The organism is Paenibacillus terricola, assembly GCF_014779765.1.
Lineage (GTDB): Bacteria > Bacillota > Bacilli > Paenibacillales > Paenibacillaceae > Paenibacillus_T > Paenibacillus_T terricola.
This window is the reverse complement of the sequence record NZ_JACXZA010000001.1, coordinates 1,038,086-1,095,756: the sequence shown is the minus strand read 5'-3', so window position 1 is coordinate 1,095,756 and position 57,671 is coordinate 1,038,086. Positions and strand designations below refer to the sequence as shown.

General features: G+C 51.6%; 49 protein-coding genes and 1 other annotated feature (2 of these 50 running past the window's edge). Of the genes, 1 reads left to right on the top strand and 48 read right to left on the bottom strand.

Translation table 11 applies throughout. The features are described from left to right. From H8B09_RS04745 to lspA, 15 genes are all read right to left on the bottom strand, one after another. Window positions 1-168 carry the start of an ATP-binding cassette domain-containing protein gene (locus H8B09_RS04745; protein ID WP_191202286.1) on the bottom strand. Its footprint begins 708 nt before the window's first position, so the window shows 168 of its 876 coding nt (coding positions 1-168); its start codon is at window positions 166-168; its stop codon lies beyond the left edge, outside the window. Window positions 169-171: 3 nt separating this feature from the next. Next, window positions 172-3,087, bottom strand: coding sequence for an ABC transporter permease (locus H8B09_RS04740; protein ID WP_191202285.1), 2,916 nt, complete (start codon window positions 3,085-3,087; stop codon window positions 172-174). A gap of 3 nt (window positions 3,088-3,090) precedes the next feature. Then, the gene (locus H8B09_RS04735) at window positions 3,091-4,161 is read right to left on the bottom strand and encodes an efflux RND transporter periplasmic adaptor subunit (protein WP_191202284.1); all 1,071 of its coding nucleotides are present in this window, start codon (window positions 4,159-4,161) and stop codon (window positions 3,091-3,093) included. Then, window positions 4,127-4,984 carry an ABC transporter ATP-binding protein gene (locus H8B09_RS04730; protein WP_191202283.1) on the bottom strand — a complete coding sequence of 286 codons (858 nt, stop codon included), beginning with the start codon at window positions 4,982-4,984 and terminating at the stop codon, window positions 4,127-4,129. Before H8B09_RS04730 ends, H8B09_RS04735 begins: the two co-directional genes overlap by 35 nt. 217 nt (window positions 4,985-5,201) lie before the next feature. Beyond that, complete coding sequence (locus H8B09_RS04725; protein WP_191202282.1) at window positions 5,202-6,923, bottom strand: methyl-accepting chemotaxis protein; 1,722 nt, start codon at window positions 6,921-6,923, stop codon at window positions 5,202-5,204. A 229-nt stretch (window positions 6,924-7,152) separates the two neighbouring features. Next, window positions 7,153-7,800 carry an orotate phosphoribosyltransferase gene (gene pyrE / locus H8B09_RS04720; RefSeq protein WP_191202281.1) on the bottom strand — a complete coding sequence of 216 codons (648 nt, stop codon included), beginning with the start codon at window positions 7,798-7,800 and terminating at the stop codon, window positions 7,153-7,155. After that, window positions 7,797-8,528, bottom strand: a complete 732-nt coding sequence (pyrF, locus tag H8B09_RS04715) for an orotidine-5'-phosphate decarboxylase (protein WP_191202280.1) — start codon at window positions 8,526-8,528, stop codon at window positions 7,797-7,799. Before pyrF ends, pyrE begins: the two co-directional genes overlap by 4 nt. A gap of 132 nt (window positions 8,529-8,660) precedes the next feature. Then, window positions 8,661-11,873, bottom strand: a complete 3,213-nt coding sequence (carB, locus tag H8B09_RS04710; RefSeq protein ID WP_191202279.1) for a carbamoyl-phosphate synthase large subunit — start codon at window positions 11,871-11,873, stop codon at window positions 8,661-8,663. Further along, window positions 11,860-13,005, bottom strand: coding sequence for a carbamoyl phosphate synthase small subunit (locus tag H8B09_RS04705; protein ID WP_191202278.1), 1,146 nt, complete (start codon window positions 13,003-13,005; stop codon window positions 11,860-11,862). The genes carB and H8B09_RS04705 overlap by 14 nt, the downstream gene beginning before the upstream one ends. A gap of 41 nt (window positions 13,006-13,046) precedes the next feature. Next, on the bottom strand, window positions 13,047-14,336 hold the full coding sequence (gene pyrC, locus H8B09_RS04700; RefSeq protein WP_191202277.1) for a dihydroorotase: 1,290 nt from the start codon (window positions 14,334-14,336) through the stop codon (window positions 13,047-13,049). 50 nt (window positions 14,337-14,386) lie between these two features. Then, window positions 14,387-15,286, bottom strand: coding sequence for an aspartate carbamoyltransferase catalytic subunit (locus tag H8B09_RS04695; protein ID WP_191202276.1), 900 nt, complete (start codon window positions 15,284-15,286; stop codon window positions 14,387-14,389). A gap of 65 nt (window positions 15,287-15,351) precedes the next feature. Next, complete coding sequence (gene pyrR / locus H8B09_RS04690) at window positions 15,352-15,909, bottom strand: bifunctional pyr operon transcriptional regulator/uracil phosphoribosyltransferase PyrR (RefSeq protein ID WP_191202275.1); 558 nt, start codon at window positions 15,907-15,909, stop codon at window positions 15,352-15,354. Window positions 15,910-16,368: 459 nt separating this feature from the next. Further along, a complete protein-coding gene (locus H8B09_RS04685; RefSeq protein ID WP_191202274.1) occupies window positions 16,369-17,604 on the bottom strand; it encodes an LL-diaminopimelate aminotransferase in 1,236 nt (411 codons plus the stop codon). Window positions 17,605-17,738: 134 nt separating this feature from the next. After that, a complete protein-coding gene (locus H8B09_RS04680) occupies window positions 17,739-18,746 on the bottom strand; it encodes an RluA family pseudouridine synthase (RefSeq protein ID WP_191202273.1) in 1,008 nt (335 codons plus the stop codon). Between the two features lie 24 nt (window positions 18,747-18,770). Next, complete coding sequence (gene lspA / locus H8B09_RS04675) at window positions 18,771-19,304, bottom strand: signal peptidase II (RefSeq protein ID WP_224753254.1); 534 nt, start codon at window positions 19,302-19,304, stop codon at window positions 18,771-18,773. 328 nt (window positions 19,305-19,632) lie between these two features. Between lspA and H8B09_RS04670 the strand changes: the two genes are divergently transcribed. Beyond that, window positions 19,633-20,394, top strand: a complete 762-nt coding sequence (locus H8B09_RS04670) for a TraR/DksA C4-type zinc finger protein (protein ID WP_318152534.1) — start codon at window positions 19,633-19,635, stop codon at window positions 20,392-20,394. Here H8B09_RS04670 and H8B09_RS04665 read toward each other — a convergent pair. The 33 genes from H8B09_RS04665 to H8B09_RS04505 form a co-directional block, all read right to left on the bottom strand. Further along, window positions 20,391-20,732, bottom strand: a complete 342-nt coding sequence (locus H8B09_RS04665; protein ID WP_191202271.1) for a DUF5665 domain-containing protein — start codon at window positions 20,730-20,732, stop codon at window positions 20,391-20,393. The two genes, H8B09_RS04670 and H8B09_RS04665, sit on opposite strands and share 4 nt — an antisense overlap. A gap of 570 nt (window positions 20,733-21,302) precedes the next feature. Beyond that, entirely contained in the window at window positions 21,303-24,398 is a 3,096-nt protein-coding gene (ileS, locus tag H8B09_RS04660) for an isoleucine--tRNA ligase (protein WP_191202270.1), read from the bottom strand. Between the two features lie 151 nt (window positions 24,399-24,549). Continuing rightward, window positions 24,550-24,895, bottom strand: a binding site (T-box leader). A gap of 91 nt (window positions 24,896-24,986) precedes the next feature. Then, the gene (locus H8B09_RS04655; protein WP_191202269.1) at window positions 24,987-25,475 is read right to left on the bottom strand and encodes a DivIVA domain-containing protein; all 489 of its coding nucleotides are present in this window, start codon (window positions 25,473-25,475) and stop codon (window positions 24,987-24,989) included. A gap of 86 nt (window positions 25,476-25,561) precedes the next feature. Then, on the bottom strand, window positions 25,562-26,347 hold the full coding sequence (locus H8B09_RS04650; protein WP_191202268.1) for a YlmH family RNA-binding protein: 786 nt from the start codon (window positions 26,345-26,347) through the stop codon (window positions 25,562-25,564). A gap of 18 nt (window positions 26,348-26,365) precedes the next feature. After that, a complete protein-coding gene (locus H8B09_RS04645) occupies window positions 26,366-26,635 on the bottom strand; it encodes a YggT family protein (RefSeq protein WP_191202267.1) in 270 nt (89 codons plus the stop codon). Window positions 26,636-26,642: 7 nt separating this feature from the next. Further along, window positions 26,643-27,113, bottom strand: coding sequence for a cell division protein SepF (locus H8B09_RS04640; protein WP_191202266.1), 471 nt, complete (start codon window positions 27,111-27,113; stop codon window positions 26,643-26,645). A gap of 3 nt (window positions 27,114-27,116) precedes the next feature. Continuing rightward, window positions 27,117-27,833 carry a YggS family pyridoxal phosphate-dependent enzyme gene (locus H8B09_RS04635; RefSeq protein ID WP_318152532.1) on the bottom strand — a complete coding sequence of 239 codons (717 nt, stop codon included), beginning with the start codon at window positions 27,831-27,833 and terminating at the stop codon, window positions 27,117-27,119. Beyond that, a complete protein-coding gene (gene pgeF, locus H8B09_RS04630; protein ID WP_191202264.1) occupies window positions 27,830-28,681 on the bottom strand; it encodes a peptidoglycan editing factor PgeF in 852 nt (283 codons plus the stop codon). Before pgeF ends, H8B09_RS04635 begins: the two co-directional genes overlap by 4 nt. A 101-nt stretch (window positions 28,682-28,782) precedes the next feature. Further along, a complete protein-coding gene (locus tag H8B09_RS04625) occupies window positions 28,783-29,064 on the bottom strand; it encodes a YlmC/YmxH family sporulation protein (RefSeq protein ID WP_191202807.1) in 282 nt (93 codons plus the stop codon). A gap of 157 nt (window positions 29,065-29,221) precedes the next feature. Then, the gene (sigG, locus tag H8B09_RS04620) at window positions 29,222-30,004 is read right to left on the bottom strand and encodes an RNA polymerase sporulation sigma factor SigG (RefSeq protein ID WP_191202263.1); all 783 of its coding nucleotides are present in this window, start codon (window positions 30,002-30,004) and stop codon (window positions 29,222-29,224) included. Between the two features lie 198 nt (window positions 30,005-30,202). Continuing rightward, complete coding sequence (locus tag H8B09_RS04615; RefSeq protein ID WP_191202262.1) at window positions 30,203-31,402, bottom strand: hypothetical protein; 1,200 nt, start codon at window positions 31,400-31,402, stop codon at window positions 30,203-30,205. Between the two features lie 40 nt (window positions 31,403-31,442). Further along, a complete protein-coding gene (locus tag H8B09_RS04610) occupies window positions 31,443-32,279 on the bottom strand; it encodes a hypothetical protein (RefSeq protein WP_191202261.1) in 837 nt (278 codons plus the stop codon). Further along, window positions 32,276-32,965: an ABC transporter ATP-binding protein gene (locus H8B09_RS04605; RefSeq protein ID WP_191202260.1), complete on the bottom strand. Its 690-nt coding sequence runs from the start codon at window positions 32,963-32,965 to the stop codon at window positions 32,276-32,278. Before H8B09_RS04605 ends, H8B09_RS04610 begins: the two co-directional genes overlap by 4 nt. Beyond that, complete coding sequence (locus H8B09_RS04600; protein WP_191202259.1) at window positions 32,966-33,376, bottom strand: GntR family transcriptional regulator; 411 nt, start codon at window positions 33,374-33,376, stop codon at window positions 32,966-32,968. 697 nt (window positions 33,377-34,073) lie between these two features. Further along, window positions 34,074-34,796 (bottom strand): RNA polymerase sporulation sigma factor SigE, encoded by a 723-nt coding sequence (gene sigE / locus H8B09_RS04595; protein ID WP_110046498.1) that lies wholly within the window; start codon window positions 34,794-34,796, stop codon window positions 34,074-34,076. A gap of 39 nt (window positions 34,797-34,835) precedes the next feature. Further along, complete coding sequence (gene spoIIGA, locus H8B09_RS04590) at window positions 34,836-35,768, bottom strand: sigma-E processing peptidase SpoIIGA (protein ID WP_191202806.1); 933 nt, start codon at window positions 35,766-35,768, stop codon at window positions 34,836-34,838. 626 nt (window positions 35,769-36,394) lie between these two features. Further along, window positions 36,395-37,525 (bottom strand): cell division protein FtsZ, encoded by a 1,131-nt coding sequence (gene ftsZ, locus H8B09_RS04585; RefSeq protein WP_191202258.1) that lies wholly within the window; start codon window positions 37,523-37,525, stop codon window positions 36,395-36,397. 16 nt (window positions 37,526-37,541) lie between these two features. After that, window positions 37,542-38,795 (bottom strand): cell division protein FtsA, encoded by a 1,254-nt coding sequence (gene ftsA, locus H8B09_RS04580; RefSeq protein ID WP_191202805.1) that lies wholly within the window; start codon window positions 38,793-38,795, stop codon window positions 37,542-37,544. A 212-nt stretch (window positions 38,796-39,007) separates the two neighbouring features. Beyond that, window positions 39,008-39,775 carry a cell division protein FtsQ/DivIB gene (locus tag H8B09_RS04575; protein WP_191202257.1) on the bottom strand — a complete coding sequence of 256 codons (768 nt, stop codon included), beginning with the start codon at window positions 39,773-39,775 and terminating at the stop codon, window positions 39,008-39,010. 173 nt (window positions 39,776-39,948) lie between these two features. After that, window positions 39,949-41,235, bottom strand: a complete 1,287-nt coding sequence (gene murA / locus H8B09_RS04570; RefSeq protein WP_191202256.1) for a UDP-N-acetylglucosamine 1-carboxyvinyltransferase — start codon at window positions 41,233-41,235, stop codon at window positions 39,949-39,951. A 15-nt stretch (window positions 41,236-41,250) separates the two neighbouring features. After that, window positions 41,251-42,156 (bottom strand): UDP-N-acetylmuramate dehydrogenase, encoded by a 906-nt coding sequence (gene murB, locus H8B09_RS04565; protein WP_191202255.1) that lies wholly within the window; start codon window positions 42,154-42,156, stop codon window positions 41,251-41,253. A 339-nt stretch (window positions 42,157-42,495) separates the two neighbouring features. Then, entirely contained in the window at window positions 42,496-43,614 is a 1,119-nt protein-coding gene (gene murG / locus H8B09_RS04560; protein ID WP_191202254.1) for an undecaprenyldiphospho-muramoylpentapeptide beta-N-acetylglucosaminyltransferase, read from the bottom strand. Between the two features lie 7 nt (window positions 43,615-43,621). Continuing rightward, window positions 43,622-44,719 carry a stage V sporulation protein E gene (spoVE, locus tag H8B09_RS04555; RefSeq protein ID WP_191202253.1) on the bottom strand — a complete coding sequence of 366 codons (1,098 nt, stop codon included), beginning with the start codon at window positions 44,717-44,719 and terminating at the stop codon, window positions 43,622-43,624. Window positions 44,720-44,764: 45 nt separating this feature from the next. After that, on the bottom strand, window positions 44,765-46,219 hold the full coding sequence (gene murD, locus H8B09_RS04550) for a UDP-N-acetylmuramoyl-L-alanine--D-glutamate ligase (RefSeq protein WP_191202252.1): 1,455 nt from the start codon (window positions 46,217-46,219) through the stop codon (window positions 44,765-44,767). A gap of 228 nt (window positions 46,220-46,447) precedes the next feature. Then, window positions 46,448-47,410, bottom strand: a complete 963-nt coding sequence (mraY, locus tag H8B09_RS04545) for a phospho-N-acetylmuramoyl-pentapeptide-transferase (protein WP_191202251.1) — start codon at window positions 47,408-47,410, stop codon at window positions 46,448-46,450. 14 nt (window positions 47,411-47,424) lie between these two features. Further along, window positions 47,425-48,855 carry a UDP-N-acetylmuramoyl-tripeptide--D-alanyl-D-alanine ligase gene (locus H8B09_RS04540; RefSeq protein ID WP_191202250.1) on the bottom strand — a complete coding sequence of 477 codons (1,431 nt, stop codon included), beginning with the start codon at window positions 48,853-48,855 and terminating at the stop codon, window positions 47,425-47,427. Next, the gene (locus H8B09_RS04535) at window positions 48,852-50,339 is read right to left on the bottom strand and encodes a UDP-N-acetylmuramoyl-L-alanyl-D-glutamate--2,6-diaminopimelate ligase (protein ID WP_191202249.1); all 1,488 of its coding nucleotides are present in this window, start codon (window positions 50,337-50,339) and stop codon (window positions 48,852-48,854) included. The genes H8B09_RS04540 and H8B09_RS04535 overlap by 4 nt, the downstream gene beginning before the upstream one ends. 106 nt (window positions 50,340-50,445) lie before the next feature. Next, window positions 50,446-52,407 (bottom strand): stage V sporulation protein D, encoded by a 1,962-nt coding sequence (locus tag H8B09_RS04530; protein WP_191202248.1) that lies wholly within the window; start codon window positions 52,405-52,407, stop codon window positions 50,446-50,448. A 185-nt stretch (window positions 52,408-52,592) separates the two neighbouring features. Beyond that, the gene (locus tag H8B09_RS04525) at window positions 52,593-54,827 is read right to left on the bottom strand and encodes a PASTA domain-containing penicillin-binding protein (RefSeq protein ID WP_224753252.1); all 2,235 of its coding nucleotides are present in this window, start codon (window positions 54,825-54,827) and stop codon (window positions 52,593-52,595) included. Window positions 54,828-54,855: 28 nt separating this feature from the next. Beyond that, window positions 54,856-55,278, bottom strand: a complete 423-nt coding sequence (gene ftsL / locus H8B09_RS04520) for a cell division protein FtsL (RefSeq protein WP_191202246.1) — start codon at window positions 55,276-55,278, stop codon at window positions 54,856-54,858. Window positions 55,279-55,386: 108 nt separating this feature from the next. Next, window positions 55,387-56,337, bottom strand: a complete 951-nt coding sequence (rsmH, locus tag H8B09_RS04515) for a 16S rRNA (cytosine(1402)-N(4))-methyltransferase RsmH (protein ID WP_191202245.1) — start codon at window positions 56,335-56,337, stop codon at window positions 55,387-55,389. A 47-nt stretch (window positions 56,338-56,384) separates the two neighbouring features. After that, window positions 56,385-56,822, bottom strand: coding sequence for a division/cell wall cluster transcriptional repressor MraZ (gene mraZ / locus H8B09_RS04510; protein WP_191202244.1), 438 nt, complete (start codon window positions 56,820-56,822; stop codon window positions 56,385-56,387). A 468-nt stretch (window positions 56,823-57,290) separates the two neighbouring features. Next, window positions 57,291-57,671 carry the 3' end of an adenosylhomocysteinase gene (locus tag H8B09_RS04505; protein ID WP_191202243.1) on the bottom strand. The gene runs 891 nt beyond the window's last position, so 381 of the gene's 1,272 nt are visible here — the last part of the coding sequence; the start codon falls outside the window, past its right edge — the gene reads right to left on this strand; its stop codon occupies window positions 57,291-57,293.

Below are 57,671 nucleotides of genomic sequence, written 5' to 3'. Positions count from 1 at the left end.
CCGGTCCAGTCCGCCGAGAATGTTCAGAAGCGTTGACTTACCGCTGCCGCTGTTGCCGATGATGGCCATCATCTCGCCATCTTCAACCCGCAGGTTCAAACCTTGGAGGGCGACAACCTCGAGATCATCTGTTTTGTAAATTTTGACTAAACCTTCGCAATCTATCATCGTCTACCGCTCCTCTCCCATCTTGACTGCCTGATGAACGCGCAGCCTGCGGATATGAAGCAGCAGCAGCATAGCGCCAAGCACCATCATGACTGAAACAACCAAGTACAGCTGGTTCGTATCCTGCGAATCGAATACAACGCGGAACGGCGGAACCGAATTCTCGACGTTGTCCGTCGTCTGCAGGAATGGCAGGAACAGCAAGCTCGCAATTTTGCCAATTAAGATACCGAGCCCTATCGATAAGCCTGCCGTGAACAACTGCTCCAGCAGCAGCATACCGGTCAGCTGTCTTCTCGACAGCCCCATAGCTCGAAGCACGCCGAACTGAACGACGCGACCAGACAAGTTGAAGAACCAATACAATACGTAGCCCGTCAACGACACGATAATCGATACGAGGAAACCAAGGCTCAGAATACCGAATACGCCGCCGCGCGTCGGATGCTTCGATTGCGTCAGCAGCTCCGTTCTCGCATCGGTTACTGATGCAAGCTCTACGCCCTGCTTCTGCAGCTCTGTCATGACCGGACCAACCAGAGCGCCCGGCTTCATCTTCAGCCATACATCATAAGGAATAATCGGCACTTGATCGTAGATGTAATCCAGGTTTGCAATAATGAAAGGCGACTTATCTGGATACTGCGTCGGCCAATAAGGCACGATACCTGCGACCGCAAACTCGATGACGCCGTCCGTTAAACCAACGGAAATCGTATCGCCAAGCTTAAGCTGATATTTGTCAGCAACCGACGATGGTATAATTGCCGCTTGCTCGAACAAACCTAGATTCCTCAAATAATAGTACGGATGGACCGGGAATAGATCATTGCCAAACCATGCGACTTTCGAGAAATCGACGTTATCGATACCCATCAGCGTTCCTTGACCTATCGAACGGTCAGCAACCCTTACGCTGCCTTTGGTCTGCAGAACACGCGCTGCGGCTTCAACGCCATCCATCTCCTTGAATAGCTGGAATGGCGGTTCAGAGTAGTTGATCCGTGTCGGTGCGTTGCCTCCGCCCGATTGGCCTCCGCCACCTTGACCACCGCCACCACCGTTACCGCCGCCGCCCGAACCTTCACCTTGGCCGCCACCTTGACCGCCGCCGCCGTTATTGCTATTGTCCGAAATGCTGACTTCAGCCGTGCCTTCCCAAACCGTCTGCATAATAACGTCCGTACCGTATTTGTACTGCGTCCGTTCTGTCGAGTTCAGGTCAATGGTACGCGCTGCAGATGCGTTGTACACGCCAAGACCAAGCGTCAGAATGAGCAAAGTCATTAACGGATAATAGCCTTTCGACGAACGTGACAGCTGAACCAATGTCAGATAAAGCGGCACCGGAAGCAGCTTGCGTCCCAGCCAGTTGAATAGCTTCAGCAACCATGGGAATATGCGCAGGAAGAATAGTCCCAATGCGAATATTGCAATGGCAGGCACGAAGAACAGGAATGGCTGTACGTTCAACTGGTCCGTTGTCATGCCGGTCTTGAATGAAATCATTTGCCGCTCATTGAACAAATACCATCCGTATCCGGCAACGCCAAGCAGCGCAACATCCAAGAACCAGCGCTGCCATACCGGCCTGCGATCGGAACGCGCCATCTGCTGCTTGTAGACGACGATCGACATGCGCGCATAGCTGATAGCTGGAATGACAGTCGCAAGAATGGCTAGCACAACTGCCGCAACTCCAGCGATAATCGCATCCATCGTGAAACCGACCGGAATCGATTTGCGATCGACGAATGTAAGGAAGCCGTTCGCGGATCCGATACTCTTCGCCATGAACCAGCCTAGAAGCGGTCCAATTGCAAGAGCCAAGACACCTAGCAGCAAACCTTCTATCAGGTAGATCAGAATGATTTGCTTCGTCCGTGCACCGCGGCTTCGCAATACAGCGATATCGGAGCGCTGCTTGTCGAGCGATTGCCGCGCATTCATCGCGATGAAGAAGAACACCATCGCAATCATTGGCGCCGCCAGCGTGAACAGCAGCGTCTGCAGCTGGATGCTCTGCTTACGGAATTCCGAGAGCGTCGACGCGAATGAAATCTCGACTTTCGTATCTTTCATATGCTGATACAAGTCGATATTCATGCGCTCCAGCGTCCGGCTAAGCGGTGACAGCTGGCTCGTTGTAATCTCTCTTAAATCAAAAGCATAATACCAGTTCGCCGTATGCATCGGGATATGCTGCTGACCCATCAGACCATCTACCATCGTTTTGTCGCCAATAAGCAGACCGCCCATCAGTCCTTCGATGCCTTGATACCAATAGGGATCGGTATCCAACTTCGGCTTGAACGCGCCAACGATCTTTACTTTCAGCGTCAGATCAAGTCCGCCATATACGGGATATTCGAATTCATCATCGATATGAATATCGTTGCGGAACATCGCCTCTTCCAGCATGACTGCCTCGATAACGCCGTCACCGCTGCTGCTTGCTGAATCAACGAACCAACGGCCTTGCGACAGATCGACCTTATCTTCCAGACCAGACATCGTCATGAGCGACATCTGGCGCACACGGCTAGGATCCACCTTCGTAATATCAACCGGTACAATCTCAGAACTACGAATGGAATAAGTGCGTACATCTGTTGATATCGGGAAACCGACTTGCTTCGGTACATCCGTGTGTATATATTGGTCTACGTCCTTAAGCGCTGTAAGATCAGTCTGCGACCCGGCTGCCGCCTGATTACGAATGAGCAATGAGCCTGCTGGCAGACCAGCGCTTTTCTCCTGCAGCGACTGCGCGACAACGCGCTTCAGCGCTCCATCGGCGTACATCGGAATACTAGTCGTGAACGCAACTGCAAGTACCAGCCCGGCGAACGTGCTGAACGTCAGCCAGCGGGTGTTCCACATTTTGCGATACAGAAATCGAAACAACGGGATCCCCATAGCTTATCGACCTACGACTTTCTGTCCCGGTGTCAATCCTTTCAGGATTTCCGCTTCGGTAGAAGTTTGTTGGCCGACCTCGACGTCAACCTCGCGTTTCGTACCATCCGCCTCGATAACCTGCACATATTGGCGGGCGCCAACGCTGCGCAATGCGGACAGCGGTATAACAACCGCATTCTCCTTGCGATTCACGATAATGTTGAGCGAGAGCGGCGTTCCCCTTAGAAGCCCTTCTGGCATCTTCGAGAGCTTAACGAGCAAATAGTCCTCCGGACGCTCCGGCTTCTGCTGACCGCCGCCGTTCTGACCGTTGTTATTATCCGTCGACGTCGGGAGCGGAAGCTGCTTAACGACGCCTTTCACTTGACCGATGCCGTTAATGTCGGCAACGACCTCCATACCCAGCGACACTTTCGCCAGCTGATCCTTCGTCAGCTTCGCTGCAGCTGTCAATTGGGACGTATCCGCAACGATACAGATCGGCTGATAGGTTTTGATCTCGTCGCCCTTCTGCACGTTAAGCGCAACGATCGTGCCCGAGAAAGGAGATGTCAACACCGACTTATCAATCTCTTCTTGCAGATCGGTCAGCTCCTGACGGCTTTCCTCGAAATCGATAACTGCACTCTCGAAATCAACAGGATCCATTTCGTCCTTCTTCTTCAACGTTTCCTTCATACTTGTTTCTTTACGACGGAAATCAAGATTTTTCGTTCGCAGCTGTTTGCGCAAATCGTCCACGTCCAGCTCGCCGATCGGATCGCCGGCCTTTACATCCTGACCGTTCTTAACATAGAGCTCTTTCAGCCGTTTGCCATCGAGCGTGAAGAACAACGTCTCCTCCTGCATCGAAATAACCTTGCCAACGGACGATACCTTCGTCTCGAGCGTAGCTGTCGTCACATCGTATTCCGGCTTCTTCGATATCGTAGGAGGCGCAATCTCGGGAAGCTTCTCCTCCTCCTGCTCCTTCGGCAGCAAGCCGCAGCCTCCGGCCGTTAATAATGATAAGCTGAGCACCACAGCTGCACTCCGCTTAAATAAACTTCCCATCCACCATCTCGTAAACATGGTCGGCAACCTCCAAAATTGTAGGATCATGCGTTGTCATGCATATAGTCACTTGTTCTGTTGCGATAATTGTTTGGAAAACTGCCATGATTTGCGCAGCCATCTGCGAATCCAGCTCGGCTGTCGGTTCATCCGCCAGCAGCAGCTTGGGACGATGCGCAATCGCCTTCGCGATCGCTACCCTCTGTTGTTCGCCGCCAGATAGCTCGAACGGACGGTGATGCATCCGCTTCTCCAAGCCTACAAGCCGCAGGCAATGGGCTACGCGTTCCTTCCACTCTCTCTTCGGCACACCAGCCATACGAAGCGACAGTTCTACGTTCTCCCAAGCAGACAGAAGCGGCATCAGCGCATAGGCTTGGAAAATAAAACCGATTTCCATCCGTCTGACCTTCGTCCTGTCATTGTCGCCAAGCTTATGGAACGGCTTGCCATCAAACCAGATCTCGCCTTTGCTCGGCTGGTCTAATCCCCCCAGCATATTCAGCAGCGTTGTTTTGCCAGAGCCAGAGCGGCCTCTAAGCATCACAAGCTGACTAGGAAGCACCTGCATCGTAATGCCCTTCAGGACATGGAGCGGCTGACCGCCTACGCTGAACGTACGTTCAACGCCGCTGACGGTCATGACTGGTTCACTCGACACGATTCGGTTGTTCTTCGGAATGGCGGCGAGTTCGCTTGCTGCATCCTGCTTCACAAGGCTGTCAGCGGAAACGGCGATTTCATGCTGCGCAAAATCGCCATCGGATGCCCCGGATGAAGTAGAGTTACGCTGAGCTTTTTTGGTTTTCGATTTTGTTTTCCATGTGGTCAATAAACCCATAGAGGGGTTGTCACCTCCGCCTATCCTTTTCATTTTTCTCATTTATCCTATAGACGGAAGCATTGGAAGAAAAGTTACGCCCAATTACGATAATTTTCCTAAAACAATTAAAAATCGCTCATATTTTCGAAAATCAAAAAAATCCCGGGCCAAAACAACCCCTCAAAGAGTGTTTCGGTGCCCGGGATGGCTTATTGTGCATACGTTCTCTTCGTGTTTATCGAACTTTAAAGTGCGAGACGGCGTTAGACAAATCGCTCACGATTTCTTTGAGCTGCGCCGCCGATTCCGACATGCTGCCCATAAGCGCCAACTGTTCTTCGGTTGCCGCTGCAACCGATTGGATTTTGCCCAAATTATCAGCCGCTGCCTGCGAGGACATCTCCATCGATGCGCTCACCTGTTCCGCGCTAGCCGACATTTGCTCCGAAATCGCCGAGTTCTCCTGCAGTTGATCGGACATCCGCTGAATCGCATCCGCGATCCGCATGAATTGATCATCGAGCGCCTCGATCGTGCTGCTGCTCTTATCTACCTCAACGAGTGTCTGGTTCATGGAGCTGGATGCACTCGATATATCCGTCATCGTAGCCGTTACAAGATCCCGGATGCTGTCCGCGGATTGGAATGACTGCTCCGCCAATTTCCGAATTTCGCCGGCAACAACCGCAAAGCCTTTGCCATGCTCCCCTGCACGTGCAGCTTCGATCGAAGCGTTCAGCGACAAAATGTTCGTCTGTGAAGCAAACGCCGTAATTTCATCCGCAATCTTACCGATCGTGCCCGAGTGATTCTCCAACGTCTGAATCGAACTCGCTAGACTTGTCATAATCGCTTTCATCTCATTCATCTGCCCGATCATATGATCAAGAGACTCCCGTCCCTCTGCAGCATGTGACGAAGTGTCGGTCGACTGCGATGCCATCTCCGAAGTATTATCAGCGATGCGGGCAATCCCGATTGCCATCTCTTCAATGGCACGGGCTGTTTCTTCGGCACCTCTAGCTTGCACTTCCGTGCCGCTCGTTACTTCCTGGATATGTTCCGCGATATGATTAGCAGAAGCTGCCGTCTCACGAGATGCGGTATGTAGGGATACAGAGGATTCCGCTACCTTGTTAGCGTTGTCGATAATGCCGCCGATCATCGATTTCAGGTTGCCAATCATCGCATCCGTACTCTTCAAGATCGTACCCAACTCGTCCGAGCTGTAACGAGCTTCTGATTCAACCGTCAAGTCGCCCTGCATAATACGGGACGTCTTGGAGGCTGCACTGCGCACGGATCTGCTAAGCAGACGCATGACGAAGTACATGAGCAGTACGATGACAATGACTATGATTGCTGCTGCAATAATCGCTGATTTCTGCGAAGCCTTATTATCGTTATCAATCTTCTCAAGCGCTTCAAGCGCATATTGATCCAGAATGTCACCCAGCGCATCGATGCCGCTTCTGCCTGTTTGGAATAATGCATACAGCTCAGCATCGCCATGCTTGCCGCTCTCGAGCGTTTGAATAACCGCCGATGCCCAAGCGTTAAATCCGGAATCAAAATCTTTGAACAATGCCGATACAGGTCGATCCTGACCTTGTGCTGTAATGTTCATAAGGCCTGCTTTCTCCATCAACTGGCGGGCAGAAGCCATACGATCATTGGCCTGTTGAATATTCTCTTTGACATCCTTCATCGCATTGTCGCGTTCTGGTCCTTTCGGATTGCCAAGATCGATAAATGTAAAAGCGGATAACGCTTGATAGACATCGCGGTCGGCGTTCATGATTTGGTTATTGGCTGAGTAAGACGTGATGTAGAGCTGCTGTTTCAACTTATCTACCGTTGAATTGACGTATAACGGGTAGTAAATGGACGTCCCGATATACAGTAAGAATGGAATCGAAATTAAACCAATAACTTTCGTTCGAAAACCTAATTTCATAACACATCTTCCCCTCTTCTTAACCCATCTTCTAGTTGTCAGAGCACGTATTCACATGGCTGCTATTGATCATATCGGAGAAACAATTTCGGATAATTAGAAGAAAAAGCATAAATGCCGAAAATGAGCAAAAATGCTTAGAAAATTATAAAAGCCACTAAACTAATTGCGCATAAAGCGCGTAGTTTAGCGGCTTTTTGTTTATACCATTAATGATCTTCCAACTCAATTATTGTCCAAAAGCTTGAGGGTTCTCTCGCCACGATTTGAGCGTTTCGATATCCGACGACTGCACTTTGCCGATCTCGGCAGCCACTTCGATGAGCGCCGAGTAGTTCGACAACGTCTCAAGCGGAATGCCTGCATTCGCGAACGCATCCGATGCCGCTGCGAACTGATAGGAGAAAATCGCCAGCACTGCGTTTACGTTTGCACCAGCCTCTTGGACAGCGATTGCCGCTTTGAGCGAGCTGCCGCCTGTCGAGATCAGGTCCTCGATGACGACAACATTTTGTCCAGCTTCGATGCGGCCTTCGATTTGGTTCTGTTTGCCGTGGCCTTTCGCTTTATCGCGAATGTAAGCCATTGGCAGACCAAGCTTCTGTGCAACCCATGCAGCGTGCGGAATACCGGCTGTTGCTGTTCCTGCGATAACTTCAGCATTCGGGTAGCGCTCACGGATAACAGCTGCAAACCCTTCAGCAATAAGATCGCGAATCGCAGGATAAGTCATCGTCAGACGGTTGTCGCAGTAGATCGGGGATTTCAAACCGGATGTCCATGTGAATGGCTCGTTCGGACGAAGTGCCACCGCTTCAATCTCAAGCAGACTCTTCGCAATTTCACGCGGAAGTTGTTCTACAGATACAGTTGTCATACTTCCATCAGCTCCTTAATAATCGATTCAAGCGCTTCGCGAGGGCTAGGCGCTGCTGTAATTGGACGGCCAATCACCATATAATCCGTGCCTGCTGCAATAGCTTGCGCCGGCGTCATGATGCGCGATTGATCACCGATGTCCGCACCGGCTGGACGGATACCTGGCGTAATCGTCTGGAACGCGCTGCCGCAAGCTGCTTTGATCGCAACAACCTCTTGCGGAGAAGCAACCACACCGTTCAAACCAGCTTCAAGCGCAAGGCGCGCATAGCGAAGTACGGCTTTATCGACAGGACCTGCAATGCCGATCTCGTCGTTCAATACCGCTTGGCTGGTACTCGTCAGCTGCGTAACTGCAATTACAGAAGGACGCTTCGCTCCCGCTGTCAGTGCAGCGTCGACACCTTCGAGCGCAGCCTCCATCATCGCACGGCCGCCAGCTGCATGCACGTTGAACACATCCACGCCAAGCTTCGTAATGCTGTTAGCGCCGCCCTTAACCGTATTCGGAATATCATGCATCTTCAGGTCAAGGAATACGCTGTAGCCACGCTCTTTAAGCGCTGTAACGAACGCCGGACCAGCCGAATAATAGAGCTGCATGCCAACCTTCATATAGCAAGGAACGCCTTCCAATTCGCGGAGCAGCTTCTCTGCTCCCGCCGCTTCCGGATAATCAAGCGCAACCATAATGCGTCCTGCCGCTTGCTCATACGTCAAACCCATCGCGATATCCCCTTTCGGTCTTTACCGTATTGATTTTGTTAAGCCAGACATGGAAGGCGGCCACCCGCCGCCGTCCTGAAGCTCCTGTTCGGATCATCAAGGACAGCAGTCGTTGGCCGCTTACCGTCTGTCTTATTTGAATACTGGCATCGAACGGGACGAGAAGTTAAGCGTCTCGAGCATGCGGAGCAATGCGCGAACCGTATCGAGCGACGTCAAGCAGACAGCGCCGTTCTCTACCGCTTCACGGCGGATGCGGAATCCGTCACGCTCAGGCGTTTTGCCCTTCGTCAGCGTGTTGACGACGAAGTTCGCTTGACCCGTACGGATCAGGTCGAGGATGTTCGGCGTGCCTTCGGAGAGTTTGTTCACACGCGTTACGCGCAGACCTGCATCTTCGAGTGCCGTAGCCGTACCGCCTGTTGCGATCAGCTTGTAGCCGAGCGCTGCGAAACCTTCCATCAGCTCAACTGCGTCTTGTTTATCTTTATCTGCAACCGTTACGACGATTGCGCCCGTCGTAGGGATTTTCATGCCTGCACCGATCAGACCTTTGTACAGTGCTTTCTCGTACTGTACGTCGCGGCCCATAACTTCGCCTGTCGATTTCATCTCTGGCGTCAGCGTAGGGTCGACCCGGCGGAGCTTCGCGAACGAGAACACCGGTACTTTGACCGATACATACTCGTCTTCTGGCCACAGGCCGTCCGTGTAACCGAACGAGCTCAGCTTCGTGCCGAGAATCGCTTGCGTTGCCAGGTTTGCCATCGGCAGATTCGTTACTTTGGAGAGGAATGGAACCGTACGGGACGAACGAGGGTTAACCTCGATGACGTACACTTTCTCTTCATGGATAACGAACTGGATGTTAACCAGACCGATTACTTGCAGTTCCTTCGCAATCTTAATCGTAATGTCGATGATCGATTGCTTGATCTCATCGGACAGCGATTGCGGCGGATACACGGCAATCGAGTCACCGGAGTGAACGCCTGCGCGCTCGACATGCTCCATGATACCCGGGATAAGAACTGTCTCGCCGTCGCAGATAGCGTCGACTTCGGCTTCTTTACCCAGCATGTAACGGTCGATAAGGACCGGATGCTCTGGGTTGATCTTCACTGCTTCTTTCATGTATACGAGCAGCTCCGAATCGGAGTATACGATTTCCATTGCGCGGCCGCCGAGCACGTACGATGGACGTACGAGCACCGGATAACCGAGGCTTTGTGCGACAGCGACTGCTTCGTCAACATTCGTTACCGTGCTGCCCTTCGGCTGCGCGATGTCGAGCTTGTTAAGCATAGCTTCGAACTTCTTGCGGTCTTCTGCTGCATCGATGCTCTCGAGGCTCGAACCGAGAATGCGTACGCCGGCTTTGGCAAGTGGAGCTGCCAGGTTGATTGCCGTCTGGCCGCCGAACTGTACGATTACGCCGATTGGCTTCTCTTGTTCGATAACGTTCATTACGTCTTCGAAGAAGAGTGGCTCGAAGTACAGGCGATCCGATGTCGAGAAGTCCGTCGATACGGTCTCTGGATTGTTGTTGATGATAACCGCTTCGTAGCCCGCTTTCTGGATTGCCCATACAGCGTGTACCGTCGAGTAGTCGAACTCGATACCTTGACCGATACGGATCGGTCCGGAACCAAGTACGAGTACCTTCTGTTTGCTCGATTCCGTTACTTCGTTCTCTACTTCATATGTCGAGTAGTAGTACGGCGTCGTTGCTTCGAACTCAGCTGCGCACGTATCTACCATTTTGTATACAGGTTTCAGTCCTTGCTCCATACGAAGTGCGCGGATCTCGTCTTCGTGCGTATGCGACTTCGCAGCGCCTTCGCGGCGGAGCTCAGCGATCGAACGGTCGGAGAAGCCTTTGCGCTTCGCTTCATACAGCGTTTCACGCGTCAGCGTTGCTTCCTTGCGAATGCGGTCTTCGAATGCGATGATGCTCTCGATTTTGTCAAGGAACCACCAGTCAACCTTCGTCAGATCTTGAATGTCGAGCAGTGCCCAGCCGCGGCGGAATGCTTCCGCGATCAGGAACATGCGCTCGTCGTCTGGCTTGACCAAGCGAGCTGTGAGCGTCTCGTCGTCAAGCGACGAAGCTTCTTTCAGGTTCAGACGGTGTACGCCGATCTCGAGCGAGCGAACCGCTTTGTGAATCGACTCTTCGAACGTACGGCCGATTGCCATGACTTCGCCAGTCGCTTTCATTTGCGTGCCGAGTTTGCGGTTAGCCGACGTGAACTTGTCGAACGGCCAGCGTGGGATCTTCGATACGATGTAGTCGAGCGTAGGCTCGAAGCATGCATATGTTTGTCCCGTAACTGGGTTCACGATTTCGTCCAGTGTGTAGCCGATTGCAATCTTAGCCGCCATCTTAGCGATCGGGTAGCCCGTTGCTTTGGAAGCAAGCGCCGACGAGCGGCTAACGCGCGGGTTAACTTCGATGACATAGTATTGGTAGCTGTGCGGGTCGAGCGCGAACTGTACGTTACAGCCGCCTTCGATGTTCAGCGCACGGATGATCTTCAGCGATGCCGAACGTAGCATTTGATACTCGCGGTCGGACAACGTCTGGCTTGGCGCTACGACGATCGAGTCGCCCGTGTGAACGCCTACTGGGTCGAAGTTTTCCATGTTGCAGACAACGATACAGTTATCGTTCGCATCACGCATAACCTCATATTCAACTTCCTTCATGCCTGCGATCGATTTCTCGATCAAGCACTGGCCGATCGGGCTGTAACGGATACCCGATGCAACCGTCTCAAGCAGTTCTTCTTCATTGGCGCAAATACCGCCGCCCGTACCACCCAGCGTATATGCTGGACGAACGATGATCGGATAGCCGATTTCGTTAGCGAAGTCGACTGCTTCTTGTACCGTCGTTACGATAACGGATTCTGGAACTGGCTGCTCCAGTTCGCGCATCAGTTCGCGGAACAAGTCGCGGTCTTCGGCTTTCTCGATTGCCGTCAGCTGCGTACCGAGCAGCTTCACGTTCTCGCGTTCCAGCACGCCTGCGCGCGCCAGTTCGACCGCCATGTTGAGACCCGTCTGGCCGCCCAGCGTTGGGAGCAGACCGTCCGGCTTCTCTTTGCGAATGATTTGGGATACGAAGTCGAGCGTAATTGGCTCGATGTAAACTTTGGAAGCCATGTTCGTGTCGGTCATGATCGTGGCTGGGTTGCTGTTAATCAGAACAACCTCGTAGCCTTCTTCCATCAATGCTTGGCAAGCTTGCGTGCCGGCGTAGTCGAACTCAGCCGCTTGTCCGATGACGATTGGGCCGGAGCCGATGACGAGAATTTTTTTGAGTTCATTATTTTTGGGCATACTGCAGTTCTCCCTTCAGCGTCTCCTGCAGCCGTGTTTGAAGCGGCTTAGCTGGATTGTTTTTCTTATGATCACGAATCATGTCAAGGAATTGATCGAACAGGTAGCTCGAGTCATGCGGGCCAGGCGCCGCTTCCGGGTGATATTGAACCGTGAACACAGGGTGCTTCTTATGTTTCAAACCTTCAATCGATTTGTCGTTGTTGTTGATATGCGTTACTTCCAGATCCGTACCAGCAATCGTATCTTCCATTACCGTGTACCCGTGGTTCTGCGAAGTGATGAAGCAGCGGTTCGTTGCGAGTTCTTTAACCGGGTGGTTACCGCCGCGGTGGCCGAACTTCAGGCGCGTCGTATCTGCGCCGCAAGCGAGTGCGAACAGTTGGTGTCCAAGGCAGATACCGAAGATCGGGAATTCGCCGATCAGCTGCTTGATCGTCTCAACTGCGTAAGGAACGTCTTTCGGATCCCCAGGGCCGTTGGACAATTGAATGCCATCCGGATTCAGGCGGCGGATTTCATCTGCCGTCGTGTTATGTGGTACGACGATAACGTCGCAACCGCGTTGGGACAATTCTTTCACGATACCGCTCTTCGCTCCGAAGTCGATGAGAACGATGCGCTCTTTGTTGCCTGGTGCCGAGAACAGCTGTTTCGTCGACGTGCGCGCTACTTGATCGCGGAGCAATTGAGCTACGCCCAGACGCTCTTGCAGTTCTTCGATGCGCTCGTTGCCAGTCGTCAGAAGACCTTTCATCGTACCGAAGTTACGCAGTTTGCGAGTAAGCATACGCGTATCGATGTCGCTGATACCCGTGATGCCGTATTCCTTCAGCAGGCGATCCAGCGAATACTCACCGCGCCAGTTGGATGGCACTGGCTCGTGGCGGCGTACGACGAAGCCATGGATGTAAGGGCGAACCGACTCGAAGTCGTCGCGTGTAATGCCGTAGTTACCGATGAGCGGGTACGTCATCGTTACGATCTGACCGCAGTAGGATGGGTCGGACAGCACCTCTTGGTAACCTGTAATGCCCGTATTGAATACGACTTCGCCTGCCGATTGACCCTCAGCGCCAAACGCGAGGCCCGTGAACAGCGTTCCGTCTTCCAACAAAAGTCTTGCTTGCATCCGAATTCACTCCTCAGAAGTTATATATTGTAGTGCCGTAATTACGCTTTGTTGTATACGACTTGACCGTTGTAGATCGTCGTCGTTGGCCAGCCGTACAGCTTCCAGCCGCCGAATGGCGTATTGTTGCTCTTCGACGAGAACGTCTCAGGGCGAACTTCGCGCTCGTTCTCGAGGTCAACGATCGTCAGGTCAGCTGGTGCGCCAGCTTCCAGACGGCCTGTTGGCAGTCTGAATACGCGTGCTGGATCCGACGTCATACGCTGGAGCAGGAAGCCAAGCGTCCATTTGCCCGTACGTACGAACTTCGTGTAGAGCAGCGGGAATGCTGTCTCGAAGCCTACGATGCCGAATGGCGCAAGCAGTGGTCCGCGTGCTTTCTCTTCTGCGCTGTGCGGCGCATGGTCGGTTACGAGGATGTCGATCGTCCCGTCTTCGAGACCTTCGATAACTGCTTGCACGTCGCGCGGCGTGCGGAGCGGCGGGTTCATTTTCCAATTCGCGTCATCTACGCCTGGAATGTCCTCGTCCGACAGCACGAGGTGATGCGGGCATACCTCTGCAGTGATATTCACGCCAATCGACTTCGCAAGACGGATCAGACGGACCGACTGCTCTGTGCTGACGTGGCAGACGTGGTAGTGAACGCCTGTTGCTTCGGACAGCAGTGCGTCGCGTCCAACATGGATGGCTTCCGATTCATTCGGAATGCCCTTGAGGCCATGCTTCTTCGCGAAGTTACCTTCCGACGCCCAAGCGCCTTCGACGAGCGAGTCGTCTTCGCAGTGTGCGATAACCGGCATGTCGAGCGACTTCGCGAGCGTCATTGCGTTCTTCATCATTTGCGCGTTCTGTACGCCTACGCCGTCATCCGTGAAGCCGATTGCGCCAGCCTCTTTCAATGCAGCGAAGTCCGTCAGTTCGCGTCCGAGCTCGTTCTTCGTGATTGCTGCGTAAGGCAGGACGCGTACTACGCCTTCCTTAGCTGCTTTATCAAGAATGTATTTCACGGTTTCAGCCGTGTCCGTTACCGGCCGCGTGTTCGGCATGCAAGCGATCGTTGTGAATCCGCCTGCAGCAGCCGAGCGCGTCCCTGTTGCTATGTCTTCTTTGTACTCGAAGCCTGGATCGCGAAGATGCACGTGCATATCGATGAAACCTGCGCTGATCAGCTTGCCTGCGGCGTCAATTACTTCTGCGCCAGTCGTATCCGGCGTCGCTGCGCCGTCCACGATTTCTGCAATTGCATTGCCCTCTACTCGAACGTGCTTGCTCTCTACAGTGCCTGCTGCTTCATTCCAAATCAGTCCGTTTAGTACCCAAAGTGTCATTCTTCGCTAACTCCCTTCATCGTTGCCGTTCATCTATGTTCACACTAGCTTTAGCTCAGTGCCCGCTCCATAACCGCCATTCGGATTGGTACGCCATTGGACATTTGCGGGAAAATGCGGGATTGCGGATGTTCGACTAACTCGCTGTCGATCTCGACGTCGCGATTCACTGGCGCCGGATGCATGATGATCGCATGCGATGCCAGTTGCTTCGCGCGTTCAATTGTTAATCCGTAGCCTTCGCGGTATGCCTCTGCCGAATTCATTACGCTGCCTGCATGACGTTCCAGTTGTACGCGAAGCATCATGACGACGTCTGCGCGGATTGCTTCGTCCATCGAGATATACGATGCGTCAAGGTCCGAAGCGCGCATGCTGTCCGGTGCGCAGAAGTTTACGTTCGCCCCGAACTTGCGGAGTGCCCACAGATTCGAACGAGCGACTCGGCTGTGCTGAATGTCACCGATAATCGAGACGTTCAAGCCTTTCAAGCTGCCGAACTGCTTGCGCATCGTGTACAGGTCGAGAAGTGCTTGTGTTGGATGCTCGTTATTGCCATCGCCCGCATTGATGAGCGGCACTTTGACATTCTCAGCGATCTCAGCCAGCATACCGATCGGCTTCAATCGGATGACTCCGGCGTCAATGCCCATCGATTCGAGTGTCTTGACCGTATCGTAGATCGATTCGCCTTTCTCAACGCTTGATGCTGCTGCTGCGAAGTTCATCACTTCTGCGCCGAGCCGCTTCTGCGCCATTTCGAAGGAGAAGCGCGTCCGTGTACTGTTCTCGAAGAACATGTTCGCCACGAATTTGCCTTGCAGTACCGGATTCAACTTAACCGCTTGCTGCTCCCAGTAGGCTGCTCGATCGAGTATCGACTCGATCTCTGCTGCATCCAGATCTTTCAGTCCAAGTAAGCTGCGTTGTTTCATTGCCGTTGTCGTCATTTGGGCGAAGCCTCCCTAGTCCATTTGTTAGCCGCATACGACCCGTGACCCTTGGTGCTTGTTCGTCAGCTTAAGTTGATGCTAATCGTTACTTTGTCATCTCCATCAACCTCAGCCAGCGACACTTCAATCTCTTCCTGCTTCGAGGTAGGAACGTTCTTACCGACAAAATCCGGTCGAATCGGAAGCTCTCGATGACCGCGGTCCACCAGCACTGCCAGCTGAATGACCTCCGGTCTTCCGCAATCCATGACGGCATCCATCGCAGCGCGAATTGTCCGTCCGGTATACAGCACATCGTCGAGCAGTAGAATGCGTCGTCCTTCAACGTTCAGTCCGCAGCCCTTCTCTCCATTACCCGCTGTACTGCGATCTCTAGCTGCTGATCTGCGGTCATCGCGGTATGCGGTAATGTCGAGGTCGATCACTTCAACCGGCTTGCCCTCGATTTCCTCGATCAGCATGGCCAGCCGCTCGGCGAGGTAGATACCTCTTGTCCGAATGCCTACCAACAGAACATTGTCTATGCCTTTGTTTCTCTCGACAATTTCATGCGCGATTCGAGTCAATGCGCGTCGGATCGCTGTCTCGTCCATTAGTATCCGGTGCTGTTCTACCGTCATGGAAGCCGCTTCCTCCTTCATCCTCATCAGGCGAGCGTGCACAAAAAAACTCCTTGCCCTACAGGCAAGGAGTCAGCTTGATAACTCGGTGCACTCACAGTGCAAACCGACGGCACCGGATTTAGGCCGCAGAGAAGACGCGCCCATAGAATCAGTGCTCGGTTCTGCCGTCTGTGGGCCGACCGAGAAATATGTTATCACGCTACCTTGCCAGCCTCTCTGGGCTGATTTAAAGGTACTGCTTTATCGAAAGAAATTATCCCACATTCGACACCAACTGTCAAGGCTCTCAGTAGCTTTTCCGCCCTTTTGTTATCAGGTTTGTTGTCATTATTATGGGTGCTGCAAACAGGTATTACTCAGACTGCCCCGAGATGGTTATTGGAGTTGCTGGCTGATTATGTTGTGAGCCATCAAAAAACGCCACCATCCCAAGGAATGGTGGCGTTCCGCTAACAATTACAGTTTCAACTTCTGGATGCGCTCTACAGCGCGCTCCGTATTCTCGCGGCTGCCGAACGCCGTGAGGCGCAGGTAACCTTGACCGCTTTGGCCGAAGCCTACGCCCGGCGTGCCCACAATGTTCGCTTCGGACAACAAGCGATCGAAGAACGACCACGAGTCAACGCCGTTCGGCGTCTGGAGCCAAATGTATGGCGCGTTCACACCGCCGTACACTTCCAGACCGATCGATTTCATGCCTTCACGAATGATGCTTGCGTTCGTCATGTAATAATCGATGATCGATTTGACTTGTTCTTTGCCTTCTGGCGTATAGATCGCTGCAGCGCCACGCTGCGTAACGTACGACACACCGTTGAACTTCGTTGTGTGGCGGCGGTTCCACAGGTCGTTGACAAGCAGCTCGTTGCCGTCTTTGTCGTAGCCTTTCAGCTCACGAGGAACGACCGTGTATGCACAACGAATACCCGTAAAGCCAGCCGTCTTCGAGAAGCTGCGGAACTCGATCGCAACTTCGCGAGCACCTTCTACTTCATAGATGCTGCGCGGCACATCCGACTCTTGGATGAATGCTTCATATGCGGAGTCAAACAGGATGATGCATTTGTTCGCTTTCGCATAGTCGACCCATACCTTCAACTCTTCCTTCGACAGCGTCATCCCTGTTGGGTTGTTCGGATAGCACAGATAGATGATGTCAACTTTACGCTTAGGAAGCGCAGGCTTAAAGTTGTTGGCCGCATTGCACTCCAAGTACTCGATATTGTCATAACGGTTCGTCTCACGGTTGAACTTGCCGGAGCGGCCAGCCATTACGTTCGTATCGACATAAACCGGATATACCGGGTCTTGAACCGCGACAATTGCATCTTGGCTGAAAATTTCTTGGATGTTGCCGACGTCGCATTTCGATCCGTCGCTCAGGAATACTTCATTCAACTGAATGTCGACACCACGCGACTTATAGTCATTCTCGATAATCGCTTGCGTAAGAAAATCATAGCCTTGCTCCGGGCCATAGCCGCGGAACGTTCCCGGCTGCGCCATCTCATCGACGGCTGCATGCATCGCTTGCACGACAGCAGCAGGAAGTCCTCGCGTTACGTCACCAATACCGAGGCTAATAATGTCGGCGTTCGGATTCTCTTGCACAAATTTCGTACGGCGTTTCGCTACCTCAGAGAACAAATAGCTGCCCTGAAGCTCCAAATAGTGCTGATTCATCTGCGTCATTGCTCGATCACCTTTCCGTGACAGGGCGCGGGAGCAGCGCTCCCGAACCGCGTATATTCATGTTAACAGCATAGCTCATCCTATACGTCGACTAAAATATACGAATGCGCAAAAAATTTGTACTATTTCACGGCTTATCGTTGACGTAAACTGTGCAGCACATGAGCCATATCATCTGGAATCGGTGCTTCGAACTGCAAGAACTCGCCTGTTCTCGGGTGTTCGAAGCCGAGAATCGCTGCATGAAGCGCTTGCCCCTTAAGATCTACGGTCTTGCTGCGTCCGTACATTGGATCGCCTGCCAACGGATGTCCGATATACTTCATGTGCACGCGAATTTGATGCGTACGACCTGTTTCGAGCTGCAGCTCAAGCAAAGTGTAATCCTCGCCCAAACGTTCGATCACATTGAAATGCGTTACAGCATGCCGGCTATTCTTCTCCGTAACGGTAAACATCTTACGATCCCGCTCATCTCTGCCGATTGGCGCATCGATTGTACCTCGTTCATGCGGCACTTTGCCATGCACGAGTGCAATATACTTGCGAGTGACCGTGTGATCTTTCAACTGTGCGGATAGCGAAGCATGCGCGGTATCGTTCTTGGCTGCCATCAACAGACCTGACGTATCTTTATCGATACGATGCACAATGCCCGGACGGATCGAACCGTTAATGCCCGACAGATCTTTGCAATGGTACAGCAGTGCGTTAACAACCGTACCCGATGAGTGCCCCGGCGCAGGATGAACGACGAGCCCACGAGGCTTGTTGATAACGATAACATCGCTATCCTCATACACGACCTCCAGCGGAATCTGCTCTGCAACAATCTCCGCCGGCTGCGCTTCAGGCACGTTAACCGTAACAACATCGCCGATCTCCAGACGGTGTTTCGATTTCATTTCTTTACCGTTTACTAGCACAGCGCCAGCTTTAATCCAGTCTTGAATTTGTGTCCGTGACACCGCTTCGTCATCGATAGCTTCTGCTACGAATTTGTCCAGACGTTCGCCGACAGCTGTCTCGTCGATTTCCCACTCTAGAGAGGTGCCGTCATCCGAAGCATCGTCCTCGTCATCTAATTCATATACATATTCAATTTCGATCTCTTCTTGATCGTTATTCCAATTTTGCTCCATTATGCTCTATCTTTCCTTCCACACCTATTCTTGCGGCTGTTTCGGTTCCGAATACGACGCTGCAATTGCCTTGTCCACATAAGTTCGTTTCTCCGCTCTTGAAGCAAGCAGCGAATCCAGAACAATCAGACCAACACCAATGCAGATTGCTGTATCAGCCAGGTTAAAAATCGCGAATGTATAGCTTCCGAACGTAAATTGCAGGAAATCGACTACCTCGCCTGATTTTGCACGATCGATGAAGTTGCCAAGAGCGCCTCCAAGCACAAGCGCCAGTCCAGTAAGCAGAAGCGCTCTGCCCTGTCTACGGGTTAGAAAGCTCATATATCCTACAATTCCAACCGTGATGATGATCGTAATAATGAGAAAGAATACACGCTGATTCTCAAGAAGACTGAACGCTGCACCCGTATTCCGGAACGAAGTGATAACGAAGAAATCTCCGATTACCCGTACCTGCTCATACAGATCTAGCTCCTTGACGATAACCTTCTTGGATATGTAGTCCACCGCAAACGTAATACCACTAATTACAAGATAAAACAATAAACGCAGCATCGTTTCCCTCCTAAAAAGCAATTTGCGTTACTTTCCGAAATCATCTTCCTGCTTGCAAATCGCTGGCTTCGTAAGCATATGCATGACAGTCCAATCTATTGTAGCATAAACCGTGCAGAAGCGACCATATCCTCCAAGGACGAAGGTCCTGCTGCGATCATGCAGAACTATCCATAACAGGCTTCAACCCCCGCCCCCCATCCTTGCTAAAATGTCGCTTCTCCGCTCACCCTATAGGTATTGCCGCCGCATCCGAAAAGCGTGGAAAAGCATAATCGCTTGTTCAAAAAGTCGGTTTTCAACTTCTTGAACAACCTCTATAAGGAAGGTGCTGACATTGACGACACTGAATGAGCAGCAAATCGCCCAGTTTCGAAGTCGACTAATCGAAATGAGTCGATCAATCAAGCAATCGCAGCATGACAGCGAAGAAGGTGGCTTGGCAAACTCGCTGAAGGATGAGACAGGCGAGTTGTCTCCGATCGACAACCATCCGGGCGACGTTGCAACTGAAATGTTTGAGCGAAGCAAGGATCTAGCGATCCATGAGCTGCTGGATTTTCATCTTGAACGAATCGATGCTGCACTCGTTGCTATCGACAATGGCACATACGGCAAGTGCATAACATGCGGTCAAGCCATTCCGATTGAACGGCTGGAGGCACTCCCAGATTCGCTATACTGTACTCAGCATGCGCCACGACAGGAGTTGTCCAATCGCCGTCCAGCCGAAGAAGACTTCCTGCAGCCTGCCTTCGGCCGAAGCCGCCGCGAGGAGGATGGCTATGTCGAATTCGATGGCGAGGATGCTTGGCAGATCGTCGAGCATTATGGCAACTCGAACTCGCCTGCCATGTCCGAAAACCGTGAAGTCGACTCCTATAACGAAATGTATACGGAAGCTGACGAGAACGAAGGGTTCGTCGAGACAATCGAAAGCTTCTTGGCTACCGATATTACAGGACGCGTCGTCTCCGTCGTCCGCAACCGCCAATACCATGAGTATATGTCGCATGGCGAGGGCGACGATGAACTGTCTTTCAATTCTAACGATAAGGATGAAGGTTCGTACGACGGCAGCACCTTTTAATACATTTTACCTTCCAGCTGTGCTTGAACGACTCTAACCAAATCAGCTACGAAATCGCCAATAATCGGAAGGTTTAATGCACCAAGCAACCGCAGCACATAGAGGATGGTCGCGGCGAACACGGTAAAGCCAAGCGCGATGCCAACGCCGCGTGCTGTCCCGGACAAGAAATTGCGCCAGATGAGCCGAAACGGTCGATTTAGCAGCTCGATGTAGTCGCGTATTTGGGCACGCTCCATATCTTTGGCTACCTGATGCAGCTGCCGGTCTACTGCATTCAATGAAGCCCGAAGAGCAGATATCTCTTTCTCATCGGCATCTTTTGTTATGGATACCATAATGACGGCCCATCCTCTCGGTGAAAGATAGGGGCGCAGCGCCCCTTTACCCCTTTTTCGTAAAATTACTTTAAATTCTTTGTTGAAAAAACTTTACTGAAAGCTTTCTACCCACCCAAACCCTCCCTGCAAGGGAGGGCCCCATGGGACTCCCGTCCCCTGGACCCCGGAAGTTGCTGTTGGCGGGACAGGGGCGTGGATAAGTTACTGCGTGCGTGGAGTCGTGTGCCCTGTGGGCACAACTTTTGTTCGTGCTGATTAGAGCCTTACCCCTGTGGGGCACAACTTTTGTTCGAGCCTCTCTCTAACCACCCACACCCTCTCCCCGCAAAGGAGGCGCTTTGGACCCCGGAATGGATGTGGGATTGACCAAGGCGTGGATCAGTTAATGCGCGCGTGGAGTAGTGTACCCCTGTGGGGCACAACTTCTGTTCGTGCGATGCTCTAAATAATTAAGTTCTCCTAGAAACCGGAAACTTATAAGTTCCTAATAACAACACCGAGCGCAAGCTTGATGAGTAACCATCAAGTTTGCGCTCGTTTTTTGGTTTGGTGCTATTTAGATTGTCCTTATTTCAGGATTTGAATTCCAACGGTCTTGCCGCCGAGCTCGACACGTTCCATATGTTCGGCTGAACCGAACGATACGGTGTTCACGAGTACGTTCTCGCGCAGGACGTTATCGAATGCTTGAAGCGCTGCTTGCAGCTCTGCATCGACTTCGAGTACGAGATCGATACGCTTCTCGATCGGCAGATCCAGCTTTTTACGCGTATCCTGTACAGCGCGAATGACTTCGCGGACCCAGCCCTCTTGTTCAAGCTCAGGCGTAATATCTGTGTTGAGTGCAACCGTCAGCGAGTAACCCGATGCCGATGCGAAGCCAGCTTTCGCCTGCTTCTCGACAAGCAGCTCATCAACGGTGATAGCGATCGATTCGCCTTCTGCTGTCGTGAATGTCAGACCGCCGCTTTGAACCGCCGCACGTGTTTGCTCTGCTGCCAGTTCCTTCAGATAACCTTGGATTGGACCAACGTTCTTGCCGAACTTCTTGCCTGCTACTTTCAGGTTCAGCTTAAGCGTGAAATCAACGAATCCGCTGTCGCTGTTCTCGATAACGATCGTCTTCACGTTGATTTCATCTTTGATGATATCTTCATATGCCGCTACATCGAAGTCGCGGTCAAGCGATACGATCAACTCGGACAGCGGCTGACGCGTCTTGATGCCCGTTTCGTTACGCACGTTGCGTGCCAGCTCAACGATTTGACGTGCCGTCTCCATGTCGCGCTCCAGCGCTTCATCGATAGCCGACTCATCTGCCGTTGGGAAGTCACCCAGGTGAACGCTGCCTTCGCCTCCGAGGTTGCCGTATACGTCGTCAGCAAGCAGCGGAGCGTACGGCGCGATCAGGCGCGACAGCGTGATCAGAACGTGGCGCAATGTACCGTATGCAGCCAGTTTGTCTTCCGTCAGGCCGCTTCCCCAGAAACGGTCACGCGAACGACGGATGTACCAGTTGCTGAGCTCGTCAACGAATGCCTCGATTCCTTTGGCAGGATTAAGGAAGTCATTCGCATCAAGACCTTTCACCACTTGCGTGATCAGACTGTTCAGACGCGAAACGATCCACCGATCCAGCTTAGCCGCAGACGGTTTGTACGGATGCTCGGCTGGGTTATAGCCATCGATCGTAGCATACAGCGCGAAGAATGCGTGCGTGTTAACGATCGTGTCGATCACTTTCGATTTCGCTTCGGCTACGATGCCGCGCGAGAAACGTTTGCTGTTCCATGGTGCGCTATCTGCGAGCAATGCCCAACGGAATGCGTCCGTGCCGAACTCGTTGATGATTTCCCAAGGATCGATAACATTGCCCTTCGACTTGGACATCTTCTGGCCGTTCTCGTCGAGGATATGGCCTGTCGAGATTACCGCTTTGTAAGGCGCTTTGCCGTTGAACAGCGTCGATACTGCGAGCAGCGAGAAGAACCAGCCGCGTGTTTGGTCGATGCCTTCGCAGATAATATCTGCTGGGTATTGATCTGCAAACTTCGATTCGTCGCTGAACGGATAGTGCTGCTGCGCGAATGGCATCGAACCGCTGTCGAACCACACGTCGATGACTTCAGACGTACGCGTCATAACGGCGCCTTCCGCAAACGGCGATTTCAGCTTGATTTCATCCACGTAAGGCTTGTGAAGCTCGATATCCTCCGGCACAAAATCAACCGCGCGCTCACGCAGGTCAGCGATGCTGCTCGGTGCATATTCTTTGCCCGTCGCTTCGCACACCCATACGTTAAGCGGCGTGCCCCAATAACGGTTACGGCTGATGTTCCAGTCGACCAAGTCCTCCAGGAACTTACCGAAGCGGCCTTCACGAATGTGACCTGGATACCAATCTACTTCACTGTTGTTCGCGATCAGCTGATCTTTGACAGCTGTCGTCTCGATGAACCAGCTCTCTGTTGCATAGTAGAGCAATGGCGATTTGCAGCGCCAGCAGAATGGATAGCTGTGCTCGTATTTCTCTTTGCTGAACAACAGTCCGCGTTCGCTGAGCATTTTGACAATATCAATATCGCAATCTTTAACGAAACGGCCCGCAAGGTCCGTCACTTCATCTACATAGCGGCCTGCGTTGTTCACAACACTCAGCATGCTGATGCCGTTGGCACGCGCTGCCTTATAGTCATCATCACCATGCGCTGGCGCGATGTGAACGATACCCGTACCGCTCGAATCGCTGACGAAGTCTGCACCGATAACAACATGGCCTTTCTCAATCGCAACGTAACGGAACGGAGGTTCATAGCTCTTGCCAACAAGGTCTGCGCCTTTCACCGAACCAACGATCTCGTATTCGCTATCTTTAAACACGGATTCAACAAGCGCTTGTGCAACAACGTACGTTTCTTCTCCGCGTTTCACTTTCGCATAATCGAGAGAAGGATTCACAGCGAGCGCAACGTTCGCTGGGAGCGTCCATGGCGTCGTCGTCCATGCAAGCACGAACTCGTTCGAGTCTGCAAGCTTGAACTTCACAGTAGCACTCAGATCTTTAACATCCTCATAGCCTTGAGCAACCTCATGCGAGCTGAGCGTCGTCTGGCAGCAAGGACAGTATGGGCTTACGCGGTGACCGCGGTACAACAGCCCTTTCTTATGAATCGTAGATAAGATATGCCATACACTCTCGATGTAATTGTTGTCGAGCGTAATATACGGATTATCCATGTCCGTCCAGTAAGCGATAGCTTCCGTCAGTTCTCGCCATTGCTTCTCGTATTCGAAGACGCTCGCTTTACATTTCTTGATGAACGCTTCTACACCGTAGTTCTCGATCTCTTGTTTGCCGGAAATGCCCAACTGCTTCTCAACGCCCAGCTCAACTGGCAAACCGTGCGTATCCCAGCCTGCTTTACGAACGACACGGTAACCCGACATCGTCTTGTAGCGGCAAATAAAGTCTTTGATTACGCGGCCAAGCACGTGACCGATATGCGGAGCGCCGTTAGCTGTTGGAGGTCCTTCATAGAATACGAAGTTCGGTTTGCCCTCTCGGTTCGTAATCGATTTCTTGAATGTTTCCTCTGTTCTCCACTGTTCTAGAACGCGAAGCTCGCGGCTCCGCGCGCGTTCTTTGACGTCTACGCGTTGCATCGTTGTCAGTCCCCTTTCATTGTGAACACATCATGAGAAAAATTATATCAAGGCTGCTCGAGAATGAGCGACCTCGTTTAAAAGGTTGGTTCTACCGCCAATCGAAAGCGTGAACTTAACATTCGATTAAAAACAAAAAAGACCCGCCCCAATAAGGGACGAGTCATTGCTCGCGATACCACCCTCGTTCCATTCATTCTTCCGCATGAGCGGTCCAACGTTACAGCGCATAGCTGCAGCGAGGCATGAATGGCACCTCTGTCACGAACGGGCTCCTTCAGTGGAGCTTGCGTCCGAGTTCCCTGTAACGGAGGACATCCGTCAGCGCTTACTGCTGCAAGTCCGATGTTATCGCATGAAGCGATAATCGGGCTGTGCAATTTCTGCACTGCTTCTCGGAGAGGATATTCCGATGCATACCGAACGCCGGCTTTCAGCAATTGCCGGCTCTCTGGGGAACGGAAACGCAGCGTACTTGTTCTCGTCAACGAAGTTCACTTTCATTCATAATATAACTAGTTATAGCGCAGCGTGCCGAAATTGTCAAATTCGGCACGCTGCATAGTGTTCCTATTAGACAACAGCTGGCTACAGACGCTCCTGTGCTGCTGCAGCGTTCGACTCCAGCGCTTCCCAGCCGTCTTGGCTGAGCAGCTCCAGCTGCGCTTCGACGAGCGTGCGGAACCGTGCACGATAGATCGAAGCTTGTTTCTTGAGCTCTTCGACTTCAAGAGCTACCTTACGCGATTTGGACAACGCTTCGTTGATGATCCGATCAGCGTTCTTCTCTGATTCCTTCACAATCAGCTGCGCTTCTTTCTTCGCATTCGTCTTCACTTCATCGGCAGCTTCCTGCGCGATAATAATCGTCTTGCTGAGCGTCTCTTCAATGTTAGTGAAGTGATTCAGCTTCTCTTGCAGGCCAAGCAGCTGATTCTGCATTTCTTTGTTCTCGCGAATTAACGACTCATAATCTTTGATGACCTGATCCAGGAATTCATTAACTTCATCCTCATCGTAACCGCGAAGTCTTCTTCCAAACTCCTTATTATGTATGTCCAATGGCGTTAGCGGCATTGGCGCACCTCCTAATGGATATGACGGAATCTGTGTTGAACGTAATCAATCTTGTTCGACAGCACCGTCCAAAATCCTGCATCAGATCAAATATATTTCCCGATCAGCACGCGAACTCTGCCTTTTTTTGTCATTCCTTCAATGTCCAGTACTTTGAAGCGGCCAAGCCCCTTCATCGAAATAACGTCGCCAGCCTTCAGCGCCGCAGAAGGGTCTTCCACGACCTTCCAGTTGACGCGGCATCTGCCAGCTCGTATAGGATCGACTATTCGTGCTCGACTAATTCGGAATGCATCGCTGCTAATTCCATCAAGACGCAGAGAAGCCACCGAAAGGCTCACTTCCTCCAGCTTCGGCACAACGACGCGAAGCGCTGATAAAGGTATCAGCTCTGTCAGGACATGAACCCGGTGGACTTGACGCAAATGAATATTGACATAGTCAGCAATCTCTTCCGTGACGAGACAATGACAGCCATCCTCGTGCACATGAACGTCGCCGATCAAATCTCTTTTCACGCCAAGCCCGAGCAGCGCCCCGAGATAGTCCCCGTGGTCCAGCTCCAAATGGCCTTGCGAATCGGCAGTAACTGCGATTGCCTGCACACCCATCGGCTCATCGTCGAGATAGGCATAATCCGGCGCAATGATCGCCCGCATTCGTTCGGCATGCGGATCGCCGCCTTCGAATCGAACCTCGACATGACCATTGCGATTTGCAAGCGATCGTACGATCTCAATCTGCCTAGGGTCTAGAAAATCAGTTCGTTTCCACTCATGCCGCTCTGCGGCCCGCTCGATCCACTCATCCACCCGATCTACGAATGAACGCTCGTCCGGGTGGAAATGGTCATAAATATTGCCCTTCGCCATCGATCATATACCTGCTTCTTAAAGGAATAGATCTAGTACGAAAATAATTCCGTACGCGATGAAGTTCAACGCTAATACCGCAATAAATGGAGAGATGTCGAGCATGCCGCCGATTGGTGGAATGAATCTGCGGAAGACGGACAAGTACGGCTCTACAATTTTGCCAAGAAGCTGGCCGATGAAGCTGTCACGTGCATTCGGAAGCCACGATAACAACACGTAGCCGATAATAAGAAATGTATATATGTCCTCAAGTCTGAACACATACCAACTAAGTGTGCTTAGCAAATCAAGGTCACCTCATTCGTTTGTAATCCTGTTCGTCCACTAGCAGCTCGGAGATGGTACCTTGAATTTCCACGTTCTCTGGCGCACAGAAGAAAATGCCTGGTCCGATACGGTTCATCGTTCCGCTGACCGCATAAAGCGTGCCAAGAAGGAAGTCAAAAATCCGTTTCGCAACATCGCTTGGCACACGCTGCAGGTTGACAACAACGCCGCGGCGGGCACGAAGATGATCGGCGATTTCCTGCGCTTCTTCGAATGAACGTGGTTCGTTCAACACAACCCGAACATTCTTCTGCGAGTGGATGCTCACAATATTGGAGTTCTTTGATTGTTTACGTGCTTCGAAAGGCGAGGTTTCAAAATCATTCTCGTGTTCCTCAGCATGCTGTTGCTGCGGCTGTGCTACTTTCTCGTGTTCAATGATTTCTTCCTCATCTTGCAGACCGAAAAAATTCATGAAACGATTCATTACACTCATTACTTATGCCTCCTCTTTCCCCACTAGTATCGTACCAAGACGTACCCAGGTTGCTCCTTCTTCAATTGCCACTGTAAAATCGTTGGACATGCCCATCGAGAGCTCGGTCAACGGCTGCTCCACAATGCCAAGTTCATTGAGTTGATCGCGCAACTGCCTCAGCGCTCGGAATACAGGTCTCGTCTCTTCCGCTTCTGCCTCGAAAGGCGCCATAGTCATCAGGCCAATCGGCCGAATGGACCGAAGCTGGCTTAACTCGCGTAGAAACGCCGGTACTTCGTCCGGCTCCAATCCCTGCTTGCTTTCCTCTCCTGATACGTTGACTTGAATGAAGCAAGGAACGATGATGCCAAGCTTGTCTGCTCGATCTGCGATGGCTTGCGCCAGCGACAGCCTGTCCAGTGAATGAATGTATGTAAACTTGCCGATGACGTCCTTCACTTTGTTCGTCTGAAGCGAACCGATATAATGCCATACCGGCGCTTCCGACTGCGGCAGTTCCTGCAGCGCTTCCCACTTAGACTTGGCGTTCTGCCAGCGGTTCTCCCCTAACTGACGAACCCCATGTGCGACTACGTCACGCACGCTGTCGAGCGATACATACTTTGTTACAGCGACGACGTTCACTTCATCACGGCTGCGCCCACTGCGCTCACATGCTGCCTGAATTAATTGTTCCACATCTTGTATCCGTTCTGTTAACGTCGACAAGAGGTTCACCTCTTCTCCATGCCAATCCAGCTTGCCATTCGGCCTGTTGCACCTTTCTCCGCTCGATGCGAGAACAGCAGGTCTGTCCGACAACTGGTACACCATGTTGATATTTCGATATGAGTCGGCAAAATTCCTGCTTTTATCATAATCTGTCGGTTGATTTCTTTCAAGTCGAGCATCGCCTTGCCGTCTTGCGTCCGGCGAATCATCGAATCAACTGCCGTTAAATTCGCAAAACTGCTGCACAGCTCCTCCATCCGACCGATGACAGGACCGTCCACCTCATAACAACACCCGCCAATAGCAGGCCCGATCGCGCCTCGCAGCTGCGATGGGTTGGTCCCGAATGCCTTCTTCATCGCTTCTACCGTCCGACACGCGATCTCAGCAGCTGTTCCTTTCCATCCGGCATGCGCCAGTCCAACGGCCTCATGAACGGGATCGTAGAAGTACAGGGGTACGCAATCTGCATAAAAGGATGCTAAGAGCACGCCGCGAACATTCGTTATCAGCGCATCCGTATCCTGCAGCGCCGAATGCCGCGAATCCCGGCCTTTGCCCATATCGTCAACTGTTACAATATGCACGTTGTCGCTGTGCACCTGTTCCGCACATGTAAAGGCCTCGAATGGCCAGCCAATCGCTTCGGACAGAAGCTGCCGGTTTCTCACAACATCCTCATTGCGGTCACCGACATGCAGCCCCATATTCAACGACGACCAGCAGCCCGTGCTAACGCCGCCAATTCTCGTCGTGAAGCCAGCCGTAATACCGGCATCTGTATTCTCCCAAGCTTCAAGCCGCATGAGCGATGCACCCGCCTGCTTAGCCTGATCCCATACAAATGATTCCATTCGTACCACCTCTTTATGTCTATTCAGTTCAGTTTACCATAGGGCAGTACGACGGAACAGAAAAAAGAGAGCCCGGCGCACGTCAAGCGCCCCGGCTCTCCTTACATTCGCACCTGTGTTTCTTCCTCCTCCGTCTTATAAGCAGCCTTCGCTTCATCAAGACGAACGAGCACAACATCAGCGCCAATCTTTACGATGTTCCGCCACGGAATGATAATGTCGGTGCCGCCGCCGAACATGCCGAAAAATCGGGTGAACGTCGGCACGACGATCGAATCGATGCGGCCCTGACGAAGATCAAGCTCCAGATCGCTTACTTGACCCAGCTTCTTCCCGTCCACGATGTTGATGACATCCTTGGTCTGAAAGTCAGAAATTTTCAAGCCGCTCACCGCTTTCTGCGCCAAGATGGTAGGCCAATGCCCATGAACTCCTGTTATTACTATATGACCATCCTGTCTAAAATGTCCTACCTGCGCAAAAAAACGGCGCAGCCAGCGCTTCGCCGTTTCGTAAGCTTTGAACGAGATCGTGGATCAATCAGGTTTTGACATGCTTCTGCATCTGCTGAATGGCGGACTTCTCCAGACGGGATACTTGCGCCTGAGAAATGCCGATCTCATCTGCCACTTCCATCTGGGTCTTGCCTTCAAAGAAGCGCATGGACAATATCATTTTCTCGCGCTCATTAAGCTTGTGCATCGCTTCGCGGAGCGCAATTTCCTCAATCCATGAGATATCCTTGTTCTTATCATCGCTAATCTGATCCATCACGTAGATCGGATCGCCGCCATCATGATAGATCGGCTCGAATAGCGAGACCGGATCTTGGATAGCGTCAAGAGCAAAGACGACGTCCTCCTTCGGCACGCCGAGCACTTCTGAAATTTCGAAGATCGTTGGCTCTCGCGAATTCTGGTTCGTTAAGCTGTCGCGTACTTGCAGCGCTTTATAAGCAATGTCTCGAAGGCTGCGCGATACGCGAATCGGATTGTTGTCACGCAAGTAACGGCGAATTTCACCGATGATCATCGGTACGGCATAAGTACTGAATTTGACATTCTGGCTTAAGTCGAAATTATCGATCGCCTTCATCAGGCCGATGCAGCCGACCTGGAACAGGTCGTCGACATATTCGCCACGGTTATTAAACCGCTGAATGACGCTGAGGACGAGCCTCAGATTGCCGTTCACCAATTTCTCTCTTGCTGCCCGTTCGTTACGCGTTTGCAGCGCTGTAAACAGCTCCCGCATTTCCACATTCGTCAGGACAGGCAGTTTACTGGTATCCACACCACAGATCTCGACTTTGTTTCGGGTCAACGTGATTACCTCCCAAGGAGAAACATTAATGTTCATTATCTCCCCGCCCCCCCGAAATATTCCTGCCCCCGACACAGTTCGACACGCCTTGTGAAAACGTTGTCGCCTAAGCGGCTGTTGAGATGAAAGCGCTGTACCATTGCAAGAAAAAAAGAAAACAAGCTCTCGGTCCAGATGACCAGAGAGCTTGCTTTTGGATTAGAATCCTAGTGAGAGATGGCGAAGCTTTTTTTGCTGATCCTCTTCGCTTCCATCTGTCTGAACCTCGCCACGATAAGTGAGATTGCCCGTTGCGACATCAACAATTGCGATGCCGCGTATATACGAATTTGCTTTATCAAGCCTGTACAGGATTTGGGCGGTATGATCATCATAAGGACGAACATCGGTATCATCCAAAACTCCCCATGCACGCGAATTAACTTTCCAAGAATTCACTAATGGATCCCCAACTTGACTTAAATCATAAGCTTCGAAGTAAACGACACCGTCTTTAACCATGAATCGTTCGATCTGTGTACCAACAAGATTCATGCTGTCTGTTCTAAAATCCCTATTACTCTTAAGCGCAATTGGCCGTATTGAATCATTTGCAAAGCTATACACATAGTAATTTGGGATTGAATTTGAGTCAGATTTATCTTGCACATCATCTTCAATGATTGCGATTTCGTTATTGAAAGAAACAATTTGGGTGCTATGAAGAGTATCGGGTTCATTTCCAGGCAAATCTGCCGTCATGTCCGTTTCCTTCGTAATCGATTGCTCTTTCAAATCAATGTCGAGGCGAATAAGCTTGGAAATCCGATTGACTTGATTTTTGTCCCCGAACTTGAAGTCTTCATAACGTGCCATATATACACTTATACTCGAAGCATCCACGCCACGAATCATTATTGTATTCCAATAAGCAGTCCCATCGCGTTGTGGCAATTCCAGCTTGAAATAAAAGTCCTCATTCGTTTCTTTATTAAGAGCCCCCACCGCAAGCCCCCAACGTCCATCGACCTGATTGCTGTATGCATAACCGAGCATAGTCGGCTGATCAACGAATAATCCGAAAGGATATTTACCTTTCATAAATCGGCGCTTTTGCTTTGTGTCACCAAACTTCTTGTATACCTCATCATCCCCTGCAAACCACTGAAAATGATACCGACTGTCTTTATAGGATGTCTTCTGTTGACCAATCTTCATAGACGTAGAAACTGAGCCCGAGTCTGTATAGTTATAATATCCTTGGACAGCAAGATTGTTCCCTAATGATGCATCACCCTCAACAGCAACGAGCTTAAAATTGGGTCTGCCGTTATTTTTCCAGCCTGATGCCGCATACATCCCGACTCCCACGATGACAAATACTATGACTGCAAACGCCATGCCATACTTTTTAAACAATGATAAGCCTCCTCTCAAACCGCACCGCAGATGCCGTTGTCTATATCGTGAATTTCTTTGCTAGCAAATATTGACTGAACCATACTGAAATACTGCTCACAGCTGCCAATAGAACAAAATAGAATATTGTCAACTGCGTTTCCATCATCAAATATCTATAGTTGGATTGAAGAATGATGAGCGGAATGACGATCACGAAGATTGCAGCAGCAGCATAGATCAGACCGGCAAGAATGCCGGACCAACGATAGCTGCGTTCTAACAATATCCCAGTATATAGAATGATTACAGCTGTAATTCCCGTTCCATAGTACAGAAGTAACGCAACGATATTTGGAGATAGAAGAATATTCAGCACAGGATTAATCAGAATGAGCATCTGTAACGGAACATCTTCTCTCGCTTCGCTTGGTACGATCGATTGATAGATTGAATCCCCAATCGGCAACAGCAGTTGCTGTAGTGCGAGCAGCGACAACATGACCAACAACGGCGCTGTCAGCTTCGCCCAGTATAGATTACGTCTCGATGCCGGGAGCATTAACAGTCTTGTCATGAATGGATGACGACCAAGACTATCCCGGTACCAAATGAATACGAAATAGAAGCCAATAAAAGCCGCACAGATGAAGATCGATAAGATCAACCAGCTAAGTTCATCGAATGAGCTCGAATAACTGAAATAACCATGCGCCTGCACATATTGCTCCATCGTAGATAGATGCTCTACCTTCATCAAACGATGCGCATAATCCATTTCCTTATTGGCTGTGGAATATGCATTATACAGCTGCAGTATTGTCGTAATCACGACAAGAATCCCAAGCGGCAGTGCCAAGCGTTTGAGCTCAAAGTTTAGAAGCCTCCAGTAGGTCATCGCTTATACACCTCCCGCATGACATCAACAACCGACTTGCCTTCCTCCATCCGCATATCCTCGCTTGCGAATTGCTTCGTAATGAGCCCATGATCCAACATAACGACATAATCAAGCAAATGTTCGATCTCTTTTATTTCATGAGTGGTTAGGATGATGCCGCGGCCTTCTACCATATCACTTGAGAATACCGCTGCAATTTCTTCCCTGCTGAATATATCAACGCCTGAGAAAGGTTCATCGAGAAGCATATAGTCTGCATCCATAGCAAGACCCATCAGCAGATTCAGCTTCGCCGCCATCCCCTTGGACAAGGAGTTTACTTTGTCGGCGGCATTCAATTGAAATCTCGCAAGCAGCTCGTTTGCCCGTTCGCTGTTCCAATTCCGATAATAGTCTTGCATGAAAGCAAAGCAGTCCGCGATCCGCATTCGTCCCGGCATCGTCAGTTGATCCGAAACATAAACGATCCGCTCATACATCGCTTGATGAGGCGCGCTTCCATCAATTCGAATCGATCCGGACTGGATCGGCGTAAGGCCCATAATTGCCTTCAGAATGGTCGTCTTTCCTGCTCCGTTAAGTCCCGTTAGACATGTGATGGCACCGCGTGGCGCGTTGAAAGAAACACCTTGCAGCACCTTCTTGAGGCCGAACCGTTTCTTTACATCAATTAACTCAATCATTTACGTTACTCCTTTCTCTCCCTGATCCTGTTCCGACTGCGAGGCTTGTTTCTTCTCCAGCCGTGTCCGAATGAGCGAGAGCAACTGCTCTGCAGGTACTTCAATGTTGTTAACGGAAGCAAGGAAGGTGTCCACTGCCTCCGTCAGCAATTCTTCGCGTATGCGGCCCAGTATGATAGTGTCACTCGTAATTCGACTCGGTGAGTTTCCTTCGGTTACGATCAAGCCTTGTTCCTCCATTTCCTTGTACGCCTTCTGAGCCGTGTTCGGATTAATGCCGAGCTGGTTGGCCAGCTCGCGCCGAGACGGAATCGTATCCCCTGACTGCAGCTTCCCGGTTGCGATTCGCTCCTTAAAATGCCTCACGACCTGCAGATAGACGGGGTCCCGATTGTTAAACAGCAGTTCCATCCGCGCAGCTCCTTTGCATACTTCTTAATCGCTTGCTATATTACCCATTTTCTAGTGTGTGTACTATGTAGTTCATACACCATGACTGTATTATGACCCTAGTACACTTCATTGTCAAGTCTTTCCCACCAAAATCCTCCCTTGAGGGTGGCCCTCAGGGTTTCCACCCCTGGACACGGTATAAATTCCAAGACTTCTACCTACCCAAAACCTCAAGAGTTCTACCCACCCAAACCCTCCCTGCAAGGGAGGGCCCCATGGGACTCCCGTCCCCTGGACCCCGGAAGGGGCTGGTGGCGGAACTTTAGCGCGTGTATGAAACTTCGTCGTTTGGAGTCGCGTGCCCCTTTGGGGCACAGCTTTTGTTCGAGCTTAAAAGTACGTTCTGACTCGGTCAGCGATGAACCACGTTAATGCATAGTTAGTCTCAAACCCACCTTGCATATTGTAGGTGCATTTCTGCACGTACAAACACCATTTCCCAGCTCTCAGCCCAATATAGGTGTATTTCTACACCTACAATGACCTCATCGCCGCTTGCTGCCTCTCGTAGGTGTAATTCTGCACCTAGACCTACCATCACTTATTGCCTTATGTAACAAAACAGGAAAAAGCGCTGCTGGGCAGCGCTTTTTCCTGTTTGGGCTATATAGTTGATTGGTAGGTTCTGTTGTGCCGCATTAGGTACAATTCGAACTTACACCATCTTATTGAACTCTTTGCGAAGGCGCTTAATGATTCGTTTCTCTAGGCGGGAGATATAGGATTGCGAGATACCGAGAAGATCGGCGACATCTTTCTGCGTCTTCTCTTCTCCATCAGCGAGGCCGAAGCGAAGTTCCATAATGATACGCTCCCGCTCTGTTAACTTATCCAGTGCCTTGTGCAGCAGCTTGCGGTCAACCTGCTCTTCGATGTTCCGATAAATCGTATCGTTCTCGGTACCAAGAACGTCCGATAGGAGCAGTTCATTGCCGTCCCAGTCGATATTAAGCGGCTCATCGAAGGACACTTCTGTGCGCGTTTTGCTATTGCGGCGCAGATACATCAGTATCTCATTCTCGATACAACGGGATGCGTACGTCGCCAGTTTGATTTTCTTCTCTGGGTCGAACGTATTGACAGCCTTAATTAAGCCGATCGCACCGATTGATACTAGATCCTCGATATGAATGCCTGTATTCTCGAACTTACGTGCGATATACACGACAAGCCGCAGATTGCGTTCAATGAGCATGGCGCGAATTGCGGTATCGCCGGAAGGAAGCTTCTCCAGCAAATATTCCTCTTCTTCACGCGTTAACGGCGGTGGTAGTGCCTCGCTACCGCCAATGTAGTAAATTTCTTCACTCTTCAGCCCGAATAAAAACAGGACGCGGTAATAATATAGCTGAAGAACCAGTTTCCATCTCGTTATCATGGCATTATGCCTCCCGTCAAGGTGATATACGCCGTTACATTACGCCCCACCACTCTGCTCCGCCATCGACGGATGAATGACCGCTCGATACGTTCGGTCTGACGACAACTGACCGCCGTCCAGTCCGATCAACGCTCTGCGAGTGACGATCGTGTCTCCATTGCACTCCACTGTAACGGCATCCGGCTTAAGCGCAAGCATAAACTGCGTTCCACGGTTTATGCCCCGGTAAGGCACCAGCCGAAGCCGGTCCTGCCAAATAAACGGCTGCTCATCTTGCTGAGCTACCAGCTTATCGACTTCCGCCTGGCGGATGCGTGTCATCCACGTAGACGGCAAATCCGCTTCAAGCAGCGACGCCTCGATGATCGTAACCGGCGTCCGCGTCAGCGGATCATAAAGTTGATTCCCCGTATCGATGAGTCCGTCACACTCGATTTCACGGTCGCCAATCGTCACCTTCAGTTTCGCAACATGCGCTTTGATAAGCGCTTTCTCACGACGGGAAACCACAACTGAGCGTGCGATGTACAACCCTACACAACCGGCAGACCCAATGAAGATGAAGCCCGCCTTAAATTCGGTTCGTATGCCGCCTTCGATGAATTGCAGCCCCCGCCATAACGCCAGCGAACCTTGCTGCATAATTAAATAATAGAACCCGAGAATAGCACCGGCAGCAATAAAATTAACCGCATAAAACGCTGCGAACGTTCGACCGTATGCACGAAGACCTCCGAAACCGAATGCGATCCACAGCATAATTAGCGATATACCGAATTTGAATAGAAACGTATACAGAAACGACAACGACGGAACGAACAACATGACAACATACAAGGCACCAAGAGCACTCGCCCCGACGATTCGATACCATACTGTACGTATTCCCCGAACCCACGCCGTAACGAGCAGCAACGAACCATCGATCAACATCTCTTTCATGAACAAAACGTCAACGTATACCGCCAGTGATGATCACCTGCCCGCCGGTTCCTGGCCGGACTCGCCTACCTCGCATCGCCCTTCAGGAACGATTGAGACTAGTATATTGTAATCGTATTTCGATGTCTGTCTATTCATGACGCAGGGGACGATCTTTTTTTGTCGGAAAAGGGGCCCTGCCCCTTTTGACCCCACTATTTCACATCTATCTAAACCATCATATCTAAACATCAAAACACTGAATTCTACTCGCATAAATTAAGTGTTCTACCTGCTTAACTGAACGATTTCTACCCGCGTAAATCAAGAGTTCTACTCACCTAAATCCTCCCTGCAAGGGAGGACCCCTTGGGTTTCCAACCTATGGACCCCGGAATGGGTTGATGGCTCGACAGAAATGCGCGTCATTAACTGCGTGCTAGGGGTCGCGTGCCCTTGCGGGCACAGCTTTTGTTCGTGCTAACAATTGTGTCGCATTTATTGATAAGTTAGTTCAACGCTCCCTGTACCTTGTAGGTGTACTTCTGCACCTGCAATCAGTATCCCAATACCCTCTACGCCACGAAGGTGCACTTCTGTACCAAATAAAAAAAAGCCCGTTTCTGGCAGATAATCTGCCGAAACGGACTTGATGTTAAAAGGAATAGCTTGTCCTAGCGATCGCCGCGTGGGCGGTTGCGGAGGAATGCCGGAATGTCGAGCTGGTCACTCGATGTCGGCGTGTTGCTGAACGTGCGCATGCCGGAATTGCTGGATGTGCCAGCTGTTGCTGTACGTGAATCTGTCGATTCAACGGGCTGACCAGGGCGGCGTACTGGTTCAGGCATCGGTCTGTGCTCGAAGCCTGTCGCAATAACCGTCACTTTGATTTCTTCTTTCAGGCTATCGTCGATAATCGCGCCGAAGATCATGTTCACTTCCGGATCACAAGCTGCGATTACGATCTCAGCTGCTTCGTTCACTTCATAGAGCGACAGATTCGCGCCACCCGTAATGTTCATAATAACACCGCGAGCGCCATCGATCGACGTCTCAAGCAGCGGGCTTTGGATTGCTTTGCGAGCAGCTTCCGATGCACGGTTCTCGCCCGTCGCCATGCCAATGCCCATCAGTGCCGAGCCGCGTTCCGTCATAATTGTCTTCACGTCTGCGAAGTCGAGGTTGATCAGACCCGGTACTTGGATCAGGTCGGAGATGCCTTGTACGGCTTGAAGCAGAACCGTGTCTGCTACGCGGAATGCTTCGAGCATCGGCGTCTTCTTATCGACAATTTCGAGGAGACGGTCATTCGGAATAACGATCAGCGTATCTACTTTTTCTTTCAGCGCTTCGATCCCGTGCTCAGCTTGTCTAGAACGCTTAGGGCCTTCGAACGTGAACGGACGTGTAACGACACCTACCGTCAGCGCACCGCACTCACGCGCGATCTCAGCGATGACTGGTGCTGCACCCGTACCGGTACCGCCGCCCATGCCAGCCGTTACGAATACCATATCTGCACCCTTCAGCGTATTGCTGATGAGCTCACGGGATTCTTCTGCAGCTTTCTTTCCTACATCCGGGTTCGCTCCTGCGCCAAGTCCGCGCGTCAGCTTGTCGCCGATTTGCAGCTTATGCTCAGAGTGCGCCAAATGGAGCGCTTGCGCGTCCGTGTTAACCGTAATAAATTCTACGCCTTTAACACCGATCTCAATCATTCGGTTAACGGCATTGCTGCCGCCACCGCCACAACCTATAACTTTAATTTGTGCCAGTTGTTCCATGTCCATATCAAACTCCAACATCTGTCGTTTCCCCCGATCAAATGAATTCGCTAAAATAATTTTTGAGTCGCTCGAACAATCCGGGTTTCGGCGATGTAGAGACGCTGCTTGTGGCTACCTTGCGAGCAGCCGGCTTCTTCACGGATACGGACATGCTCTTCGCACGGGCGCTCTTGACTACGTAATGGAGCATACCGACGCCATTGTTAAACGCAGGGTCGCGCACTCCAATAAAGTCAGGCACTGCGATCCGAACAGACGATTCGAGCTCCTGCTGCGCCAGACTAAGCGTCCCAGGCATCGAAACCGTTCCACCTGTCAGCACATATCCGTTCACTTTGTCACCGTAACCAAGCCGTCTAACTTCCTGCCTTACCAGGTGGAAGATCTCTTGCATCCGCGGCTCAATAATATTAGCCAAATCCACTTGAGTAAATTCTTTCTCGACGTTGCTGCCCATACGCATAACTTTAAACTTCTGATCTTCTGCTGCATCCGAAATAAGCGAGCAGCCGTACTTTAATTTAAACTTCTCAGCTTGCTCCGTATGCGTGCGCAAACCATATGAAATATCGTTCGTAACATGTTCGCCGCCGACTGGCAGAGTAGATGTTGCTACGAGTCCGCCGCCTTCGAATACCGAGACCGTTGTTGATCCAGCGCCAATATCGACCAGCACCGTTCCCATCGTCCGCTCGTCTTTCGTTAGCGACATCGAACCGGATGCTAGAGACATCAAAACCCGATCAGAAATATGCAGATCGGCTTTCTCTACGCAGCGGATCAAATTATGTAAGGACGTCTTAGTCCCGGTGATTATCGTCGCCTCTACTTCCAGACGTACACCAATCATGCCTCGCGGATCAGAAATTCCCTCCAAACCATCAACTAAGAACTGTCTAGGTACAACTCCGATGATCTCACGTTCTGGCGGAAGCGCTACTACTCTAGCCGCCTGCATCACACGTTCGATATCTTCTTCGCCAATCTCACGATCTTCATTCGATACAGCGACTACTCCGTGGTTCGTTTGCAATGCGATGTGATTACCTTGGATGCCAATACAAACCTCGCTTATTTGAATGCCGACCATCCGCTCAGCATGATCGATCGCGTTGCGGATCGATCTAACGGTCTGATCGATGTCGACAATAGCACCCTTGCGGATTCCTTCTGAGTCGGCCGATCCAACTCCAATAATATTAATGGCTCCATTCGTAATTTCACCAATAATAGCACGAACTTTGGATGTACCGATGTCCAAACTGACGATGATTTCGCTGCTGCTCATCGCGCGCGGCACCTCCATTCCCATAAGAAAATAGGACATTCATCTTGTTAACAATCTACATATTCAACATGATTGACGGCTTTCCTCTTTTTTCTACAAAATTTTCGTAGAAATAAAGCTTCCAATTTCCAGCAACCGCGGCGTCAATCACCATCATCTGTGAAATGAAAACAAACCTAAATCCGTAACTAAAATTTTACCATCGATTGAGACTATTGAGTAGACTCTTTTTCAAGAGTTTCCATATTTTCTGCTGAATCTGGCAAATATGGCTCATACGTATCAGCAAGCAGCATCGTTACTCTGCCAGGCTGCTGTGTCTCGGTAACGGCATTCAAAGTGTCCAACTTAGTTGCCAATACCGATACTGCCGTAATAACTTCGAAGCGCGTACGTGTATAAATGCGGATACGATCCGGATAGGCATTCGATGGATCAGGGCGAATTTCTGATAAATCGGATAACTGTTGAGCCGGAATTAAGGCGAGTTGCTTCGAAAGCGCTGTCTTGATAGGATCATCCTTTTTCCAGCCAGACAACAACGGCTTATCGACAACAAAGTCAGCATTTGTCGCAGGAACGCTTGTCCCATTCGACAGAATCGCCATTATTTCTCCTTCAGGCGATAATTCATAGCCAACAGCGGCAAATTCTTGTACGCGAATTCGTACTTCTCCGGGGAAAACTTTCGTCACGGTTGCCTGCTCAATCGACTTGCTTGTGCGAAGCTTTCGTTCGACCGACCGCTCGGTAAAGCCGAAGAAAGCATCTCCAATAGAAATACCCGATAGCTTACGGATCGAATCCTCATTTACAAAACGCTGCCCGGCTACCGTTACCGTCGATACCTCGCTGATCGATGAATTAAAGAATAAAACGGATAACACAACAATGAATAAGAGCAGCAAAACCATCTTCAGCCTGCGATTGCCGCGTCGCTTCACAGCAGGCTCTCGAAGCACGGGCATCGATTGTTTCACGCTTGTCCCACCTTTCTCAAGGCGAAACGGCTGTTGCCGTCTAGCGGCGGCGCAGCGCGTTTCATTCCGGCGAAATATAGGCTCGCAAGCAAGGTATAAACTTATAGAGTCTTATATGACAAAAAAGCATCCGGCCCCCGCAACAATTGCAGGCGCCGGCTGTGCTCACACGATTAACCATTCGTTACCGCACGATCGTCTGGTACCGGCGATAACCGGCTAATGCGGGAGCCGAGATGACTCAGCATATGCTCAATTCGATCATAGCCGCGATCTATATGATGCACCTGTTCAACGACTGTACGTCCTTGTGCAGCAAGCCCGGCTACAACCAGGGCTGCACCTGCCCGCAAGTCTGTTGCTTCTACTGTCGCGCCATACAGCCGTGGGACGCCACGGATAATAGCCGCGTTCATATCGACTCGAATATCCGCCCCCATGCGGGTCAACTCCCCGACATGTTTGAAGCGACCTTCAAAAATCGTTTCTTTCATAACGCTTACGCCGTCTGCTAATGTAAGCAGCACCATAACTAGCGATTGCATATCCGTCGGAAATGCAGGATACGGATTCGTTACAATGCGCTCGATCGCCTTCGGGCGCGAAGCGGCATTTACTTTGATTATATCACCGTCCGCCGTAATCTGAACACCTGCCCTGCGAAGTACATGGATCAGAGAGGAGACATGCGACGGATTCGTATTTTGCAGAACAACTTGACCTTTCGTAGCGGCGGCAGCAACCATAAGCGTGCCTGTGACGATACGGTCCGGGATGACTTGGTAGCGGCAAGGGCTTAGCGACTCTACCCCTTCAATTGTAATCGTGTCAGTGCCTGCGCCGATAATTCGAGCGCCCATCGCATTCAAGAACCGCTGCAAATCTTGGATCTCCGGCTCACGCGCAGCGTTGTTGATCGTTGTCCGGCCTTCCGCTAGCACTGCAGCCATCATAATGTTCTCCGTCGCGCCTACGCTAGGGAAAGACAGATGAATATCCGTGCCGTACAGCTTATCAGCTTGACAAATGATCCGATTGCCGGATTCCGTAATCGTTGCACCGAGCGCCTGAAGACCGGATAAGTGAAGATCGATCTTGCGTTCACCAATCGCACAGCCGCCTGGCTGATAAATATGAACTTCTCCGAAGCGAGCAAGCAGCGGTCCCATTAAGAAAATCGAGGAACGCATCTGGCGCATCAGCGTCTCGGGCACGTGCGGCGAATGAGCTGTGGTTGTGTCGAGCACGACTGTATCCAGGGTGTGCTCCGCCTTGCAACCGAGATCTCGCAATATGCTAAGCATAACATCAATATCGAGCAGCCTAGGCACATGGTCGATTGTAACTGTACCGCTAACAAGCATGCTAGCAGCCAGTATCGGCAAAGCAGCGTTTTTCGCTCCTTGGATCGCAATGGTTCCTGAGAGAGGTTTCCCGCCTTCAATCACCAATTTATCCAATGTATCACCTCCGAATTACCGCTCACCCATTACCAATACCTCAGGCACCAGGTCAACTCCGTAACGGTCCTTGACTGTATGCTTGATCTGTTCGATTAGGGTGAGAACGTCTTCGGCTTTCGCTTGCCCGGTGTTGATAATGAAATTGGCATGTTGTGTCGATACCTCGGCGGCGCCAACGCGAAGCCCTTTGAGTCCGGCTTCTTGAATGAGTCTAGCTGCAAAGTCGCCTGTCGGATTGCGGAATACGCTGCCACAGCTTGCAAGCTGCAGCGGCTGCGTGCTCAACCTTCGCCCTTTATTGGCGGCATAAACAGCCTCGATCTCCTCACGTTTGCCTTCCGCGAGCTGGAAGGTAGCTTCAACAACGATTCCCTTCTGCTCTTGAAGGATAGAGTGGCGATACGAGAACGCCATATCTTCAAGACCATACGTTGCCAATTCCCCGTTCTCACGAACAATGACTGCCGATTTGAAAATACGTGACACATCCGAGCCGTGCGCTCCAGCATTCATATAGACGGCACCGCCGACCGTTCCTGGAATCCCCCCCGCGAATTCCAAGCCGCTCAGTCCTTCCCTGCCGGCCATGATCGCCAGTTTAATGAACGAATAACCAGCACCTGCCCGTACCGTCGTACCGTCAAAATGAGCAAAGTCCAGTCCTCCGCCGGTTTTGATCACAACGCCACGAATGCCCTTATCTGTTACGAGCATATTCGAGCCGCGACCTAATCCGGTCCAAGGAATGTTATGTTCATTCAGCCAACGGATGGTCGACACTAATTGATCGATGCCGTGCGGGATAATGAGGCAATCGGCGGGACCGCCGATTTTCCAAGTTGTATGTTTAGCGAGCGGTTCATGGTACAGAACCTTACCCCAGTTATTCTGTTCCAGCTCCGCCAATATGGATTGCATCGAGTCGTACCTCCCCTTTACGTCATTCCAACCGTAAGCCGCCATTCGCGGAAATACGGTCTGCCGGGCCGTTAGTTATTCGTTACAATCGTGCCGCACGGTGACGGTCGCGATTTATAACGTATCTTATGCCCCCGGCATATGGAGTGTGACAATCGCCCAATGTGAACCGACCCTCGCCAACCTGTTAGCGGCGCGGTTCGTTTCATCCTGGTGAAATCCAAGCTGAGTATAAGGCGAGACTTATACTTTCTTGGATTTTGGACGGTGCCACGTTTATTCGAAACTGCTTGCTTACAGCTCCGCATATAGCCTTAATAATAGTCAGGTTATGCAATACTAACGGCGGTATTTGCGAGATTGGCGCAACCGCTGCAGCTCATTGACGATCGTAACGGCTGCCGAAGGCATGCCGAGCTGTGCGGCGGCTTGCCCCGTCTTCGCGAGCAACTGCTCATCATGCAGCAGCTCCTTAACTGTGTCGAGCAGCGAATCGCCGCTGAGCTCCCGCTCCAGCAGCATGCGTCCTGCACCAGCCTCCACAAGGCTGCGTGCATTCGCCTCTTGATGGTTGTTCGTCACATTAGGCGATGGAATAAGAATGGATGGAATGCCAAGCGCCGTCATCTCGGCAATCGTCGAAGCGCCTGCGCGGCATACGACGAGAGAAGAGGCGGCCAGTACATCCGGCATATTGTGAAGATAAGGCACGACGTGCAGCTGACCGCTTCGATAAGCTGGCAGCTCCTCTACGCGCTTCATCGTATTGTCATAATACGACTCACCAGGTACAAACACAAAATGAACGCCCGGCAGCTGATTCAGCTGAGGCGCCATCGCCAGCATCGCTTCATTGATCGCCCGTGCGCCACGGCTGCCGCCGAACACAAGGACGATTTGCTTTGCATCGGATAGACCAAGCGACGCCCGCCCTTTGGCTGCATCTGCCCGCATAACGTTCGTCGCGCAAGGGTTGCCGGCATAGACGGTCCGCTTCGCTTTTTTAAAATGTTTCTCCGATTCAGGAAAACTGACGGCCACTGTATCTACATATCGAGCAAGAAATTGGTTAGTCAAACCAGGGATTACGTTCTGTTCATGAATGACAGTCGGTATGCCAAGCTTCGCTGCAGCGTAAACGACAGGCCCGCACACATAGCCGCCAGTCCCGACGACTGCATCCGGTTTATATTCACGAAGCAGCCGCTTCGCTTTGTTGACTCCTCTAAGGAAACGAACGATCGTCTTCACATTGTCCAATGACAGTTTGCGTTTGAAGCCGGTTATTTCGACTGCCTCGAATCGAATGCCCAGCTTCGGTACGATTCTGCTCTCCAGCCCCTGCGTGGTGCCGATATAGAGCAGCTCGGCGCCGGATTCCTCCTGCGCCTGCCGCCCAATCGCAACAGCCGGATAGATATGTCCGCCCGTCCCTCCTCCGGTTAATACAATTCGCATGAATGTGTCACCTCGAATAACGGGATATATTAAGTAAAATGCCCAGCGCAGTCAGCAGCAAGGTCAATGAGGAACCGCCATAGCTGACAAGCGGAAGCGTAATGCCCGTTACCGGCATCATGCCGATAACCACACCGATATTAATAAGTACTTGTACGCCTACAATGCCGATAATGCCTGCAGCCAGCAGGCTGCCGAACGTGTCCGGCGCTGCAATTGCGGTCTTAATCCCCCGCCATACGAGCACAAGGAACAGTCCGATCAGTAAAGTGCCGCCTATGAACCCAAGCTCTTCGGCCAATATAGAAAATATAAAGTCCGTCTGCGGCTCCGGCAAATAGTTATACTTCTGCCGGCTCATCCCTAGTCCAAGCCCGATAAGCCCTCCGGGACCAACCGCATACAACGATTGAATGGCTTGATAGCCTGCGCCAAGCGGATCCTGCCAAGGATCGAGGAAAGCTGTTATGCGCTGCAGTCGATACGGTGCAATCGCAATAAGCACGACCAGCCCCGCTACACCAACCATGGCAAGCGAGCCTAGATGAGCAAGTCTGGCGCCGGCTGTATAAATAATTAACAATGAAGCTCCGACCATTACTGCCCCTGTTCCAAGGTCAGGCTGCAGCATAATGAGGCCGAATGCCGTTCCCATAAACCCGAGCGGCGGCAGCAATCCGCGTGTAAAATGCGTGACTTGCTGTTGATTGTCAGACAGCCAACGGGCAAGGAACATAACCATCGCCAGCTTCATAAACTCGGAGGGCTGAATACCGAAGGAGCTAATGCCAAGCCAACTGCGCGCACCGCCGCGAACGACGCCGACGCCAGGTATAAGAACGATGACTAGAAGCCCGAAACATACGAGCAAACCGATGCCCGCCCAGCGCTTCCATATGCTATAGTCGACATTCATTGTGAACAGCATCGCGCCAACGCCCAGCAGGGCGAAGAGCAGCTGACGCTTCACGTAGTAGAACTTATCGCCGAACTCGTGAAAGGCAAGTACAGCGCTGGCGCTGTATACCATAATAATACCGATCGTGAGAATAAGTCCAATCGAGCCGATCATCCATACGTCCGGGGCGGAACGAGCTTTAGCCATTGCGCTGACACCTCTAACACGTCAATAGTAGGGACATGCCCCCTATTACAAGGTATGCGCCGATTGTTTAAAAATGCGCCCGCGCTGCTCATAGGACTTAAACATGTCCCAACTTGCGCACGCAGGCGATAAAAGCACGACGTCGCCGGACTCTGCCAGCGCAGCCGCGCGCCGGACAGCCTCCTGCAATGTCGCATCGGCGTCCTCAACAGGTTCGACCGTTTCTACGGCTGCTAAACCTGCCAGCTCCGCCACATGCGCGAGCTTGCCCCTCGTCTCGCCAAGCGCGACAAGCGCCTTGAGTCCACCGAACCAAGGCTTCAGCTCCATATAGTCCGATCCGCGGTCAAGTCCGCCGGCTATCAGAACGACCTTATCCAGCGGGAACGACTTCAATCCCGTTATCGTTGCGACGGGGTTCGTCGCCTTGGAGTTATTATAGAAGGTTACACCATTGCGCTCGCATACAAGCTCGAGGCGATGTTCCACTCCGTGGAACGTACGCAGTGGCTCGCGAAGCGACTCGATAGGCGCACCAACTGTAATTGCCGCCGCAATCGCTGCCATTGCATTCGCAGCATTGTGCTTGCCGGGAATGCCCAGCTCAGCAACCGGTATAATCTCGGTGACTGTACCATTCCGATCGCGATAGATGATCGTACGAGCTACGTCATCAGCTGAAACCGCGGGCGCATCGCCGCCAGTGAATTCCGTTTCAGCTTGGTAAGGCGGTTCAATGTACATGCCATGCTCCAGCCGTTCGACTAGCGAGAACGGAAGCACTTGGCTTTGTACCTGCGAGGCTATCGCACGGCAGATCGGATCGTCCCAGTTCAGGATAGCCGTGTCTTCCTCCGTCTGATTAGCGAACAGCTTACTCTTCGAAGCAACATAGTCTTCCATGCCGCCATGATAGTCGAGATGCGTCTCTGCGACATTAAGCAGCAGCGCAACTCGCGGACGGAATGCAGTCGTGCCTTTGAGCTGGAAGCTGCTAAGCTCTGCAACAATCGTGTTCTCCGGAGTGGCCTGCTGAGCAGCTTCACAGAGCGGAGTTCCGATATTGCCGGCAACGATCGGATAGCTGCCTGCTGCCTCTAGCAGATCGCCAAGCCAAGTTGTCGTTGTCGTCTTCCCGTTAGAGCCTGTAATGCCAATCATCGGCGCAGGCGACAGCAGGTACGCAACCTCAACCTCGGTTACGATTTCTACGCCGTGCGCTTCCGCTTGTTGAACAGGGCTCGCGGTATACGGTATACCTGGATTTTTGACCAACAGCACAGTGTCTGCCGTCACGAAATCTTCTGGATGATAGCCGCAGATGACGGGAATGCCCAATGCCTCCAGCTCTGCTGCTTCCGGGCTTAATTCGCGTTCCTTCTTGTCGTTCACGACAACTTTCGCGCCAAGCGCATGAAACACTTTGGCAACGCTGACGCCGCTCTTCGCTAAACCAAGAACGGCGACGTGCTTATTGCGGTACATTGACGGATGATCCATAACAGTGACCTCTCTCTATTGTCAAATGCTGCAGCCAAGTTGAAGCGGCTATCGCCGTCCATGAAGTGGCGCAGTATGTTTCATTCCATTCCGGAAAAATCCAAGCCAGTATGTAGTAAATAAGGATACTTCCATGGATTTAATCTGAAAACGGCTTCGCCGTCCTCCCGACTAGCGAAAGGACGGCGCCGCTATCATAAACGTTACAAGCAATGAATCAGCTATATGCTAAAATGCTTTGCCTACAACAAGTCCGATGGCCGCCAGTATAAAGCCGACAACCCAGAACGTTGTCACAACACGCCATTCCGACCAACCGGACAGCTCGAAGTGATGGTGAATCGGACTCATTTTGAACACGCGCTTGCCTCTGAGCTTGAATGATGTTACTTGAATGATAACCGATAGCATCTCGAATACGAATACGCCGCCGACGATAATCAGAACAAGCTCCATCTTCGTCAACATTGCAACTGCGGCAAGACCGCCGCCGATGCCAAGCGATCCAGCGTCGCCCATGAATACTTTGGCAGGGTGCGCATTGAAGACAAGGAAGCCGAGCACTGCGCCAACCATAGCTGCCGAGAACACGACCGATTCATATTCATTGACGCTCAATGCGAGAATCGTGAATGCGCCGAACGCAATCGCGCTTGTACCTGCAAGCAGGCCGTCAAGTCCGTCCGTAAAGTTAACGGAGTTACTCGTAGCAAACATAATAATAACAACAAATACATAGTAGAACCAGCCAAGATCGAACGACCAGTGCGTGCCTGGGACGCCGATCGACGTATCGTGCCCCATCCGATGGAGCAGGATGCAGACGATAATGCTGAACAGCAGCTGTCCAGCGAGCTTCTGCTTAGCGGTAAGGCCTAGCGAACGTTTGAATACGATTTTAATATAATCATCTAAGAAGCCGACAAGCCCAAATCCGAGCGATGCGACGAGCAGCACCCAGAAGTCGTTCGTTTTATCCGCAAATTTCAGAAAGGCAAGCAGCAATGCCAGCATTATGATAATGCCGCCCATTGTTGGCGTGCCTTGTTTCTTCAAATGGCTTTGCGGGCCGTCCGTCCGAATCTGCTGCCCGAACTTCATGCGGCGCAGGAGCGGGATGAACAAAGGTCCCAATAGTACCGCTAGAAGAAATGAAGCTCCGATCGTAAGCAAAATGACCTTGATGTCCATTGTTTCACCCCCTGTCAGTTCTCCAAAGCTTGGACAACTTGCTCCATACGCATGCCTCGCGACCCTTTGACAAGCACGAGGTCATCGCTGCTAAGCTGCTCGCGCAGCCAAGCCGTCAGCTCTTCTTTATTCTCGAAATGTCGTACGTCTTCTGCACGGCCCGCTGCTGCGAATGCCTTCGAAGCTCCATCTGCAATATATTGCGCGAGTGTTCCGCATGTGAGCAGGGCATCCGCCTTTTCCGGTGTAACATAAGCGCCCACTCCGCGGTGCAGCTCTTCCTCTTCCGGTCCAAGCTCCAGCATATCCGAGAGTACGACCCATTTGCGGCGGTAACCGTCCAGTTCCTCGACCAGGTCAATCGCTGCACGAACCGCTGTTGGATTCGCATTGTATGCATCATTAAGCACTTTGGCGCCGTTGAACGCCGTTACAGGCTGAATTCGCATGCCCGTTAACGTTACCGAAGCCAATCCTTCACGGATCTGCCCAGCGGATACGCCAAACCGATGGGATACGGCAATGGCAGCAAGCGCATTGCTCACATTGTGAGCGCCTGGAACGGGTAGAAACACGCCCTGCAGCTGCTCCTGCTCCTCGTCTGAGAGCTGTGGAGATACAACATCGAACGTCGCGGAGTCCGCATTCAACGTAATGTTTGCTGCAGACCACAAGCAGTCTTCGCTGCTGCCGAATGGAACAAGTTCCGTTTGTTCCGGTAGTTCGATCTCAGCTAGACGTTCTCGTATGAGCGGTTCATCTCCGTTGAAGATTAGTGCGCCGCCAGGTCGAAGACCCGAGGCAATCTCCAGCTTCGCTTCCGCAATGCCAGCGCGCGAGCCGAGCTGCAGCATATGCGCATCGCCAATATTCGTAATGATTGCCGCATCCGGCGAAGCGATGTTCGTCAGCAGTTCAATCTCGCCGAAGTCGCTCATGCCCATCTCCAGCACAGCTGTTTCCGTCGACTCATCCAGCTGAAGCAGCGTTAACGGAACGCCGATATGGTTGTTCAGGTTGCCTTCTGTTTTATGCACGCGAAATGCGGTGCCGAGCACCGCTGCGGTCAAATCCTTCGTCGTTGTTTTGCCATTGCTGCCTGTAATGCCGACGATGCGAACATTCAACTGCTCGCGGTAAGAAGCGGCCAACCGTTGCAGTGCAGATAGCGTGTCCGCTACGAGAATGATTGGAGCATCAGCAAGCTCATCCGGAATTGGAATGCCTTCCTCCCACAGAGAGGCTGCCGCTCCCGCGGCGAGTGTCTGCGCCGTATAATCATGTCCGTCGAACCGTTCCCCGATGAGCGGTACATACAATTGTCCTGGCTGCATCTCACGTGAGTCCCGCGTGATGCCATGAATGACAATGTTCGAATCCCGTTCTCCGTGCGCCAATGTTCCACCGCACATGTCGGCGACTTGACCTAAATTTCGTTTAATCACTTGTTCGTTCCCCTTATCGCTTCTTCCGCCACGATCCGATCATCGAAAGTGAGCGTTTCACCGCCGATTAATTGATACGTTTCATGACCTTTCCCCGCAATCAATACTACATCGCCCGGGCTTGCCATTTCAACCGCTTTTTCAATCGCCGTGCGGCGATCCTCGATGAGCATGTAACGATCAGTTGCAACGTTATCCGCCTTGAGACCTTCTTCAATATCGAGCAGTATCGATTGTGGTTCTTCAAGGCGTGGATTATCGCTTGTAATGACACATACGTCTGCATATTGTGCGGCGATGCGGCCCATGATCGGCCGTTTCGTACGGTCGCGATTGCCACCGCAGCCGAATACGCAGATGATGCGGCCTTCAGCGAACTCCGAAACGGTACGGAGCACGTTCTCTAGCCCATCAGGCGTATGCGCGTAGTCGACAATAACAGCGAACTGTTGTCCAGCGTCTACCGATTCTACCCGCCCTGGGACGCCAGGCAGCGCTTCGAGACTTCGTTTGATCGTATCGAGAGATACGCCTTCGAGCAAAGCTGCCGACGCTGCAGCTAACGCATTATAGACATTGAACTTGCCAACCATTCGAATGACGATATCCGCACTTCCTGCGAACGTATCCAGCCTGAACGCCGTACCTCTGGACGAGATGCGAATACCGCTCGCGTGCACGTCTGCTTCGGATTCGATTCCATATGTAAACGTCTCAGCTGCCGTTAATTTCGCGAAGGTTGCAGATGCAGGATCATCGGCATTCAGCACCGCATAGCTGCGTTCTCCTCCCGCATCGCTGAACTCATTGCCGAGCCGTGCGAACAGCAGTCCCTTCGCAGCTGCATACTGCTCCATCGTCTCATGGTAATCGAGGTGATCCTGCGTTAAGTTCGTAAAGACAGCAGTACGGAATCGGGTGCCGAGGACACGGCCTTGATCCAGCGCATGCGAGGATACTTCCATCGCGCAAACATCTACATTGGCATTCGCCATATCCGCTAGCATTTGCTGCAGCTCCAATGCGCCTGGCGTCGTACCGGACATCGGCACCGTGTTGCCTGCATAACGCGTCTCGATCGTACCAATGACTCCTGCGTTCTTGCCTGCTTCCGTCATAATCTTCTCGATCAAATACGTCGTTGTCGTCTTTCCGTTCGTACCCGTCACACCAATAAGACGAAGCTTCCGGCTTGGGTGATCGTAGAAACGATCTGCAATGATCGCCATTGCCGTCCGGCTGTTCTTCACAATCAGCTGCGGCAGCGGAATATCAAGCTTTCGCTCTACGATGAGCGCTGTGGCGCCATTCTCATAAGCTTTGGGCGCATAATCATGGCCGTCATCCTTGAAACCGGGAACGCAAATGAACAGCGAGCCCGGCCTAGCTGTGCGCGAGTCGTTCTCAATTGCTGTTATCTCAACACTGCCATCGCCTTCGAGACGAGCAGTTGCAAGCCAGCCTGCAATCTCATTCAATTTCATTGGTGCATCCCCTCCATTCATTATTATTCCATTATGATCGATCTTGCCGGATTTTCAACCATCGGTTTCTTGCAATTCCTTCCTCAAGCAGCCGCAAGCATATCTTCTATTCATGATCATGGCCATCATTCGATGTCTCTGGAAGATTCTCTTCGCTGCCCAGATAGATACGGATCGTCGAACCTTTCTCAACCCGCGTGCCTGCCGATGGCGCTTGGCGAATGACCGTTTGCCCCGTGCCTGCCGAGCTAAGGTTGAAGTTCATATTCATATCTTCATACAGATCCGACACCGTCTTGCCTACAAGATTCGGTACAGTGACAATCTTGTTCTCATCAATCTTATACTTCTTATCGACCTGCTGCGTTCTTGGCGGAATCCCCAAATAATGAAGCGAATCATCCAAAATGTTGCGAACTATCGGCGCGGCTACGACGCCGCCGAATTGGATCCCTTGCGGATTATCGACCGCGAGATAGACCACGATCTGCGGATCGTCCGCAGGAGCGAAACCAACGAACGATACGATATGCTCGTTCGGCGAGTAACGGCCGTTTATTACCTTTTGCGCCGTACCGGTCTTGCCTCCTACCCGATAGCCGTCAATAAAGGCATTACCGCCTGTACCCTGTGCAACGACAGTCTCCAGCGCTTCTCTCACCTGCTTAGAGGTCGATTCGCTAATCACTTGGCGTACTGCTTCCGGCTCGATCGATTCAACCGTCTCGCCCGTATCGGGATTAATCCATCCCTTGGCAATGTGCGGCTTATATAATGTACCCCCATTTATCGCAGCTGCAACAGCTGTAATCTGTTGAATTGGCGTAACGGACACCCCTTGACCGAATGCCGTCGTCGCCAGCTCGACAGGACCAACTTGGCTGAGCTTGAACAGAATGCCGTTTTCTTCGCCATTAATATCGATGCCCGTCTTCGAGCCGAAGCCGAATTTGCGAATGTAATCAAACAGCGTTTCTTTGCCAAGACGTTGGCCAAGCGTTACGAATCCGGGGTTGCAAGAATTCTGTACAACTTCAAGGAAGGTCTGGCTTCCATGTCCGCCCTTCTTCCAGCAGCGGAGCCTTGCGCCGCCAACCTCAACCGCGCCTGGGTCGAAGAATCGCTCATTGAGCAGATCCACCTTCTTCTCTTCGATCGCGGCTGCTAACGTAATAATTTTGAACGTCGAACCAGGCTCGTACGTCATCCATACTGGCAGATTGCGGTCATACACTTCCTTTGGGACTTCCCGGTACTGGTCCGGCTGGAACGTCGGCCTGCTGGCCATGCCCAGTATTTCGCCGTTATTCGGGTTCATTGCGATTGCGATAATATGATCCGGATGCAGCCTCGCTACCGCTTGATCCATCTCCCGCTCCATAATCGTCTGAATCTGTTTATCGAGGGTCAACTGCAGGCTAAGCCCGTCCTTCGGAGCATTATACGTGTCTCCTGAGCCAGGCATCAGATTACCCGCAGCATCAGAGAGATAAGCGACGCTGCCCGGAATCCCTTTCAAGAACTGATCGTACTTCGCTTCTACACCCGTCAGACCTTGATTGTCGATACCGGTAAAACCAAGCACATGTGCAGCAAGACTACCGAACGGATAGTATCGCTTGTTGTCCTCACCGATCATAATACCCGGAAGTGCCAGCGCCCTAACCTCTTGCGCTTTCTCCAACGTTACTTTGCGTCCTTCCGGCGTAAGCTTGACGATGGAAGCCTTCTTCTGGAGCAACGGCAGCAGCTTCAACTCGGACATGCCAAGCACCGGCGCCAGCGTACGTGCCGTTGCCGCCTTGTCCTTAATTTGAACAGGAACTGCCCAGATGGTAGGCGAGCTAATATTATAGGCCAGACGTACACCGTTGCGATCCAAAATCTCTCCCCGCTTGGCGGTAAACGGCACTTCCCGACGCCATGAATCCTCAGCCTTAGCGGCCAGCTCCTCGCCCTTCCACAGCTGCACGTATGCCAAACGCCCGATAAGCCCGAAAAAAGCGATGATGCCAACAAGGAGCGCCGCAAACAGGCGTCTGCGTACGGTTACGTTCGATACTTTCATTCCTTCGCTTCCTCCTCCCGATCACAGCGAGGTGCGTCTCATAATACGTGTTCACAAAGTTCTTGAACAACTTCTTATAGGGACAGACTGTACGCCGCTTACAGCCATCGTATTCAGGAGGTCCAAGCAATAGAACAAGCCCGCGCCCATATGAGCGCGGACTGCTTCATCAAACAGTAAACTCGCTAATCGTTCGGCTCGCTGCTAGACCCTTTCGATTTATCGTCGGAAGAGCCTTTGTCCGATGTTCCTTCATTCGAATTCGGATCATCTGGCGCAAGCACCAGCTTTAATACACGGATGCCATTCTTCTTCTCTATCGCCTGAGACACGACATAACCTTCGCCCTCTGTAATAGTGCGAATGCCGAGCAGCGTGCTGAATTCCATCGCATCGCGTAACGATAAACCTTTCAGATCCGGCACCGTTAATTGATCCCGCTTCTCGGTAATCAGATAGACCTGCTGCGACAGCGGAACGACAGAACCCGCACGGGGAATTTGCTGCAATACTTCCTTGCCCTTGCCCACCGTCTCCGATGTCAGCTCCAGGTCCTTCAGCTTCAAGCTTGCTGTCGCTGGCGGCTTGCCCACGAGATCAGGCACAGTCGCTGTAGGCGGCTTATTATTTCCTGCTTGCTCAGCCTTCAGTTGCGCTTCCTGCTCCGCTGTCAGTTGAGGCTTCACGCCGAGCCGACGCAGACTCTGCTGAACGATTTCTTTGAACACCGGCGCAGCCGCTGTACCGCCGCCGACATATTTGTCATTGGGTTCGTCAATGACGACGTAGACGAGAATCTTCGGATTGTCGACCGGTGCGAAGCCGATAAACGAAACGACAAACCTGTCAGACGAATAGCCGCCTTTGCCGTTTCTGAGCGTATTGTCCCACTTCTGTGCCGTACCGGTCTTACCCGCAACACGATAACCTTCAATATATGCATTCTTACCCGTACCGATCTTCTGGTCCGATACGACCTGTTCGAGGTACTCGCGAACTTTGCGTGAAGTATCTTCCGAGATCACTTGACGCACGACCGTAGGCTTACGCACCTCGACCTTGCCTGTTACCGGATCTTCGATCTGCTTAATGATTTGAGGCTTCATCAGCTTGCCGCCGTTAGCGACTGCCGAGACGGCTGCGACCTGCTGAATCGGTGTAACAGATACACCTTGACCGAACGTTGCAGTTGCAATCTCACTCGCGTAATGGAACTTGATCGAACCAACAAGTTCGCCAGGAAGCTCAATACCCGTCTTTGCACCAAATCCGAAATTCGTAATGTAGCTGCGAAGTTTCTCCTCGCCGAGGCCCTCGTAACCGAGATGAACAAACGCGACGTTACTCGACCGTTTCAATCCTTCTAAGTAACTGATTTCACCCCAGCCATCCCGCTTGATGTCCCGAATCGTTACGTCTGCTACCCGAATGCGCCCTGACATATACGTAGCTTTCGGATCGAATATCCCTTCCTGCACAGCCCCCGCCAACGTTACAATCTTGAATGTTGAACCTGGCTCATACAACGAACGAACGGCATGGTTATAGAACCCGCTAGGATCCTGCGTCGAATAAGTATTCGGATTGGCAGACGGAAGATTCGCAAGTCCCAGAATCTCCATCGTATTCGGATCGACTGCGATAGCCGTAATGCTCTTCGGCGTATACTTGTCATAGGCTTTCTGAATCGCTTGCACGACATAGTTCTGAATCTCATTATCGATGGTGAGCGTAATATTGCTGCCATCACGCGAAGGCTTATAGTCAACTTGTCCGCCATCGAGCTGAATCCGATTGCCGTCCTTCTGATATTTGCGATAGCCGTCTTCGCCTCTAAGCGTACTGTCGAAGAAGGACTCCAAGCCGTATTTCGCATTTCCGTCCTTATCAACATAACCTAGTATCTGCGCTGCTAGTGAACCTTTCGGATAATAACGTTTCGATTCATTAATCAAATAAATGCCGACATCAACGCTGCGCGTCTCATCCTCAAGCTCCTGCTTGAACGCTGCGATCTTATCTCCAAGCGCGGTATCAATCTTCCAGCCATTCGGATGAATCTCGCGTTGCGCATAAAGTACGCCATCTTCATTCTTGGCCGTTGCGATCTTCCGCATGTCCGATTCTTTCATCTTCAGCAGTTCTGTCAGCTTCGTAATAACTTTATCGGTAATGCCAAGCTTATCAAGCTGCTTCGGGCTGACGGCAACGGTATAAGCCCTGACATCCATTGCCAGCGCATTGCCATTACGGTCCAATATTTCGCCGCGTTTAGCCGTTAGATGCTCTGAGGCAGACCAGTAGCTCTCCGCATTCGAAAGCCAGAAATCCGCTTTGACAACCTGTACCCAATACAAACGACCAATGAGAATAACAAAAAAGAGGGTAATCAGCCCTCCGATTAAAAATATAACTCTCAATCTTATTCTTCTGATCATAGTCACTCACCTAGTCTTTCAATGCAAGGTCCGTCTCGTCGCTCGGCTTCGTCACTTTGATCACGTTGCTATCTTCTGAATCTGTTGCTTGGTAGCCAAGTTTATTCTGCGAGTAGTCCCTAATTCGCTTCGGATCCTTCAGCGTCTCAACCTGCGTCTGCAAATCCTGAATCTGCGCATTCATCTTCGACTGCTCTTTCGTGATCTGCATTACTTCATATTTCATCTGATAGACTTCCGCGTAACGATAAATGACAGCCCCCATCACGAGCACGACCGCAATGATCGTGAACATATAGAGCAGCTTCTCCTTCATCGGCAGCGTACGCTTCACCACTACGGTTCGTTTTGTTTCCCGGACAACCTGCCGCTGCCGCTGTTCCTGCTGCTTCTTCTTCGGCTGCAAAGCCAGATTGCCATTCGTATAGGCCATGATGATCCCCCTCTCGTTAATGCGCCGCGCATGACACGACTTGATGATCTATGTTTTATTGCTGGATGTACGTAGTTAGTTGGCTCCTTATGCGGCAAGCAGAGGAGACTATAGCTTCTCTGCTACCCTTAGCTTTGCGGAACGGGCACGCGGATTCGCTTCCAGCTCTTCTTCGCTCGGTAAGATCGGTTTACGATTAACCAGCTTAAGCGTCCCCTTGCCGCCGCATACGCACAGCGGAAAATCTGGCGGACAGGTGCACTTCTCCACATACTTGGTAAACGTCTGCTTGCAGATTCGATCCTCAAGCGAGTGGAAGGTAATAACCGAAGCTCGTCCGCCTGGCTTCAAGCAGCGAACTGCCTGCTCCAGTGCATCCTCTTCTGCGCCTAGCTCATCGTTGACGGCAATGCGCAGCGCCTGGAACGTCCGTTTCGCAGGATGACCGCCTGTACGGCGGGCTGCTGCTGGAATACCTGCCTTGATGAGTTCAACAAGCTCGCCTGTCGTCTCAATCGGAGCATTCGCTCTTGCGGCGATAATTTCACGGGCAATCTTGCGCGCAAACTTCTCTTCGCCATATTCAAGCAAGACGCGGGCGATATCCCGCTCATCCCAAGTATTCACGATGTCGCCTGCTGTGAGTGCGATACCGCGGTCCATCCGCATATCGAGCGGCGCGTCATGATTGTAGCTGAAGCCGCGTTCCGCTTCGTCTAACTGTGGGCTCGAAACGCCAAGGTCGAACAAAATGCCATCCACCTGCGGAATGCCATCCTTCTCCGGCACACCACACTCGCGCAAACATTGCTCGAGGTAGCGGAAATTGCTCTTCACGAGCGTTACTTGCTCCATGAACGGCGCAAGTCTGACACGTGCGTTGTCGTGCGCCCAATCATCTTGATCGAAGGCGATTAACCTTCCACCTTTGCCCAACTTAGCTGCAATGCCAGAGCTATGACCCGCTCCTCCGAGCGTACAGTCGACATAAATACCATCCGGCTTAATGGCCAATCCATCAATCGCCTCGTCCATGAGCACTGTTACATGTTGAAACACACGGTCAACCTCCCATTCCTGCTGTCGATTCTAGCTGTCTCTACCTATCAAAAGTTAATATCGAAATCAACAAGCTTCTCTGCAATTTCATTAAATGCTTGTTCAGACTGCTCATAGTAGCCTGCCCAAGTCTCTTTGCTCCAAATCTCCACCCGGCTGGATACGCCGAGAACCATACATTCTTTATCCAGCTTGGCATATTCGCATAAGTGTTTCGGCAAATTTACCCTTCCCTGTTTGTCCAACTCGCATTCGGTTGCACCAGAGAAGAAAAACCGGGTAAAAGCACGTGCGTCAGACTTCATGAGTGGAAGCGCCTTAAGCTTCTGCTCCAGCACACTCCACTCGCTCATTGGATAAATGAACAAACAGTTATCCAGACCGCGCGTAACAATAAAGGTGTCGCCTAGAGCTTCACGGAATTTAGATGGGATGGTCAGACGGCCTTTGTCATCGATGCTATGCTGATGCTCGCCCATGAACACGTCCGCCCCACTCCTTCCCCTTTATCCTCCACAACGCCCCACTTTTCTCCACTAAGTCACACTTATTCGCCACCTAAAATAAAAATCCTTCTACTTGCCATCGATTATTAAAATAATTTTATGATATAAATTATCGTGCTTCCCGCCTCCCAAAGCCCGATATTACGGGATTTCTCCCCACTCACCCTCCAAATCAAACAAAAAAAGTGGTTGCGCAGGTCCCAACCTGCACAACCACTTCCTATTCAGCGGCCACCCACAGCAACCGCCCCACTCTCTACCACTTCAAGACGCAGCGCGTCTTCCAAGCGAGATCTCCACTTCTCCCCACTTCAAGGCGAAGCGCGTTCTTCAAGCGAAGTCTCCCAAGTTTCCAACCCCAGCGATTAGCGGGAGCGAATCTTTCGGCGACAGCGAAGAACATTTGCCTGCGGAGCGTTTCAGTTCTGAGCACCAGCCCATTATTTTTTACTCGTGCGACGTCCAGCTATCCAGATAAGCCTTCTGCTCATCGCTCAGCTTATCGATAGCAATGCCAAGGGCTTCGAGTTTCAGACGCGCAACCTGCTCGTCGAGTTCATAAGGCACGTTAGCAACTTTGCGGCCAATCGCTTCGTATTGCTCGTTCACATAACGAAGTGCAACGGCTTGCAGCGCAAACGTCATATCCATAATTTCCGCCGGGTGTCCGTCGCCTGCTGCGAGGTTAACAAGACGGCCTTCTGCAAGCAGATAGATGCTGCGTCCGTCCTTCAGCTGATATTCCTCGATGTTGCGGCGTACCGTACGAATATTCGAAGAAAGAGCCGCAAGCTCCGGTTTGTTTACTTCGATATCGAAGTGTCCTGC

Coding starts and splice junctions, on each gene's coding strand:
- H8B09_RS04740 (WP_191202285.1), bottom strand. CDS start 3,087: ATGGGGATCCCGTTGTTTCGATTTCTGTATCGCAAAATGTGGAACACC.
- H8B09_RS04735 (WP_191202284.1), bottom strand. CDS start 4,161: ATGTTTACGAGATGGTGGATGGGAAGTTTATTTAAGCGGAGTGCAGCT.
- H8B09_RS04730 (WP_191202283.1), bottom strand. CDS start 4,984: ATGGGTTTATTGACCACATGGAAAACAAAATCGAAAACCAAAAAAGCT.
- H8B09_RS04725 (WP_191202282.1), bottom strand. CDS start 6,923: ATGAAATTAGGTTTTCGAACGAAAGTTATTGGTTTAATTTCGATTCCA.
- pyrE (WP_191202281.1), bottom strand. CDS start 7,800: ATGACAACTGTATCTGTAGAACAACTTCCGCGTGAAATTGCGAAGAGT.
- pyrF (WP_191202280.1), bottom strand. CDS start 8,528: ATGGGTTTGACGTATGAGCAAGCGGCAGGACGCATTATGGTTGCGCTT.
- carB (WP_191202279.1), bottom strand. CDS start 11,873: ATGCCCAAAAATAATGAACTCAAAAAAATTCTCGTCATCGGCTCCGGC.
- H8B09_RS04705 (WP_191202278.1), bottom strand. CDS start 13,005: ATGCAAGCAAGACTTTTGTTGGAAGACGGAACGCTGTTCACGGGCCTC.
- pyrC (WP_191202277.1), bottom strand. CDS start 14,336: ATGACACTTTGGGTACTAAACGGACTGATTTGGAATGAAGCAGCAGGC.
- H8B09_RS04695 (WP_191202276.1), bottom strand. CDS start 15,286: ATGACGACAACGGCAATGAAACAACGCAGCTTACTTGGACTGAAAGAT.
- pyrR (WP_191202275.1), bottom strand. CDS start 15,909: ATGACGGTAGAACAGCACCGGATACTAATGGACGAGACAGCGATCCGA.
- H8B09_RS04685 (WP_191202274.1), bottom strand. CDS start 17,604: ATGACGCAGATGAATCAGCACTATTTGGAGCTTCAGGGCAGCTATTTG.
- H8B09_RS04680 (WP_191202273.1), bottom strand. CDS start 18,746: ATGGAGCAAAATTGGAATAACGATCAAGAAGAGATCGAAATTGAATAT.
- lspA (WP_224753254.1), bottom strand. CDS start 19,304: ATGCTGCGTTTATTGTTTTATCTTGTAATTAGTGGTATTACGTTTGCG.
- H8B09_RS04665 (WP_191202271.1), bottom strand. CDS start 20,732: ATGGTATCCATAACAAAAGATGCCGATGAGAAAGAGATATCTGCTCTT.
- ileS (WP_191202270.1), bottom strand. CDS start 24,398: ATGCAACGCGTAGACGTCAAAGAACGCGCGCGGAGCCGCGAGCTTCGC.
- H8B09_RS04655 (WP_191202269.1), bottom strand. CDS start 25,475: ATGCCGCTAACGCCATTGGACATACATAATAAGGAGTTTGGAAGAAGA.
- H8B09_RS04650 (WP_191202268.1), bottom strand. CDS start 26,347: ATGGCGAAGGGCAATATTTATGACCATTTCCACCCGGACGAGCGTTCA.
- H8B09_RS04640 (WP_191202266.1), bottom strand. CDS start 27,113: ATGAGTGTAATGAATCGTTTCATGAATTTTTTCGGTCTGCAAGATGAG.
- pgeF (WP_191202264.1), bottom strand. CDS start 28,681: ATGGAATCATTTGTATGGGATCAGGCTAAGCAGGCGGGTGCATCGCTC.
- H8B09_RS04610 (WP_191202261.1), bottom strand. CDS start 32,279: ATGACCTACTGGAGGCTTCTAAACTTTGAGCTCAAACGCTTGGCACTG.
- H8B09_RS04605 (WP_191202260.1), bottom strand. CDS start 32,965: ATGATTGAGTTAATTGATGTAAAGAAACGGTTCGGCCTCAAGAAGGTG.
- H8B09_RS04600 (WP_191202259.1), bottom strand. CDS start 33,376: ATGGAACTGCTGTTTAACAATCGGGACCCCGTCTATCTGCAGGTCGTG.
- sigE (WP_110046498.1), bottom strand. CDS start 34,796: ATGATAACGAGATGGAAACTGGTTCTTCAGCTATATTATTACCGCGTC.
- ftsZ (WP_191202258.1), bottom strand. CDS start 37,525: ATGTTGGAGTTTGATATGGACATGGAACAACTGGCACAAATTAAAGTT.
- ftsA (WP_191202805.1), bottom strand. CDS start 38,795: ATGAGCAGCAGCGAAATCATCGTCAGTTTGGACATCGGTACATCCAAA.
- murB (WP_191202255.1), bottom strand. CDS start 42,156: ATGCAATCCATATTGGCGGAGCTGGAACAGAATAACTGGGGTAAGGTT.
- murG (WP_191202254.1), bottom strand. CDS start 43,614: ATGCGAATTGTATTAACCGGAGGAGGGACGGGCGGACATATCTATCCG.
- spoVE (WP_191202253.1), bottom strand. CDS start 44,719: ATGGCTAAAGCTCGTTCCGCCCCGGACGTATGGATGATCGGCTCGATT.
- murD (WP_191202252.1), bottom strand. CDS start 46,219: ATGGATCATCCGTCAATGTACCGCAATAAGCACGTCGCCGTTCTTGGT.
- mraY (WP_191202251.1), bottom strand. CDS start 47,410: ATGGACATCAAGGTCATTTTGCTTACGATCGGAGCTTCATTTCTTCTA.
- H8B09_RS04535 (WP_191202249.1), bottom strand. CDS start 50,339: ATGAAATTGAATGAGATTGCAGGCTGGCTTGCAACTGCTCGTCTCGAA.
- H8B09_RS04530 (WP_191202248.1), bottom strand. CDS start 52,407: ATGAAAGTATCGAACGTAACCGTACGCAGACGCCTGTTTGCGGCGCTC.
- ftsL (WP_191202246.1), bottom strand. CDS start 55,278: ATGGCCTATACGAATGGCAATCTGGCTTTGCAGCCGAAGAAGAAGCAG.